Below are 56,750 nucleotides of genomic sequence, written 5' to 3'. Positions count from 1 at the left end.
ACTTTATTTCACCGGATACGCTTTCGTAAAGCAATAGTAAGCTGATATTCTACCACACTATGAGCAAAACACATTTAACAGAACAGAAGTTTTCCGACTTCGCCCTGCACCCAAAGGTGATCGAAGCCCTTGAAACTAAAGGGTTTCATAACTGCACGCCCATTCAGGCTCTCGCCCTGCCGCTGACGCTGGCCGGTCGCGACGTTGCAGGGCAGGCGCAAACCGGTACTGGCAAAACGATGGCGTTTTTAACGTCAACGTTTCATTATTTACTTTCTCACCCAGCGATTGCAGACCGCAAAGTTAACCAGCCGCGCGCGCTAATTATGGCCCCGACGCGAGAACTGGCGGTACAGATCCACGCAGACGCTGAGCCACTGGCGCAAGCCACCGGCCTGAAGCTTGGCCTGGCCTATGGCGGCGACGGCTACGATAAGCAGCTTAAGGTGCTGGAAAGCGGCGTGGATATCCTGATTGGAACCACCGGCCGTCTTATCGACTACGCCAAACAGAACCATATCAACCTCGGCGCAATCCAGGTTGTCGTGCTTGATGAAGCAGACCGCATGTACGATCTGGGCTTCATTAAAGATATCCGCTGGCTGTTCCGTCGTATGCCTGCCGCAAACCAGCGTCTGAACATGCTGTTCTCCGCAACCCTGTCATACCGCGTGCGTGAACTCGCCTTCGAGCAGATGAACAACGCCGAGTATGTAGAAGTGGAACCGGAGCAGAAAACCGGCCACCGCATTAAAGAAGAGCTCTTCTATCCCTCTAATGAAGAGAAAATGCGCCTGCTGCAAACGCTGATCGAAGAAGAGTGGCCGGATCGCGCGATCATCTTCGCGAACACCAAACATCGCTGTGAAGATATCTGGGGCCACCTGGCGGCAGATGGTCACCGCGTAGGTTTGCTGACCGGCGACGTGGCGCAGAAAAAACGCCTGCGCATTCTGGACGAATTTACCCGTGGCGATCTCGATATTCTGGTCGCGACCGACGTGGCGGCCCGTGGCCTGCACATTCCAGCCGTGACGCACGTCTTTAACTACGATCTGCCAGATGACTGTGAAGACTATGTACACCGTATCGGTCGTACCGGTCGTGCCGGCGCAAGCGGCCACTCCATCAGCCTGGCGTGTGAAGAGTATGCGCTGAATCTTCCGGCCATTGAGACCTACATCGGTCACTCTATTCCACAGAGCAAATACAATCCGGACGCGCTGTTAAGCGAACTGCCGCCGCCTAAGCGCCTTACCCGCCCACGCCCCGGCAATGGTCCGCGTCGTTCCGGCGGCGCACCGCGTAACCGTCGTCGTTCAGGTTAAGAAAATATGCTCAGCTCCACCTCGCTTTATGCGGCAATCGATCTCGGTTCGAATAGCTTTCATATGCTGGTTGTGCGCGAGGTGGCGGGAAGCATACAAACGCTGACGCGCATTAAGCGCAAGGTCCGCCTCGCGGCGGGCCTGAGCAGCGACAACCACCTCTCCCCTGAAGCCATGGAACGTGGCTGGCAGTGCCTGCGTCTGTTTGCAGAACGTTTGCAGGATATCCCGCTCAGTCAAATTCGCGTTGTTGCCACGGCGACCCTTCGTCTGGCGGTTAACGCTGGCGATTTCATTGCCAAAGCGCAGGAAATTCTGGGCTGTCCGGTGCAGGTCATCAGCGGTGAAGAAGAAGCGCGCCTGATTTATCAGGGCGTGGCGCACACGACCGGTGGCGACGATCGCCGTCTGGTGGTGGACATCGGTGGCGCCAGTACCGAACTGGTCACGGGCACGGGCGCACAGGCGACCTCGCTCTTTAGCCTGTCGATGGGCTGTGTGACCTGGCTGGAACGCTACTTTACCGATCGAAACCTTGCCAAAGAGAATTTCGACGAGGCGGAAAACGCGGCGCGTGAAGTGCTGCGCCCGGTCATGGATGAGTTGCGCTATCACGGCTGGAAAGTCTGCGTCGGGGCTTCCGGCACCGTTCAGGCGTTGCAGGAAATCATGATGGCGCAGGGCATGGACGAGCGGATCACCCTTGCCAAGCTCCAGCAGCTTAAACAGCGCGCCATTCAGTGTGGACGCCTGGAAGAGCTTGAAATTGAGGGGCTGACGCTCGAACGCGCGCTGGTTTTCCCAAGCGGGCTCGCCATCCTGATCGCCATTTTCACCGAGCTGAATATCCAGTGTATGACGCTGGCAGGCGGTGCGCTGCGTGAAGGTCTGGTTTACGGGATGCTGCACCAGTCGGTCGATCAGGACATCCGTAGCCGTACGCTGCGTAACGTTCAGCGACGCTTTATTGTTGATACCGACCAGGCGCAAAGAGTAAGTCAGCTGGCGTCACTTTTTGCCGATCAGGTGAAAACTAGCTGGGATATTGAACCGTTAAGTCGCGATCTGTTGCTAAGCGCCTGTGCGTTACATGAAATTGGTCTCAGCGTGGAGTACAAGCAGGCACCGCTGCACGCGGCCTGGCTGGTACGAAATCTCGATTTACCCGGCTATACGCCCGCACAGAAAAAGCTACTGGCCACCCTGCTGCTGAATCAGACCAACGCCGTCGATCTCTCTTCACTTCACCAGCAGAACGCCGTGCCGCCGCGCGTGGCCGAGCATCTGTGTCGTCTGCTGCGCCTGGCGATCCTGTTTGCCAGCCGCCGTCGTGATGATTTGCTGCCAGACATTACGCTGGTGGCAGACGATGAGAAACTGACGCTGACGTTGCCGAAAAACTGGCTTGAAAATCACCCGCTTGGCGCAGAACTGGTTGAGCAGGAGTTCCAGTGGCAGAGCTATGTGCACTGGGCGCTTGAGGTGAAATGACCCTTTGAAGCGTGCCGGGCGGCGGCTTCGCCTTACCCGGCCTACAAACCGTTATCCCTTCTCTTTGGCTTTTGCCAGCATCGCGCGAATGTTTGCCACGTTGGCCTGGCCTTTGTGCATGCGCTCTTCCGCGGTAATGACCTTACGTTGCTGCTCCCAGATAAGATCGTCCTGAGGCAACTCCAGCAGAAAACGGCTCGGCTCCGGGCGCACCAGCTCACCGTACTGACGGCGCTCTTTGCACAGCGTAAACGTCAGCTCCTTCTGCGCACGGGTGATCCCCACGTAGGCCAGACGACGCTCTTCGTCGACGTTATCTTCATCAATGCTGCTCTGGTGCGGCAGTAGGCCCTCTTCCATCCCCACCAGATAGACGTACGGGAACTCCAGCCCTTTGGACGCGTGAAGCGTCATCAGCTGGACCTGGTCGGCCTCTTCTTCACTTTCGCCGCGCTCCATCATATCGCGCAGCGTGAAGCGGGTGACGACCTGCGTCAGGGTCATCGGCTCGTCTATCTCTGAACCTTCAAGCATTTCGGTCATCCAGCTGAAGAGCTGGTTAACGTTTTTCATGCGCATCTCAGCCGCTTTTGGGCTGGCGGAGGTTTCATAGAGCCAGGATTCGTAATCAATGCCGTGGATCAGATCGCGTACCGCCGCCACCGGCTCGCGCTCGGCCAGACGCTGCACTTCACCCAGCCAGTGGGTGAAGCGGGTTAAGGCGTCATAGCCGCGCCCGGTCAGGGTATGGCTCAGCCCCATATCGAAGCTGGCGGTGAACAGGCTTTTGTTGCGGGTCATCGCCCACTCGCCCAGCTTTTGCAGCGTCGCAGAGCCAATTTCGCGTTTCGGCGTATTCACGATGCGCAGGAAAGCGCTGTCGTCATCCGGGTTGGTCAGCACGCGCAGGTAGGCCAGCAGATCCTTGATTTCCGGACGCGAAAAGAACGACGTGCCGCCGGAGATTTTGTAGGGAATGCGGTTTTGCATCAGCATCTTTTCAAAAACGCGCGACTGGTGGTTACCGCGATAGAGGATCGCGTAGTCTTTATAGTCGGTTTTGTTGACGAAGTGATGGGCAATCAGCTCACCCGTTACGCGCTCCGCTTCGTGCTCTTCATTGTTGGCGCTGAGCACTTTCAGTTCGGTACCGTAACCCAGCTCGGAGAACAGGCGCTTCTCAAAGACGTGCGGGTTATTGGCAATCAGGATATTCGCCGCCTTCAGGATGCGCCCGGAAGAACGGTAGTTCTGCTCCAGTTTGATCACCTGCAACGCCGGGAAGTCTTTGCTCAGCAGCACCAGGTTTTGCGGACGTGCGCCGCGCCAGGAGTAAATGGACTGATCGTCATCGCCAACGACGGTGAAACGCGCACGCTGTCCTACCAGCAGCTTCACCAGCTCGTACTGGCTGGTGTTGGTATCCTGATATTCATCCACCAGCAGGTAGCGGATTTTGTTTTGCCAGCGCTCGCGCACCTCTTCATTCCGCTGAAGCAGCAGCGTCGGCAGCAGGATCAGATCGTCGAAATCCAGTACGTTGCAGGCTTTCATATGCGCGTCATACAGACCGTAGCAGTGGGCAAAGATACGATCGCGCTCGCCTTTGGCACTCGCCGCTGCCTGGGCCGGCGTCATGAGATCGTTTTTCCAGTTCGAGATCGTCGAGATCAGCTGTTGCAACAGCACTTTGTCATCTTCGATCAGCCCTTCCGTCAGCTCTTTAAGCAGCGCCACCTGGTCGGTGTCATCGAAGAGCGAAAAGTTGGACTTCATGCCCAGCGCCGCGTACTCACGCTTGATGATATCCAGGCCCAGCGTGTGGAAAGTGGAGATCATCAGCCCGCGCGCCTCTTTACGGCCCAGGGTCTGGCCGACGCGCTCTTTCATCTCACGCGCCGCTTTGTTGGTAAAGGTGACCGCCGCGATATGGCGCGCCTGGTAGCCACAACCGCGAATTAAGTGGGCAATTTTGTTAGTGATCACACGTGTTTTACCGGATCCCGCTCCCGCCAGCACCAGGCAGGGTCCGGTGACGAATTCGACAGCTTGTTGTTGTCCGGGGTTTAAACGCATAAGTGATCGCTCAATGAAAGTGGGGAGAGGAGGAAAAACGCGTGGTAGTATACCGATCGTAAACTCGTTGACTCAAGGCACGATCATGGCAAAAACAGCAGCAGCAGTGCATATCCTTGTTAAAGAAGAGAAACTGGCACAGGATCTTCTCGAACAGATTAAAAACGGCGCCGATTTCGGCAAACTGGCGAAGAAACACTCGATTTGCCCGTCAGGCAAACGCGGCGGTGACTTAGGCGAGTTCCGCCAGGGCCAGATGGTTCCGGCGTTTGATAAGGTGGTTTTCTCCTGCCCGGTGCTGGAGCCAACCGGCCCACTGCATACGCAGTTCGGCTATCACATTATCAAAGTGTTATACCGCAACTAATCAAAAGCCCGGTGCATTGACTCACCGGGCTTTTTTATCTGGCTGTTCCCGCGTTTAAATGCCGTCGCCGTATTCAAAGGTGTGGTGAATACCGTTGAAGTGCTGATCCATATCCATCGACGGTTTATCGCTGTCTGGCTTACCGACGATGCGCGCCGGGACGCCAGCGGCGGTGGTATGCGGCGGTACGGGCTGGAGTACAACTGACCCCGCGCCAATCTTCGCGCCGCGTCCGACTTCAATATTGCCAAGGATTTTGGCGCCTGCGCCAATCATCACCCCTTCACGAATTTTCGGATGGCGATCGCCACTGGTTTTACCGGTACCGCCCAGCGTAACGGATTGCAGGATCGACACATCATCTTCAATCACCGCCGTTTCACCGACAACAATGCCGGTGGCGTGATCGAGCATGATCCCGCGGCCAATGTTCGCCGCCGGGTGAATATCGACCTGGAAGGTCACGGAAACCTGGTTTTGCAGGAAGATAGCCAGCGCGCGGCGTCCCTCATTCCATAACCAGTGGCCGATGCGGTACGCCTGTAAGGCGTGAAAACCTTTGAGATACAGCAGCGGCGTGGAGTATTTATCCACCGCCGGATCGCGCGTGCGTACGGCCTGAATGTCGCAGGCGGCAGAGGCGATCATTTCCGGGTCGGCGGCGTAGGCCTCTTCCACCACCTCACGAATGGCGATAGCAGGCATGATGGAGGAAGCCAGCTTATTGGCGAGCATATAGCTCAGGGCGCTGCCGAGGTTTTCGTGCTTGAGTAGCGTCGCGTGATAGAAACTGGCCAGCATAGGCTCACAGTCGGCCAAAGCGCGGGCTTCGGCTTTAATATTATTCCAGACGATATCCAGTTCTTCACACGGCATTGCTTGCTCCAGACGATAGTTAATGACCAGCCAGTTCTGCGCTGGCTGGGTCATTCAGGTGACGATACTTCCCGGCTAATTGCTGCTGCGCTCGTCCTTGCGCGCACGACCTAATAGGGTCAATGCTGCCTCGCGCGCATTTTTTCCGCAATACAATACCTGATAAATTTCCTCGGTTATTGGCATTTCAACACCGAAACGGTGCGCCAACTCGCGGACTTCTTTGGTATTGCGATAGCCTTCAACCACCTGACCAATCTTCTCCTGCGCGCTTTTTACATCGCTGCCCTGTCCGAGCATCATGCCAAAGCGGCGGTTACGCGACTGGTTGTCGGTGCAGGTCAGCACCAGGTCGCCCAGCCCAGCCATCCCCATAAAGGTGGCCGGATCGGCGCCCAGCGCTTCGCCCAGGCGGGACATTTCGGTCAGTCCACGGGTGATCAGCGCCGTACGCGCATTCGCGCCGAAACCGATGCCGTCAGACATCCCGGCCCCGATGGCAATGACGTTCTTCACCGCACCGCCCAGCTGTACGCCGATAAAATCAGGGTTGCTGTAGACGCGGAAGCTCTTGCCGCAGTGCAGCAGTTGCTGAAGATCGTCGGAAAATGCCTGGTCGGTGGACGCCAGCGAGATCGCCGTCGGCAGACCGGCGGCCAGCTCTTTGGCAAACGTCGGCCCGGAGATCACCGCCAGCGGGATCGCCGTTCCCAGCGCTTCGCGGGCAACGTCCTGCAACAGACGTCCGGTTTCGGCTTCCAGCCCCTTCGTCGCCCACACAATACGCGCATCCGCACGCATCAGCGGCTTAATCTGACGCAGGACTTCGCCAAACACATGGCTCGGCACCACAATCAGAATATTGCGGCTGGCCGCCAGCGCGGTCGCGAGGTCGCTTTCCAGATAGAGAGAGTCAGGGAACGGAACGTCCGGGAGAAACGCCACGTTGCAGCGGTCGTGTTGCAACGTCGCGATATGTTTTGGATCGTGGCCCCACAGGACCACGTCGTGACCATTTCTTGCCAGCGTGATGGCAAGAGCGGTGCCGTAAGAGCCGGCACCGATCACAGTCATTGACGCATTAACAGTGCTCATCAGGCATCCTGATGTTGTTCGGCACCTTCGCCAGCCTGCTGCTGCAAATAGTTCATGAACAGCGCATCAAAGTTGACTGGCGCAAGGTTCAGTTGCGGGAATGTACCGCGAGAAACCAGGCTGGTGATGCATTCACGCGCATACGGGAACAGGATGTTCGGGCAGTATGCACCCAGGCAATGCGCCATCTGGTTGCCTTCGATGCCGCCGATGGAGAAGATACCGCCCTGCTGTACTTCGCACAGGAATGCAGTTTCTTCGCCCAGAGAGGCGGTCACGGTGACACGCAGTACGACTTCATACACGTCATCCGCCAGCTGGGTGGATGCGGTATCCAGATCAAGTTTAACCTCTGGCTGCCAGTCTTTCTGGAAAACGTGCGGCGCGTTTGGCGCTTCGAAAGAGACATCCTTGGTGTAGATGCGCTGGATCTGGAAAGTCATCTCGGTGTTGTTTTGTTCTGACATGGAAAAACCCTTTTTAATTGTCCTAAAGTCTCTAGCTCAGCAGCGGATCGAGTCCACCGCGGGCGTCGAGCGCATACAAGTCATCACAGCCGCCAATGTGCTGCGCATCAATAAAAATCTGTGGAACCGTTGTGCGACCACTGCGTTGGATCATCTCTTCGCGTTTAATCGCGTCACCATCGATCGGCAGTTCCTTGAACGTTACGCCTTTGCTGGACAGCAGCGCTTTCGCTCGGTGGCAGAACGGGCACGTTGCTTTGGTGTAGATCTCAATATTGGCCATCACTTAACTCCTTATTTACCGCGCACTAAAGGAAGATTCTCCCCGCTCCAGCCGGAGATGCCTTCTTTCAGCACCGTTACGTTTTCAAAGCCTGCTTTATGCAGTGCGTTGGCAGATTCCTGCGCCTGCATGCCTGTGCCGTCAACAACGATAATCGGCTGGGCTTTATGCTTCTCCAGCTCACCAATGTTGTTCGCTTTGATTTCCGCTGGCAGCAGGTTGATAGCACCTGCGATATGGCCCTTGCGGAAATCGTCGCGCTGACGCAGATCAACCACAACGGCGTCCTCTTTGTTGATCAGACGTGTCGCTTCACCGCGGGTGATCACCTTAATTTTAGACGTCAGTCCCTTAAATGTGGTGAACAGTACAGCGACCAGCAGGCCAATCCACGCGATGCTCAGAACCGGGTGGCGGCTAACGAATTGCATAATTTCTTGCATGGGGGGTAACAACTCCCGACTAAGTGATTAAAAAAACCAGGACAGGAGTATACCTGTGCGCTGTGGCAAATACAGCCAGCGACATAAAGCTAATCTATTTTCTGCGGCATGCCACGAAAAAAAAGCCTCAAAATGGCCCGAGAACGGCCTTGCCTCCACGCTTTCTTTGATCTTCTGCGGCTATTTTATCGATTCAGCTGTAGTAAAATTACGCAAATTTTTTGTCTCTTGAGCATGAGGTTGTCGCAATGTCGGTTTCTAAAAAACCTATGGTACTGGTGATTCTGGATGGCTATGGCTACCGTGAAGATCAGCAGGATAACGCCATTTTCAACGCCAAAACCCCGGTAATGGATGCGCTATGGGCAAAACGTCCCCACACCCTGATTGACGCGTCTGGTCTGGAAGTCGGCCTGCCGGACCGTCAGATGGGCAACTCTGAAGTGGGTCACGTGAACCTGGGCGCAGGCCGTATCGTCTATCAGGACCTGACGCGCCTGGACGTTGAAATCAAAGAACGTACATTCTTTGCCAACCCAACGCTCACCGGAGCAGTGGATAAAGCTGTTGCCGCAGGCAAGGCCGTTCACATTATGGGCCTGCTCTCTGCGGGCGGCGTTCATAGCCACGAAGATCACATCATGGCGATGGTCGAACTGGCCGCTGAGCGCGGTGCGGAAAAAATCTATCTGCACGCCTTCCTGGACGGTCGCGATACGCCGCCACGCAGCGCTAAGGGCTCGCTGCAAGCCTTTGAAGAGAAATTTACCGCACTGGGCAAAGGCCGCGTGGCGTCCATCATTGGCCGTTACTATGCGATGGACCGCGATAACCGCTGGGACCGCGTTGAGCAAGCCTACGATCTGCTGACCCTGGCAAAAGGTGAGTTCCAGTTCGCGACTGCCGTCGAAGGTCTGGAAGCGGCTTACGCGCGTGATGAAAACGACGAATTCGTGAAAGCAACCGTGATCCGCGCTGAAGGCCAGGCCGATGCCGCCATGGAAGATGGCGATGCGCTGATCTTCATGAACTTCCGCGCTGACCGCGCGCGCGAAATCACCCGTGCTTTCGTCAACAGTGATTTCGACGGTTTCGCCCGTAAGAAAGTGGCGAAGCTCGATTTCATCCAGCTGACCGAGTATGCAGCGGATATCAAGGCCCCCTGCGCGTATCCGCCAGCGTCGCTGGAAAATACCTTCGGCGAGTGGATGGCGAAAAACGATAAAACCCAGCTGCGTATCTCTGAAACGGAGAAGTATGCGCACGTGACCTTCTTCTTTAACGGCGGCGTAGAAGAGCCGTTTAAAGGCGAAGACCGCATCCTGATCAACTCGCCGAAAGTCGCGACTTACGATCTCCAGCCAGAAATGAGCTCTGCGGAGCTGACCGAAAAACTGGTGGCCGCGATCGAAAGCGGTAAATACGACACCATCATCTGTAACTATCCGAACGGTGACATGGTAGGTCACACCGGCGTGATGGAAGCCGCCGTTAAGGCGGTTGAGGCGCTGGACCACTGCGTAGAGCAGGTCGCAAAAGCGGTTGAATCCGTGGGAGGCCAGCTGCTGATCACCGCCGATCACGGTAACGCAGAACAGATGCGTGACCCGGCAACCGGTCAGGCGCATACCGCCCATACCAACCTGCCTGTTCCACTGATTTATGTGGGTGATAAATCAGTGAAAGCAGTGGAAGGCGGCAAGCTTTCCGACATCGCGCCAACCATGTTGTCGCTGATGGGTATGGAAATCCCTGAAGAGATGACTGGCAAGCCGCTGTTCATCGTGGAATAATCGCTCCCCATGAGGGGAAAGGCGATTTTTTCAATCACATGGGTCGTGAAGCCGCTTCGGTTATCAGTCAGACCTCTGCTTTGCGCCAGCGCACTCAGCGCTGGCGTATTGCTGTGCGCCGCATCCGCCCACGCGGATGACCGCGACCAGCTCAAATCCATTCAGGCCGATATCGCCGCCAAAGAGCGTGCGGTACGCCAGCAGCAGCAGCAGCGCTCTGCCCTGCTTGCCCAGCTTAAAAAGCAGGAAGAGGCCATTTCCGCCGCTGCGCGTAAGCTGCGTGAAACGCAAAACACCCTTGCCCAGCTCAATAAGCAAATCGATGAAATGAACGCGTCGATTGCGAAACTGGAGCGCCAGCGTGACGCCCAGGAACGCAACCTGGCTGCACAGCTTGATGCCGCTTTCCGTCAGGGTGAACACACTGGCCTTCAGCTGATCCTCAGCGGTGAAGAGAGCCAGCGCGGTCAGCGTTTACAGGCCTATTTCGGCTATCTCAACCAGGCTCGTCAGGAGACCATTGCGCAGCTGAAACAGACGCGCGAAGAAGTCACCACGCAAAAAGCCGAGCTGGAAGAGAAGCAGAGCCAGCAGCAAACGCTACTCTACGATCAGCAGGCGCAGCAGGAGAAGCTTGAGCAGGCGCGCAATGAGCGTAAGAAGACGCTCGCCGGGCTGGAGTCCTCTATCCAGGCAGGACAAAGCCAGCTGAGCGAAATGCGCGCCAACGAATCGAAACTGCGTAACAGCATCGCCCGGGCAGAAGCCGCAGCCAAAGCGCGCGCCGAAAAAGAAGCGCGCGAAGCGCAGGCGGTGCGTAATAAGCAGCAGGAAGCCTCCCGGAAAGGCACCACCTATAAGCCGACTGAAAATGAACGTTCCCTGATGTCGCGTACCGGCGGCCTCGGTTCCCCTCGTGGTCAGGCCTACTGGCCCGTTCGCGGTACGATCCTGCATCGCTATGGCGAACAGTTGCAGGGTGAGCTACGTTGGAAGGGGATCGTTATCGGTGCGTCTGAAGGTAGCGAAGTGAAAGCCATCGCCGATGGCCGCGTGATCCTGGCCGACTGGCTACAGGGTTACGGGCTCGTGGTGGTGGTCGAGCATGGTAAAGGCGACATGAGTCTTTATGGCTACAACCAGAGCGCGCTGGTCAGCGTCGGCACTCAGGTGCGCGCCGGTCAACCCATTGCCCTTGTGGGCAGCAGTGGCGGTCAGGGCCGCCCGTCACTCTATTTCGAAATTCGTCGTCAGGGTCAGGCGGTCAATCCACAGCCGTGGTTGGGAAGATAAGTTTTGCTTCAATTTCGTCGAATTGTTTTTTCCGTCGTCAGCGCACTGGCGCTGGCTGCACCGGTTTATGCAGGCAAACTCGCGATTGTGATTGATGACTTCGGTTATCGACCACACTATGAAAATCAGGTGCTGGCGATGCCGTCAGCCATCTCTGTTGCCGTCCTGCCGAATGCGCCTCACGCGCATGAAATGGCGACCAAAGCACACAATGGCGGCCATCAGGTCCTCATCCATCTGCCGATGGCTCCCCTCAGCAAGCAGCCGCTGGAAAAAGATACCCTGCGCCCGGACATGAGCAGCGACGAGATCGATCGCATCATCCGCGATGCGTACAATAAAGTGCCGTATGCCGTGGGTCTGAATAACCATATGGGCAGCGCGATGACCTCCAGCCTGTACGGTATGCTGAAGGTGATGCAGGCGCTGGAGCGTTACAATCTCTATTTCCTGGACAGCATGACCATTGGCAACAGCCAGGCGATGCGTGCCGCTCAGGGTACGGGGGTGAAGGTCATCAAGCGCAAAGTCTTCCTGGACGACTCCCAGAACGAAGCGGATATCCGCGTGCAGTTCAACCGCGCGGTTCAGCTGGCGCGCCGTAACGGTTCGGCGATTGCCATCGGGCACCCGCATCCGTCTACCGTTCGCGTTTTGCAGCAAATGTTACCGAGCTTACCCGCTGATATCACGCTGGTGCGTCCGAGCGATCTGCTCAACGAACCTCAGGTGGATACCTCTCGCCCGGGTAGTGCGCAACCGCCCGCAACGCAGCCGCGTAACCCGTTCCGTGGCGTGAAGAACTGCACGCTGAAGCAGCCGCCTGAACCGGTGTATGCCACCCGCTTCTTCACGGTAATTGGCGAAAGCGTAAGCCAGAGTACGCTGGTGCAGTACTTCCAGCACCAGTGGCAGGGCTGGGGGAAAAAAACAGCAGCGAGCCCAACCCAGTGACAGGCGATTAAGGTAGAAAGATGCCGCAACGACACAAAATTCTGCTCCTCGATACCGGTAAAGAGTGGGGAGGAGGCACCAACAGCATGCTCGAGCTTCTGAAGCGGATTAACCGCGAGAAGTTTGATATTACCTGTTGTTTTTACAGCGATTACAGCCGGGCCGAAGGTCAAACCATCGGCCAGGTGTTGAACGGCCTTGGCATCCCGTTAATTGTCATTCCGCAGCAAAAGCAGCCCGGTTGGGCGAAGGTTGCGAAAGAGCTGGGCCGTGGCCTGCTGTTTTTCTCGCGCAGCGCCCGCAAGGCGTTTACCCGACATATTGATACGCTCTGGCGCATCCGGCCCAACGTCAGCAAGATCGAGACGATTTTCAGGGAAGGCGGTTTCGATACGCTGTACATGAACAACCAGCCGGGCTCTAACGAAGAAGGGTATCTGGCGGGCGCGAACCTGCATGCGCGGATAATCCAGCACTGCCGGATTGAACCGGTGCTGACCCCGCCGCTGGTGAAGCTGGTGAATGCCCACGCCACAAAAATCATCGCCGTCTCGCACGGCGTTGAACGCGTGCTTCTTCAGCATGGCGTCCGGCCAGCGCTGTGCACCACGGTCAACAACGCCATCGACATCCACCAGCCCTTGCCCGACCGACGTGCCATGCGCCAGCGTCTGAACATCGATGACGACACGTTTGTGTTCGGCAGCATTGGATCGTTAATCCCCCGCAAGGCCAACCATCACACGCTGGAGGCGCTGGCCCAGTTCAACCAGAAGCACCCGCAGGCAAAATGGAAGATGGTGCTGGTCGGTGAAGGGGCTGAACGCGGCGCGCTGACGGCGCAGGCTGACGCGCTGGGGATTGCTGAGCACGTCATTTTTACCGGTTTCCAGAATACGCCTTTTGACTATCTCGCCACCTTTGACGCGTTTATTCTGGCTTCAAAGAGCGAAGGTTTGCCCCGCGTCGTGCTGGAGGCAATGTTGCTGAACATCCCGGTGATTGGCTCAAAGGTGACCGGCACGGCAGAATTGATCGACCATGAGTCGACCGGGCTGCTGTTCCCGTGGAGCGACGTATCGCAACTTGCTCAACATCTGGATAATATCTGGCAGGATCCTGCTCTGCGCGCCCGGCTCGCCGCAGCCGCGCACCAGAATGTCTGCAACGCGTATGCAATTGAAAGCTATGTTAACGGTGTCGAGGCCGTTCTTGGCGCGCAATAACCAAACGAGAAGAACATGTTTAAATTTCTGAATGCTCGCTACCGCCACATTACCGGGCGTCATAACATTCCTTACGCTTCCCTTCCGGCCACGCGCGATCTCGTTGCGGTTGATTCCATTGTGATCCCCTGTACGGGCGCGGATTTCGTCGAAGAGGCGTTATTGTCAGCGACCTTTGCAGCGCGTTACGCCACCGACGTCAGCGAGATTGTTATCGTCAGCGATCAGCCTGAATCCGCTTTCGGCGAGCTGCCGCCAAAAACCCGCGTTGTGACCCTCACGCTGCCAAAACGTGAAGAGGGATACCGCTATAAGCAGATCTACCTCAGCCGTCTGGTGAAGCTTAACGCTCCGCTTCAGGCGCGCGGTGAAGGGGTGCTGATGATCGACTCCGATCTCAACCTGCTGAAGATGCCCGAGATCAACATGGCGGATATGCACATCTACTCCAGCTTCCGTCAGGGCAAAATGATTGCCAAGCTGGACGGCGCCCCCGCAGAAAAAGTGCCGGCCTATTACAAAGAAACGGTGCGCCCGTATCTGGTCGATCACGTTAACGGCGCGTTTCTTGCCGCAACCAAAAAAACCTGGCGCCGCATCTGCCCGCTGTGGCTGACGCTGTTCCAGGATACCTGGGAGCTGATGGACGACACGCAGCCGCCGACCGATCAGCTGCCGCTCGCTGCGCTGCTGGACATGCTGGATATAAAAACGGTTAACCTGGGCGACTGGATGAACTGGCCGGTCTCCAAGAAGATCGGCGGACAGGAAGCCGTTGTGCCGAAAGAGGTGATTGGCGCGCACGGGGGTTTCCCGCTTTCCGAATGGCAGAAGTATCTTGAATCGCCGGATAACAAACTGCTGTTTAAAGGGCAGGACTACACCCGCAAGGTGCGCTACCTGACGGATGAAGAGAAAAAGAATCAGTAAAAAAGGGGCCTGAGGCCCCTTTTTGTTTACTTATCCCAGCTCAGGATCACTTTCCCTGACTGGCCGGAACGCATCGCGTCAAAGCCCTGCTGGAACTCATCGATGGAGAATCGGTGAGTGATAATCGGGGACAGATCCAGGCCGGACTGGATCAGCGCTGCCATCTTGTACCAGGTTTCGAACATCTCGCGGCCATAGATGCCCTTGATGAACAGCCCCTTGAAGATGACTTTGTTCCAGTCGATGGACATATCTGACGGCGGAATGCCCAGCATCGCGATACGCCCACCGTGGTTCATGGTGTCAAGCATGGTGCGGAACGCCGGCGGCGCGCCGGACATCTCCAGACCGACGTCAAACCCTTCGGTCATACCCAGCTCTTCCATCACGTCGGTCAGGCTCTCTTTCGAGACATCCACCGCGCGGGTGACGCCCATTTTGCGCGCCAGCGACAGGCGGTATTCGTTCACGTCGGTGATCACCACGTTGCGCGCGCCCACGTGCTTCGCCACGGCTGCCGCCATAATGCCGATTGGGCCGGCGCCGGAGACCAGCACGTCTTCACCGACCAGGTCGAAGGAGAGCGCGGTGTGTACCGCGTTGCCGAACGGGTCGAAGATGGAGGCCAGATCGTCAGAGATATTGTCCGGGATTTTGAAGGCGTTAAACGCCGGGATCACCAGATATTCCGCGAAGCAGCCCGGACGGTTCACGCCCACGCCGACGGTGTTGCGGCACAGGTGGGTGCGACCGCCGCGGCAGTTGCGGCAGTGACCGCAGGTAATATGGCCTTCACCCGAGACGCGATCGCCAATGCTAAAGCCTTTTACTTCCTGGCCGATGCCGACCACTTCACCGACATATTCGTGACCGACAACCATTGGGACAGGAATGGTTTTTTGCGACCACTGATCCCAGTTGTAGATGTGAACGTCAGTACCGCAGATGGCGGTTTTACGAATTTTGATCAGCAGATCGTTATGACCGACTTCCGGCTCCGGCACGTCGGTCATCCAAATCCCTTCTTCCGCTTTCAGTTTGGATAACGCTTTCATCACACGTCCTCAGGCAATTACGCCCAGCTGTTTGCCGATGCGGGTAAAGGCTTCCACCGCACGCTCAATTTGTTCAGGCGAATGCGCCGCAGACATCTGGGTGCGGATACGCGCCTGACCTTTTGGTACCACCGGGAAGAAGAACCCGGTCACGTAAATCCCTTCTTTCTGAAGCTCACGGGCAAACTGCTGCGCCACAACTGCGTCGCCCAGCATCACCGGAATGATCGCGTGGTCAGCGCCGGCCAGGGTGAACCCTGCGGCGCTCATTTTTTCGCGGAACAGACGGGCGTTTGCCCACAGGCGGTCGCGCAGCTCGGCGCCGGACTCCACCATCTCCAGCACTTTGATGGAGGCGGCCACAATCGCCGGCGCCAGGGAGTTGGAGAACAGGTACGGGCGGGAGCGCTGGCGCAGCCACTCAACCACCTCTTTACGCGCAGCGGTATAACCGCCGGACGCGCCGCCGAGCGCTTTGCCCAGCGTCCCGGTGATGATGTCCACGCGGCCCATCACGTCACAGTATTCGTGGGAGCCGCGGCCATTTTCGCCGACAAAACCGACCGCGTGGGAGTCATCGACCATCACCAGCGCGTCGTATTTATCCGCCAGGTCGCACACGCCTTTCAGGTTGGCGATCACGCCGTCCATGGAGAACACGCCGTCGGTCGCGATCAGCACGTGGCGGGCACCTGCTTCGCGGGCCTCTTTCAGGCGGGCTTCCAGCTCAACCATATCGTTGTTGGCGTAGCGGAAACGCTTCGCTTTACACAGGCGAACACCGTCGATAATGGAGGCGTGGTTCAGGGCGTCGGAGATAATCGCATCTTCTGCGCCGAGCAGGGTTTCAAACAGACCGCCGTTGGCGTCGAAGCAGGAGGAGTACAGAATCGCGTCTTCCATTCCGAGGAAGTTCGCCAGCTTTTGCTCAAGCTGCTTGTGGCTGTCCTGGGTGCCGCAGATGAAGCGCACGGAGGCCATGCCGAAGCCGTGGGTGTCCATGCCGTTTTTCGCGGCGGCAATCAGCTCAGGGTGATTCGCAAGACCTAAGTAGTTGTTCGCGCAAAAGTTGATCACATGGCTGCCGTCGGCAACGGTGATGTCCGCCTGCTGGGCAGACGTGATAATACGCTCTTCTTTGAACAACCCTTCCGCACGTGCGGTGTCGAGGTCGCTGTTTAACTGTTTGTAAAAATCACCACGCATTGCAATTCTCCAGACTCGGCAAATTTTGGCACATATTACCCAAACCTATAGTTCATGACGAGATGACGCCGTATCTCTTCTCGTTTTTGCAGCATAAATCACGTGTACCCCTGCTGCATATCGGTGAATGGCTGAAGACCGGGCATTGTGATGATATGATATGAATATTAGCGTCCGGGATTGTCCCCGGGCTCAACACTTCAAAGGTTACAGTTATGATCATCGTTACCGGCGGCGCGGGCTTTATCGGCAGCAACATTATTAAGGCCCTCAATGATAAGGGCATCACCGACATTCTGGTGGTGGACAACCTGAAAGACGGCACCAAGTTCGTTAACCTGGTGGATCTGAACATCGCTGACTACATGGATAAAGAAGACTTCCTTATCCAGATTATGGCGGGTGAAGAGTTCGGCGAGATCGAAGCCATCTTCCATGAAGGTGCGTGCTCTTCCACCACCGAGTGGGACGGCAAGTACATGATGGATAACAACTATCAATACTCTAAAGAGATCCTGCACTACTGCCTGGAGCGTGAAATTCCGTTCCTGTATGCCTCCTCAGCAGCAACCTACGGCGGGCGCACCTCGGATTTCATCGAATCACGCGAATACGAGCAGCCGCTGAACGTCTACGGCTACTCCAAGTTCCTGTTTGACGAGTACGTGCGTCAGATCCTGCCGGAAGCGAACTCGCAGATTGTCGGCTTCCGCTACTTCAACGTTTACGGGCCGCGCGAAGGGCACAAGGGCAGCATGGCGAGCGTGGCGTTCCACCTGAACACGCAGCTGAATAACGGTGAAAGTCCAAAACTGTTCGAAGGCAGCGACGGCTTCAAGCGCGACTTCGTCTACGTGGGTGACGTTGCAGCCGTAAACCTGTGGTTCCTGGAAAACGGCGTCTCCGGCATTTTCAACCTGGGCACGGGCCGCGCGGAATCCTTCCAGGCGGTGGCTGACGCAACGCTGGCGTACCATAAGAAAGGCAGCATCGAGTACATTCCGTTCCCGGATAAGCTGAAAGGCCGCTACCAGGCATTCACCCAGGCGGACCTGACCAACCTGCGCGCCGCAGGCTACGACAAGCCGTTCAAGACCGTTGCCGAAGGCGTGACGGAATATATGGCCTGGCTGAACCGCGACGCATAAGCATGAAGATTCTGGTGATCGGCCCGTCATGGGTGGGCGACATGATGATGTCGCAAAGCCTCTATCGCACGCTCAAGGCGCGTTATCCCCAGGCGATAATCGACGTGATGGCACCCGCCTGGTGCCGTCCGCTGTTATCGCGCATGCCGGAAGTGAACGAGGCGATCCCGATGCCGCTCGGCCACGGGGCGCTGGAAATCGGCGAACGCCGCAAGCTCGGCCATAGCCTGCGCGAGAAGCGCTACGATCGCGCGTACGTGCTGCCTAACTCCTTCAAATCTGCCCTTGTGCCCTTCTTTGCGGGCATCCCGCACCGTACCGGCTGGCGCGGCGAAATGCGCTACGGCCTGCTGAACGATGCCCGGGTGCTGGATAAAGAAACCTGGCCGCTGATGGTGGAGCGCTACGTGGCGCTGGCCTACGACAAAGGCGTCATGCGCAGCGCGAAAGATCTGCCGCAGCCGCTACTGTGGCCGCAGCTTCAGGTTAACGACGGGGAGAAATCCCACACCTGCAATGCGTTTGGCATTTCCTCTGAACGCCCGATGATTGGCTTCTGCCCCGGCGCGGAGTTTGGCCCGGCAAAACGCTGGCCGCACTACCATTACGCTGAACTGGCGAAACAGCTGATCGACGAGGGCTATCAGATTGTGCTGTTTGGCTCGGCGAAAGATCACGAGGCGGGCAATGAAATCCTCGCCACGCTCAGCACCGAGCAACAGGCCTGGTGCCGCAACCTGGCCGGAGAAACGCAGCTTGAGCAGGCGGTTATCCTGATTGCCGCCAGTAAGGCCGTGGTAACGAACGACTCCGGTTTAATGCACGTCGCCGCCGCGCTGGATCGTCCGCTGGTCGCGCTGTATGGCCCGAGCAGCCCGGACTTCACGCCGCCGCTGTCGCACAAGGCGCGCGTTATTCGTCTCATTACCGGCTATCACAAAGTCCGCAAAGGCGATGCGGCAGAAGGTTACCATCAGAGCCTGATCGACATTACGCCGCAGCGCGTTCTCGAAGAACTCAACGAACTGCTGTTGAGCGAAGAAGGATAACGGATGCGGGTATTGATCGTTAAAACCTCCTCAATGGGTGATGTTCTGCATACGCTGCCATCGTTGACGGACGCGATGCGGGCCATCCCCGGCATCCGTTTTGACTGGGTGGTGGAAGAAGGCTTCGCGCAAATCCCCACCTGGCATGAAGCCGTTGACCGCGTGATCCCGGTGGCCATTCGCCGCTGGCGCAAAGCGTGGTTCTCCGCACCGATTAAAGCCGAGCGTAAAGCCTTCCGCGAAGCGGTACAGGCGCAGCGTTACGACGCCATCATCGACGCCCAAGGGCTGGTGAAAAGCGCGGCGCTGGTCACGCGTCTGGCGCACGGCATAAAGCACGGCATGGACTGGCACACCGCCCGCGAACCGCTGGCGAGTCTGTTCTATAATCGTCGCCACCATATTGCGAAGCAGCAGCACGCCGTAGAACGCACCCGCGAGCTGTTTGCGAAAAGCCTCGGCTATGCGAAACCGGAAGCGCAGGGCGACTACGCTATTGCGCAGCACTTTTTGCGCGAAACGGAGAAGGATAGCGAGCCGTATCTGGTCTTCCTGCATGCCACAACGCGCGACGACAAGCACTGGCCGGAAACGCACTGGCGAAGACTGATTGAACTAATGCAACCTTGCGGTATCCATATTAAACTCCCGTGGGGTGCTGAACATGAGCGGCAGCGCGCGGAGCGTCTGGCAGCAGGCTTTTCCCACGTCGAGGTGTTACCCAAACTCACGCTGGCGCAAGTTGCCGCACAGCTGGCGGGCGCTAACGCCGTCGTTTCTGTGGATACAGGGTTAAGCCATTTAACCGCCGCACTGGATCGTCCTAATATCACGATTTTCGGCCCGACCGATCCGGGGTTGATCGGGGGTTACGGTAAAAACCAGCATCAGATGGTCAGCCCTACGCAACAAACGAAGGATATTAGCGCAGATGCTATTTTTTCATTTTTACAGGGCAGCCATCGGCTTTCCAACAGGGATATTTAACCCATGAGTTATGTATTTCTGCTGATTTTACTCTTTCCGGTGAAGCTCCTCCGGAAGCTGTTTCGGAAAGACACGGGCAAAAACCTTGTCATTCAGACAGCCAAAATCGGTGACTTTATTAATGCGACACCTCTTCTGGCACATCTGCAAAAAAGCGATGTGTTGGTCAGTCGCAGCGTTGGCGCGCTGGCGAAGCATGATGAGACTATCGAGCAGATCTATTTTATTGAGCAGCATAAGCGCAGCCTGTGGCGCAAGCTCTGCTTCGCTTGCAGGATCATGAACCGCTATGACAACGTCTACCTGCTACAGCCCAACAGCGTAAACCTCTTTTTTGCCGCCGTCTGTAATGCAAAAAACAAACAATTTCTAAGCATTTACACGCGCAGGTGGTATCACGGGATTTTCTATCTCGCGGCCGACGGTACCGTTGAGCACGGCAAAAAAACGCTTTCGGTGACGAACTACCTGAAACTGGCCGACCGTTCGCTCACCTGGCAAGACTCTCCCAAGCACGCCACAAAGCCGCTCTTCAAACCGACGACTTACCCGGCCATTCTTGATAAACCAGACGTTATCCGCATCGGCATCAGCATTGCGGCGGGTAATAAAGCCAAAACGGTGCCGCCTGCTATCTGGAAGCGGATTGTGGATCGTCTCGCCGATTTACCCTGCGAGTTTTATGTCTTCGGCGCGCCAAACGAACAGTCGTGGATGGACGATATCACCCGCCTTTACGGTGACATCCCGAATTTTATCAATCTGATTGGCAAAATTTCGCTCGAAGAGCTTCCCTGGGCCATTTCTAAAATGGACTGCTACATCGCGTCTGATTCGGGCAATGTCTACATTGCAGACGCGGTCGGCGTGCCGGTGGTCCTGCTGTTTGGGCCTTGCTGCCACTATGAACAGCGTCCGCTTGGCAACGTGATGCTGATTGGTAATGACGACAACATTTGCTCTTATGTCTTTGAAACACGTTATTATTTCCCTCAGGAGAGGGAAGAGCTTTTCGCGGTGACTGAACCCGCTTTAGACGAACTCCAGCAGTTTATTCGACGCTTGCCGAAAGCCCGCTCACTGGATCGCGCTACCGACGCTCAAGGACACTAATTTTTATGGCTTTTTTAAGCGTCATCATTGCTGCGCATAACGCTGAAGATACGCTGCCCGCCACGCTTTCGAGCCTGCTGGCAGCAACAGACCAAGACACAGAAATCATTATTTTTAACGACAGTTCTGAGGATGCCACGCAGGCAATAATTGACGAGTGGTCGCTTAAATTTCCGCAGGTCATAACCCGGACCGTGAACTTTCGTAACGTAGGCCACGTCCGAAACAGTGCCGTCGCGCTGGCATCGGGAGAGTACATTACGATGCTCGACAGTGACGATTGCTTAAAGCCGGGTAGCCTGAGAGACGCAATCACCTTCCTGAAAGCACAGCGCCCGGACATGCTGCTGACGCGTTTGCTTGAGATTCGCGATCCCCGGAAAATAAGCGCAGAGTGGCGGGGATTTAACCCTATTTCCTTGTCACAGCATGAAGCAATCTCGCGTTTCTTACGCCACAAAGATTTTCAGGCGCATCTCATCGGTCAGTTTGTTCATCGTAAGCTGTATGAAAACAATCCGATTCCCTCTCTGCAATGCTATGAGGATTTCGCTGTTTTTCCCGGCATGCTAATGCAGTCGAGTAAAATAGCTTATCAGCGCCAGGGCCACTATTATTATATTAAACGCAGCGACAGTTTATCGAGCGTTCTGGATGCCAGCAAAATATCTACGCTGGTCGAGTGTACGCTACAGATGGAAAACACATTTCCATCCTCCTACAGGCATCTCGTCAATTGCCACTGGTTTGATATCTACAGCAACCATCGGACATATCTTTCAGACCAACACCTGGCGCTCGTTACGCAACGCGTAAAATCCATGTATACATTGTCGTTTTTCCTTTCCACCGATGTTCGTTTTAGCTACAAAAAAAGGGTTATTGAGGCGTTATGGAAAAAATAAGACCACGACTGTATCAGCTGACACTCATTTTGAGCCTCATCTCTTTGATGTTGGCATTGGTTAGTTCAGGAAAACAGAGAGAGTTTTTCTATATTGCTATTTACGTCAGCATTATCGGCCTGGCGTTTGAATATAAAAAAATCACGCTACGTCCCTTTACCATAGCGCTGCCGATTTTATTGATTGGATTACTGAACCTTAGCTGGTATGTCATCTATGAGTACCATAATCAGGGGATGAATCTTTACAGCGATTATCTCGATTCAAGTAAAAAATTAATCCTGGCGAGCGTTCTGATATTCTATATTGACCGTTTTAAATCCTATCTCGATAAAGAGACCTTTAAAAAATATTTCCTTTACGCCTCAGCTGCGGGGTTTGTACTCGCAACGGGATATGGCCTGTGGCAGGCAACGCAAGGGATGGCTCGCGTTGAAATGGCGATTAACCGAGCCACCGTTTCAGCTTATGTGTATTCCGTGTTATCGCTGGCATTCGTATACAGTCTTTACCTACAGAAGAACGTGACGCTTTACGTTGTTGCTGGTTTAACCATTTTACTTTCTTACTTCGTCATACTGCTCACGGGCACGCGCGCTGCAATGGGGCTTTATCTGCTCCTGGCGATAGTGCTGACGCTCTATCACTTCAGGCGTATTCACCTTAAATCCACCCTCATCTTTTTATGTATTGTGGCTGGTATTATCATCGTTAGCTACAAGCCGTTAATATCGCCTAAAATATCGCAAACACAGCTTGAATATCAGAGATATCAACAGGGTATTGACCGCACGTCCCTCGGCGCTCGTTTTTCCATGTGGACGGTAGGTATTCAGAATGGACTTGCCCATCCGTTAGGACAGTCACTCGAAGAGCGTGAAGCATGGACGCGGCAGTATATTAAAGACGGACATCCACACCTTGGCAGCGCGCTCGAATACATCAAAGTCCACCTGCACAACGAATTCATTGAGAAGTTCTCTTTGCAGGGGATCCCCGGCGTGGCGGTAATGCTCTTTTTCTTTGTTTCGATGATTGCGTATGCTCTGCGAAACAGAAATGCGCTGCTGCTAACGTCGATGCTTCTTTTGCTTTTGTATGGACTGACGGATGTCATACTGCTCAGCTCAGAAGCCCTCATCTTCTTTATGATTATCTTTGCGTTGAGTACACCTTTCTCGCAAACAAAGCAGCAATAGCAAATATGCCCGCCTGGCGGGCATTATGCTTTTTTGTACTGGTAAAACTCCGCCAGCGTCATTCCCACCGTTTTATCTGATAGCCAGGTAAACAGCTGTTCCAAATCCTGATATAAACCTTCAATCGCCGCCTCATCTTTAAACGTCGGGCTGCCGCCAGGCATAAATTCTGACGAATGAAGCATGAACTCCACGTAGTCATTCCCCTGAGACAGACACTGCTGCGCAACCTTAATCATCTCCGCCGCGTTCCCGCCGGACGGGCGTAACCAGTTAACTGACGGAGAACGGTATTTACCGCGAAGACGATCATAACCCTGCTTCAGGGAATTTAGCCATGCCGGGTGTTTATACTGGATGCTCATCGGCACTTCGAGTAACGGGCTGTTTCCAGGACGGGAAATATCGTCTGCGTCCAGAAAGTAAGCGCGATCGGGAAAATGCTGGTAATTCGTCCCGCCACTTCCCTGAGGGGCACCTTTCGCGTTGCGCCAGTTCACGCGCGGCGTGACGGAACAATCTACCTGATACCCCAGCTCGATCAGCAGCCTGGCGTAACGGCTGTCAAATGCCCAGCGCCCGGCGCGATGGCTGAGCATTTTTGTCTGGAAGGTCTCTTCCAGTAAGCGGGTCATAAATACCACTTTCTCACGCATAACCTCGTCTGAAAACTCAATCAGATAAGGCTGCCAGCGCCAGTCATCACCGGTAAGATCGTGCTCCGGAGGGCTGTTCCAGGCATGGAGATGCATCCCCACCTCACCCTGGCCACGGGCTATGACCTCTTTAGCGAACGCAATAAATACCGGTTCGACCGCCATCTCGTAGTTGGTCAGCCAGACGGGCTTAAAGCCGAAACGTTCACAAAGCGCCTGAAACCGCGCCAGGTAGCGAGCGTTTTCCGTTTTGATCACCCGGTGGTTCTGCCAGAGATTATCCCCTTCGGTATCGATCGTGATGATAAACGCTGGTTTTTTCATAATGAGCCCGCAAGACAAAATAGTTAGCGCTATGTTACGCACGCCCGAAAGCAGGAGTAAACCCTTCCGGGGAAATTCCCGACATTATGGAGAAAGAGTGCAAGTCGTTACCAGGTCTATTAGAATTGCCAATAGTACAACGCCGATAAGATGATGATGAATAACTTACCTGACACGCCTGATTTGCGCATTTTACTGATCAAACTTCGCCATCATGGTGACATGTTACTCACTACCCCCGTCATCAATTCATTACGCCAAAAATGGCCTGAAGCCCAAATCGACGTGCTTCTCTATGAAGAGACGCGAGACATGCTCGCCGCGCATCCGGCAATCGGTACGATCTACGGTATCGATCGTAAATGGAAGCAACTGGGGACGCTGAAGCACCTGCAAAAAGAGTGGCAGTTGCTTCGTGCGTTGCGCGCTCAGCATTATCACCTGGTGATTAATCTGGCCGATCAGTGGCGCAGCGCGATTGTCAGCCGCTTCACCGGTGCACCGGTTCGGCTCGGGTTTGCCTTTAACAAGCGCAATAATGCATTCTGGCGTTTTTGTCACAGTGAACTGGTTTCTGTGGCTAGCCATCAGTCGCTGCATACCGTTGAACAAAATCTCTCCATACTGTCAGCGCTGCCGGTAGCGTCCAACCCTACCGTCACCATGGCTTACAGCGCGGATGACTGGCACCATGCTCAGCAAAAGCTGACGCAAAAGGGCGTGGGAGAAGGGTTCATCGTTATTCAACCCACTTCACGCTGGTTCTTTAAGTGCTGGGACGAAGGCAAAATGGCGCAAACTATCGCCGCGTTGCAGCAGGACGGCCACACCATCGTTCTTACCGCAGGTCCGGATAAAAAAGAGCTGGCGATGATCGATCGCATCCTTGCCGCCTCCCCGCAAACGGGTGTTGTTTCGCTGGCAGGACAGTTAACCCTGCGCCAGCTGGCCGCGCTTATCGATCATGCGAACCTGTTCATCGGCGTTGACTCCGTACCCATGCACATGGCCGCCGCCCTTCAGACGCCCTGCGTGGCGCTGTTTGGCCCATCAAAATTGACGTTCTGGTCGCCATGGCAGGTTAACGGCGAGGTCATCTGGGCAGGTAACTACGGCCCGCTTCCCAACCCTGACGCCATTGATACAAAAACGACGGAACGTTATCTCGACGCCATACCCGTTGATGCCGTCGTCTCCGCCGCAAGGAGATACCTGCAATGAAGCTTCATCGTCTGGCCATCGTGCGCCAAAAATATCGTCCGGATGGGGGAGCGGAACGTTTTGTCTCCAGGGCACTCACCGCGCTGAGCAATCAAAACCTTGAGCTCAACGTCATCACTCGCGAGTGGCAGGGCGAAAAGCAGGACGACTGGCACATTCATATTTGCGATCCACGGAAATGGGGTCGCATCAGCCGTGAACGCGGCTTCGCACATGCCGCGCGCGCGCTCTGGCAGCAACAGCAGTTTGATATTGTGCAGAGCCACGAACGCATTCCGGGCTGTGATATTTACCGCGCCGGAGATGGCGTGCATCGACGCTGGCTGCTACAGCGGTCGCGTATTCTCCCCGCCTGGCGTGCGAAGCTGCTTATGCACGATCGCTATCACCGCTACGTAATGCACGCAGAGCGTGAAATGTATCAGGCGCCCGAGCTGAAAGCCGTTATCTGTAATGCGGAGATGATCAAACGCGAAATCGTCGAAGACTTTGATATTGACGCAAAAAAGATACATGTGATTTATAATTCAATAGATTCCAGCCGCTTCGTTCCGGCAGAAGAGCGTCAGCGTGCTGTACTGCGTAAGCAATTTGGCTTACCCGCTGATGCCGTCATTTTCTGCTTCGTGGGTTCGGGGTTTGAACGCAAGGGTCTGGCAAGCGCTATTCAGGCGATAGCAGGAACATCGGCGTGGCTGATTGTGGTCGGTCAGGATAAAGCGGAAAGCCGCTATCGCGACCTCGCCCGTTCATTAGGCTGTGAGGGGCAAATCCGTTTCCTGGGGATGCAAAAAGAGACGCTGCCATTTTATCAGCTTTCTGATGGTTTACTGCTGCCGACGCTGTATGATCCTTTTCCTAACGTCATACTTGAAGCAATGGCCTGCGGACTGCCCGTCATTACGTCAGAGAGTTGCGGTGGATCAGAATTTATTGCGCAAGGCCAGAACGGGTTTTACTGTGATGCACTTGATATCCGCACATTGAAGGAGGCCGTCGTGTCCATTCCTTCACTGGCAAAAAATAACAATATGGGGCTTGCGGCGCGTGAACGCGTCAGAGAAGCAACCCCTGAAAAACTGTCAAGTCAGCTTATTTCGCTTTATCAAAAATTACTGGATTAATAATGCGCATCCTAATGATTATTGATGGTTTACCCGGTGGAGGAGCTGAAAAAACGGTTCTCACCCTCTCCAGCGGACTGACAGAACTGGGGCATCAGGTTACCCTTTTCTCCTTACGGAAGGTGTGCGACTACGCCATTCCGGAAGGCATCGATTTTCAGGTTGTGCAGGATACCTGTAAAAAACCCTGGCGGAAGCTGACCGAGATCCCGCGTCGCGCCCGTTTACTGGATCGCGCCATTGAGCAGGCAGAACGCAGCGGTAAATTTGACGTTGTCTTCTCCCATCTGCATAAAACCGACCGTATCGTGGCGCACAGCCGCGCGCTGGATCGGGATAAGGTCTGGTTCTGCGTACACGGGATGTTCTCTTTCTCCTATTTACGCCATCGCAGCGGGCTTTCCCGCTGGTTTAAGCATTATAAAATTCGCCATACCTATGAAAACCGCAACGTTGTGGCGGTATCCGGCGCCGTACTGCACGATCTCGCTGAAGTACTCGCTATCCCCCTGCGGCGCAAAGCGGTTATCCATAACCCCTTCGATATCCCTGAAATTCAGCGTCTGGCAGAAGCGCCCTTTGAGATGCAGGGGCAGGATTACATTATCCACGTTGGCCGTTTTCATGAACACAAGCGACACGACCGGCTTCTGCGCGCGTTCGCGCTGAGCAAGATTGACGCATCGCTGGTGTTAATGGGCAAAGGCTCTGACGCCAAAATAGACCAGCTCAAACAGTTAGCCGCTGAGCTTGGAATCGAAAATAAGATTATTTTCCGCCCGTTCGAAACCAACCCCTATCCATGGATCAAAGGGGCTCGCCTTTTAGTGTTAAGTTCCGACTGCGAAGGTTTTGGTAATGTACTGGTGGAGTCCATTATCTGTCAGACCCCACCGGTGAGTACAAACTGCCCTGGCGGCCCTGCTGAGATCCTTACTGGCCCCCTGGCGCGTGGTCTGACAGCGTTAACCGACGAATCACTGGCGAAAACTCTGGCAGAACTGTATGCCTCTCCGCCGGTTGTTGATCGCGAAACGATCGCATCGTTTGGTATCAACGCCATTTGCCAGCAATACATTGCTTTGGTCGACAACCAAAAATAATCAGGTTTCATATGCAAAATTCAGCGCCTTTATTAAGCGTGGTGGTTGCCGTTTATAACGGTGAAGCTTTTCTCGATCAGTTCTTTACCTGCCTTGTCAATCAACATATCGACAGTATGGAAGTCATCATCGTCAATGATGGCTCCACTGATAGTTCGATGCAGATTGTCGAAAAATGGCGTGAAACGCTGCCACAGATGCAGGTTATTGAACAACCTAATCAGGGCGTGTCCATCGCGCGTAATACCGGCCTGGCCGTAGCGACCGGCCAATATCTCTCTTTCCCGGATATTGATGACGTCTTTAAACCCGGCATGTACCAGCGTCTGCTGGATATGGCCGTCACGCAGAACCTGGACGTCGCCACCTGCAATGGCAACTACGTCTGGGAAAATAACAAAAAACCGTCTCGCCCTATCTTCCCTGAAGATAAGCTCGCCTCAACGGGCGTCATGAATGGCGCGGCATGGCTAAAAAAGGCGCTGGATTCACGTAAGTTCCTCCATGTGACCTGGCTGAATATCTATCGCCACGATTTTATTCGTCAGAACGGTTTCCGCTTCGAGCCTGGCCTGCGCCATCAGGATATCCCGTGGACTACCGAGGTGCTGCTTGCCGCGGAACGCGTTCAGTACACCAGCGAACGCTTTTACGACTACTACATACACTCCGCCTCGGTATCGCACACCCCGGATAATGACGACACGCTTATTCGCTCCGCGCGTCATTACATGAAGATCCTGAAGATGCTTGATGCCATTAACCAGCGTTACCCGGATAAAGTGAAAAATATCCCTGCCTGCCACTGGCAAATCGCCAAAGAGGGGCTGGGAATTATTCATACCTTCGACAACATGAAGGATGAGGCGAAGAAATCAATGATAATCAAAGAGTTCTTCGATACCGGGATCTGGAAGCTCATCTGGAAGAGTGCCAAAAGCCCGCGTTTGCGCTGGCGCCTGGGCCGCCGCTACTTCCGTTTAAAACGGTATCTGGCATAAGAGATAGCTTTAGCACGCTTAAATGCTTAGAATTTCCCGGCCGAAACTAAAAAAACGGATAATCGCTTGGAATTGTTGTATACCGCCCTGCTCTACATCATTCAGCCACTGGTGTGGCTGCGACTGTTGCTCCGTAGCCGTAAAGCGCCTGCGTACCGTAAACGTTGGGCCGAACGCTATGGCTACTGCCGCAATAAAGTGGCGCCGGACGGTATTCTGCTGCATTCCGTGTCAGTCGGGGAAACGCTGGCGGCCATTCCGCTGGTGCGTGCCCTGCGCCACCGCTATCCGTCGCTGCCCATCACCGTCACCACAATGACGCCAACCGGCTCAGAGCGTGTGATGTCTGCTTTCGGTAAAGACGTGCATCACGTCTATCTGCCGTACGATCTTCCCTGCGCCATGAACCGTTTCCTGAATACCGTTCGCCCTAAACTGGTGATCGTCATGGAAACCGAACTGTGGCCGAATATGATTTCCGCCCTGCATGCCCGTAAAATTCCTTTGGTTATCGCCAACGCGCGTCTGTCAGAACGCTCGGCGAAAGGGTACGGCAAGCTGGGTAAATTTATGCGTCGCCTGCTCAGCAAAATCACGCTGATTGCCGCGCAGAACGAAGAAGATGCCGCGCGCTTTATCGCCCTCGGGCTGAAACGCAACCAGCTTGCGGTCACGGGTAGCCTGAAGTTCGATATTTCCGTCACTCCAGAACTCGCCGCCCGTGCGGTCACGCTGCGTCGACAGTGGGCGCCGCGTCGTCAGGTCTGGATTGCCACCAGCACCCATGACGGCGAAGAAGCGATTATTCTTCAGGCTCACCGCCAGCTGCTGGAAAAATTCCCTGATTTACTGCTGATTCTGGTTCCCCGCCATCCGGAGCGTTTCAAAGATGCCCGCGAGATGGTGCAAAAAGGCGGTTTCAGCTTCACCCTGCGCAGCAGCGGCGAAATCCCCTCAGGCAGCACGCAGGTGGTGATTGGCGATACGATGGGCGAACTGATGCTGCTGTACGGCATTGCGGATCTCGCTTTTGTCGGTGGCAGCCTGGTAGAGCGCGGTGGCCATAACCCGCTGGAGCCGGCGGCCCACGCCATCCCTGTGCTGATGGGGCCACACACGTTTAACTTCAAAGATATCTGCGCTAAATTGCAGCAAGCCGACGGCTTAATCACTGTGACCGACGCGGATTCGGTGGTCAAAGAGGTCTCTACCCTTCTGACTGACGAAGATTACCGCCTGTGGTACGGTCGACATGCCGTTGAAGTCCTGCATCAGAACCAGGGCGCACTGACCCGTCTGCTGCAACTTCTGCAACCTTATCTGCCGCAGCGGAGCCACTGATGTCAACGCGTCTGTCGGTCGTGATGATCGCCAAAAACGCCGCCGACCTGCTTCCGGATTGCCTGGCCTCCGTTGCCTGGGCTGACGAAATCGTCATTCTCGACTCCGGAAGTACGGACAACACGGTGGACGTTGCCCGTGCAGCAGGTGCAAAAGTCTTTACCGACACCGACTGGCAGGGCTACGGCATTCAGCGCCAGCGTGCGCAGGGTTTCGCCACGGGCGATTATGTGCTGATGATCGACACCGACGAGCGCGTCACCCCGGAACTCCGGCAGGCCATTCAAACGGTGCTTGCCGCGCCGCAGCCTGGCGCGGTCTACAGTATCGCGCGTCGTAACTATTTCCTGGGCCGCTTTATGCGCCACAGCGGATGGTATCCCGACCGTGTGATGCGCCTCTATGCGCGCGAGCGTTACCAGTACAACGATAACCTTGTTCATGAGTCGCTGGCCTGCGATAACGCTCAGGTGATCCCCCTGACGGGCGATCTGCTTCATCTGACCTGCCGTGATTTCGCCAGCTTCCAGCGTAAACAGCTCAACTATGCCACCGCATGGGCGCAGGAACGCCATCAGCGCGGCAAGAAGGCCACGCTGACGGGTATATTCACCCACACGCTGGGCGCGTTTCTGAAAACGCTGCTGCTGCGCGGCGGCGTGCTGGACGGCAAACAGGGCTGGTTACTGGCGGTGGTCAATGCCCAGTATACTTTCAACAAATACACCGAGCTGTGGGCGCTGAACCGCGGCTACTCAGAGAAAACGTGAGCCATGAGCACAAAAGCGATTTATCCGGGTACCTTCGATCCAATCACTAACGGTCATCTTGATATCATCACCCGTGCGGCGTGTATGTTCGACAAGGTGATTCTGGCTATCGCCGCCAGCCCGAGCAAAAAGCCGATGTTCGACCTGAACGAACGCGTGCAGCTGGCCACCGATGCGATTTCGCATCTGTCGAATGTTGAGGTCGTCGGGTTCAGCGATTTGATGGCAAACTTTGCCCGTGCTCAGCAGGCCAATATCCTGATCCGCGGGCTGCGCGCGGTAGCAGACTTCGAATACGAGATGCAGCTGGCGCACATGAACCGCCATCTGATGCCGGAGCTGGAGAGTGTATTCCTGATGCCCTCCAAGGAGTGGTCTTTCATCTCGTCTTCGCTGGTGAAAGAGGTGGCGCGCCATCACGGGGACGTTACCCACTTCCTGCCGGTTAACGTCCACCAGGCGTTGATGGAAAAGCTAAAGTAACCTTACTTCTGGCACTGACGGCAGTAGAACGTGGCCCGCTGGGCGTGCTTCGTGGCAATAATCGGCGTCCCGCAGGCCCTGCATGGCTCACCCTTACGGCCATAAACCTGCAACTCCTGCGCAAAATAGCCCGGCTTCCCGTCGCTTTGCAGGAAATCCTTCAGCGTCGTCCCACCCTGCTCAATTGAGCGCAGCAGTACCGCTTTAATCACTCTGACCAGCAGCTCGCACTCCTGCGCCGACAGCGAAGAGGCCAGCCGATCGGGATGGATCCCGGCGGCAAACAGCGATTCGCTGGCATAGATATTCCCCACGCCCACCACCAGCTTATTATCCATCAGCCAGGGTTTAATCGGGGTCTTCTTCTTCGCACACTTCTCTTTGAGATAATCCGCGTTAAACGCCTCTGAGAGCGGCTCAGGCCCGAGATGCGCCAGCACGTTGTGCCCTTCCAGTTCTTTGGTCCACAGCCATGCGCCAAAGCGACGCGGGTCGGTATAACGCAGCACTTTGCCGTTGCTCATCACCAGGTCAACGTGATCGTGCTTTTCCGCAGGCAATTCTTCGGTGAGGATGCGCAGACTGCCCGACATGCCCAGATGGATAATGATCCAGCCGTCAGGCAGCTCCAGCAGCAGATATTTCGCGCGGCGCTGCACGCTCAGGACGGGTTTATCGCTTAACGCGTGGATCTCATCGGAAACCGGCCAGCGCAGACGCCCGTTGCGAACGACAGCATGAAGAATAGTCGCGCCGACCAGATGCGGCTCAATACCGCGGCGGCTGGTCTCTACCTCAGGTAATTCAGGCATGGTTCCTCCGTTGAGATGCAGAATGCAAAAAACCCCGCAGATGCGGGGTTTTTCAATACAAGGAGACTAAAATTATTTGATTTTAGCTTCTTTGTACAGTACGTGCTGGCGTACAACTGGATCGAATTTTTTCAGTTCCAGTTTTTCCGGCTTAGTACGTTTGTTCTTCGTGGTGGTGTAGAAGTGACCTGTACCAGCAGAAGAAACCAGCTTGATTTTCTCGCGAATACCTTTAGCCATGATTTATTTCCTCTTTAAGTACTTAGTACTTTTCGCCACGGGCACGCAGTTCGGACAGAACTGTATCGATGCCTTTCTTATCGATTACACGCATACCTTTAGCAGATACGCGCAGGGTGACAAAACGCTTCTCGCTCTCAACCCAGAAACGGTGAGAGTGCAGGTTCGGCAGGAAACGGCGTTTAGTCGCGTTCAGTGCGTGGGAACGGTTGTTACCGGTCACCGGACGCTTGCCAGTAACTTGGCAGACTCGGGACATGTCTATTCTCCAAAAATCAAATTAGCTCGAGCTTCGTATGGGGTATCGGCGCCTCGTCAGGCTTTACAGCCCGGTCATCGCATAGTTCTATTGAACTCTCGATTGCCAGGCCCAAATGCCAAACCCGAGATTCTCAAAGGTGGCGTAGTATACGCTGACTCGGCGGTGTGCTCAAGTCCCGAACAGACAAAGATCCCGATGGATCGCGAGAAAAGGCCTAAATCCAGCCACGTTCGGCAAAAGAAATGTACTCTCCGCGGCCAATTATCAGATGGTCCAGCACACGAATGTCCATGAATTGACAGCATTTGATAATACGTTCGGTAATGGCTTTGTCAGCTCTGCTTGGTTCTGCACAGCCAGAGGGGTGATTATGCGCGAGGATCACGCCGGCTGCATTCACTTTTATCGCTTCCCGCACAATTTCACGCGGATGCACCTCAACATGGCTCAATGTTCCCGAAAAAAGGCGGGTATGTTTCAGCACCCGGTTTTTGTTGTCGAGAAAGATCACCATGAAGATCTCCCGCTCCAGATCGGAGAGCTGGCTTTGCAGAAATTCGCGGGTCATGTCCGGGGTCAGGATCGGGTCTTCTTCCTCCATACGCACGTTATAAAATCGCCGGGCAAGCTCCGCAATGCCCCGCAGCTGGGCATATTTCGCCACGCCGATGCCCTCCACGTGCGTAAACGCCTCCAGCTCGGCGGTCAGCAAACCATGCAGTGAACCAAAATGGTCTATCAGCTCTTTCGCCAGCGTAAATACCGTTTTTCCCTGCGTGCCGGTGCGTAAAAAGAGCGCCAGCAGCTCGTCGTCTTTCAGCAACGTGACGCCATGGCGCAGCATTTTTTCACGCGGTAGCAGCAGTTCAGTCTCTTCCATGCCCGGCCTCCTTCTGTTTGTCATTATGCTGCCACAGGCAAATTCGGGGCTCGACGCTGACGTTTCGTTCTTGCGTAACGCCTCGCAAAGTGAATAAAGGACATCATCACCCCGTTTTAGGGATTGTGATAAAATGCCCGCTCTCTGGTGAACCCAACAGGAAAGAATCATGATGAGCCTGGCCGGTAAAAAAATCGTTCTTGGCGTAAGCGGCGGTATTGCTGCCTATAAAACGCCAGACCTGGTGCGCCGTTTGCGCGAGCGCGGGGCCGACGTACGGGTCGCGATCACCGAAGGCGGCAAAGCCTTTATCACCCCGCTAAGCCTGCAAGCCGTCTCGGGATACCCGGTATCCGACAGCCTTCTCGACCCGGCGGCCGAAGCCGCAATGGGCCACATTGAGCTGGGGAAATGGGCCGATCTGGTTATCCTTGCCCCCGCCACGGCAGATGTAATTGCCCGCGTGGCGGCGGGAATGGCGAACGATCTGGTATCGACCATTTGCCTCGCCACGCCTGCGCCCGTCGCGGTTGTGCCCGCCATGAACCAGCAGATGTACCGCAATGCCGCCACCCAGCATAATCTGGAAACGCTGGCCGCGCGCGGCCTGCTGATTTGGGGACCGGACAGCGGCAGCCAGGCCTGTGGCGACGTGGGGCCGGGCCGTATGCTCGACCCATTGACGATTGTTGATATGGCCGCCGCCCATTTCTCGCCTGTCAACGATCTGCAACATCTCAACATCATGATTACCGCGGGCCCAACGCGCGAGCCGCTGGATCCGGTGCGTTACATCACCAATCACAGCTCCGGCAAAATGGGCTTTGCCATTGCCGCCGCGGCGGCCAAACGCGGCGCGAACGTCACGCTGGTAAGCGGCCCGGTGTCGCTTACCACACCGGCGTTTGTGCAGCGTATTGATGTGACGACCGCGCTGGAAATGAACGCCGCCGTACAGGCGCATGCACAACAGCAGCATATTTTTATCGGCTGTGCGGCCGTCGCTGATTACCGTGCTGAAACCATTGCTGACGCCAAAATTAAAAAGCAAGGCGATGAATTAACAATAAAAATGGTGAAGAACCCGGATATCGTTGCCGGTGTCGCCGCATTGAAAACTCATCGTCCTTACGTTGTTGGGTTTGCCGCAGAAACGAATAATGTGGAAGAATATGCCCGGCAAAAACGTACCCGCAAAAACCTCGATTTAATTTGCGCGAACGACGTATCGCTGTCCACGCAAGGATTTAACAGCGACATCAACGCATTGCACCTTTTCTGGCAGGATGGAGATAAAGTCTTACCGCTTGAGCGCAAAGCACTCCTGGGCCAACAATTACTGGACGAGATCGTTACCCGTTATGATGAAAAAAATCGACGTTAAGATTCTGGACCCGCGCGTTGGCGAGCAATTTCCGCTGCCAACGTATGCCACCTCCGGCTCTGCCGGTCTTGACCTGCGCGCCTGTCTCGACGACGCCGTAGAACTGGCGCCGGGTGCAACGACCCTGATCCCGACCGGTCTGGCGATTCACATTGCTGACCCGTCACTGGCAGCAGTGATCCTGCCGCGCTCTGGCCTGGGCCATAAGCATGGCGTCGTGCTGGGTAATCTGGTCGGCCTGATCGACTCTGACTATCAGGGGCAACTGATGGTCTCCGTCTGGAACCGTGGCCAGGACAGCTTCACCATTGAGCCGGGCGAGCGTATCGCGCAGATGGTGTTTGTACCGGTGGTGCAGGCAGAATTTAACCTGGTGGCAGACTTCGACGCCACCGACCGTGGCGAAGGCGGCTTCGGCCATTCCGGGCGCAAATAACCGCCCGACAAACACGCATCTCACAGCGCCATAATGCAATAACAAACCGCAAACGTCAGTTTGCGGGTCGCTGTGTGGTTGCCAGCCTGACAAGTGCTTATTTTCAGGGGTATTTTGTAACATGGCAGAAAAACAAACCGCGAAAAGGAATCGTCGCGAAGAAATACTTCAATCTCTGGCTCTGATGCTTGAATCCAGCGACGGCAGTCAACGCATCACCACCGCAAAGCTGGCGGCCTCTGTGGGCGTATCAGAAGCGGCGCTGTATCGTCATTTTCCGAGTAAAACCCGGATGTTCGACAGCCTGATCGAGTTTATTGAAGATAGCCTGATCACGCGCATCAACCTGATTCTGAAAGATGAAAAAGACACCAGCGCGCGTCTGCGTCTGATTGTGCTGCTGATTCTGGGCTTTGGTGAACGTAACCCGGGTCTGACCCGTATTCTGACCGGCCACGCGCTGATGTTTGAACAGGATCGTCTGCAAGGCCGTATAAATCAGCTTTTTGAGCGTATCGAAGCTCAGCTGCGTCAGGTTCTGCGCGAGAAAAAAATGCGGGAAGGTGAGGGATATACTACTGATGAGACCCTGCTGGCAAGCCAGATCCTGGCATTTTGCGAGGGGATGCTCTCTCGGTTTGTGCGCAGCGAATTCAAATACCGACCAACGGACGATTTTGACGCCCGCTGGCCGTTAGTGGCAGCACAATTGCAGTAACGCCGCCGCCGGATGGCGGCTTCGCCTTATCCGGCCTACGAACGGGTAGGCCCGGTAAGCGTCGCGCCACCGGGCAACGCAATTAAACCCCGAACGCTTCGCGATACGTTTTTACCGCTGCCAGATGGTCCGCCATCTCAGGCTTCTCTTCCAGATACGCAATCAGGTCTTTCAGGGTGATAATCGACGTGACCTTGCAGCCATAATCGCGTTCCACTTCCTGAATAGCAGAGATGTCGCCGCGCCCGCGCTCCTGACGATCGAGCGAAATCAGCACGCCCGCAAGCGTTGCACCGTTAGCCTGGATAATCTCCATTGATTCACGGATCGCGGTGCCTGCGGTGATCACGTCATCGACCAGCATCACGCGGCCCTGCAACGCACTGCCTACCAGATTGCCGCCTTCACCGTGGGTTTTGGCCTCTTTACGGTTAAAGCAGTATGGCACGTCGCGGTCATGGTGCTCCGACAGCGCCACCGCCGTGGTGGTTGCAATCGGAATGCCCTTGTACGCGGGGCCAAACAGCAGGTCGAAATCAATCCCGGAATCCACCAGCGCTTCGGCATAGAAACGGCCTAACAGTGCCAGGTCGCGCCCGGTATTAAACAGCCCGGCGTTGAAGAAATACGGGCTTTTACGCCCCGATTTCAGCGTGAACTCGCCAAACTTAAGTACCTGCTTGTTAAGCGCAAACTCAATAAACTGGCGCTGATACGATTTCATGGATTTGCTCCTTTAGTTTTTTCTGTCTTACAGGCAAAAAAAAGGCGACTCATTGGTCGCCTTAAAATCAATTTTCTAACGCCGCCTTCTGCGTCGTTACAATGGATTCGATACCCCCTCGGGCCAGCGCCAGCAAGGTGAGCAGCTCTTCATGGGTGAATGGCTCGCCTTCCGCCGTGCCCTGCACTTCAATGATGCGACCATCTTCGGTCATCACCACGTTCATGTCGGTTTCTGCGGCAGAATCTTCAACGTATTCCAGATCGCAAAGTGCTTCGCCGTTAACGATACCGACGGAGACAGCGGCAACCATCCCTTTCATCGGGTTGGTTTTCAGCTTACCGGCGGCAACCAGCTTGTTCAGCGCATCTGCCAGCGCCACGCAGGCACCGGTAATGGAGGCGGTACGCGTGCCGCCATCGGCCTGGATCACGTCGCAGTCCAGGGTGATGGTGAACTCGCCCAGCGTTTTCAGGTCAACCGCGGCGCGGAGCGCACGCGCGATCAGGCGCTGGATCTCCATAGTACGCCCGCCCTGCTTACCCTTTGCCGCTTCACGGGCATTACGGGTATGGGTTGCGCGCGGCAACATGCCGTATTCGGCGGTGATCCAGCCCTGGCCCTGACCTTTCAGGAAGCGAGGCACGCCCTCTTCGATGGACGCGGTGCAAAGCACTTTGGTGTCACCAAACTCAACCAGCACGGAGCCTTCAGCGTGTTTTGTATAGTTACGGGTCAGGGTGACGGGACGCACCTGATTGGCGCTACGACCTGCTGGACGCATGATGGATTCTCCGGCTTGAAACGAATGTGGCTGCGCATTATACGGATAAAGGACGCTTATTCCTATCCTGAGAAGCCCCTGAAAGCTATAATCCCCCCATCTCTCCTTTAAAAACGGGAATGTCTATGATCCGCAGTATGACCGCCTACGCCCGGCGTGAAATCAAGGGTAGCTGGGGTAGCGCTACCTGGGAAATGCGCTCGGTAAACCAGCGCTATCTGGAAACATATTTCCGTATGCCGGAACAGTTCCGCAGCCTGGAGCCTGTGGTGCGTGAGCGTATCCGTACGCGTCTGACCCGCGGGAAAGTGGAATGTAATCTGCGTTTTGAGCCCGATGCCAGCGCGCAGGGCGAACTGATCCTTAACGAAAAGCTGGCAAAACAGCTCGTTAATGCGGCGAACTGGGTCAAAATGCAAAGCGACGAAGGCGAGATCAACCCGGTTGATATTCTGCGCTGGCCTGGCGTGATGGCCGCCGGAGAGCAGGATCTGGACGCGATTACCGCCGAAATCCTCGCGGCACTCGACGGCACGCTGGATGACTTTATCGTTGCCCGCGAAACCGAAGGCCAGGCGCTGAAAGCAATGATTGAACAGCGTCTTGAGGGCGTGAGCGCCGAAGTGGCTAAAGTTCGCGCTCATATGCCAGAAGTGCTGCAATGGCAGCGTGAGCGACTTGTCTCCAAACTGGAAGAGGCGGAAGTCCAGCTCGAAAACAACCGTCTGGAACAAGAACTGGTGCTGATGGCGCAGCGCGTGGACGTGGCTGAAGAGCTGGATCGTCTGGAAGCGCACGTTAAAGAGACCTACAACATTCTTAAGAAGAAAGAAGCTGTAGGCCGCCGTCTCGACTTTATGATGCAGGAGTTCAACCGCGAGTCGAACACGCTGGCGTCTAAGTCTATCAATGCAGAGGTGACCAATTCAGCGATTGAACTGAAGGTCCTGATTGAGCAGATGCGCGAGCAGATCCAGAATATCGAGTGATCCCTTTCCGGGTGGTGCTGCCTCGCACGCCACCCATTACTTTTTCTAATCCTTATTCAGTCTTACCTTCTCTCTCCCCCGCCTTAAATAAAGCCTGCCCGCCGTGCGCTGATAAATTACTTTAGGGAAAACCACCTCGCCTTAGAAAATCTCAATCGTGATCTTCCGCACAAATCGTTAATCTCCCCCTCTTCATTCCGGAGGTTTTATGCTGCTTCATGTTCTCTATCTCATTGGCATTACCGCAGAAGCCATGACCGGCGCACTCGCTGCCGGACGTCGCCGTATGGACACCTTCGGCGTGATCATTATTGCCACAGCCACTGCGCTCGGCGGCGGGTCCGTACGCGATATCCTGCTTGGCCATTATCCACTCGGCTGGGTCAAAAACCCTGAGTACGTCATTATCGTGGCAACGGCAGCCGTACTCACCACGATTGTGGCTCCGGTGATGCCTCATCTGCGCCGCTTATTCCTCGTGCTTGATGCGCTTGGGCTGATTGTTTTTTCCATCATTGGTGCGCAAATCGCTCTCGATATGGGTGAAGGCCCGGTTATCGCCACCATTGCGGCGGTGATCACGGGCGTGTTTGGCGGGGTGCTGCGCGATATGTTCTGTAAACGTATCCCGCTGGTTTTCCAGAAGGAACTGTATGCCGGCATCTCCTTTGCCGCCGCAGTGCTGTATGTTGCCTTGCAGCACTATGTTACCAGTCACGATGTGGTGGTTATCTCCACGCTGCTGTTTGGTTTCACCGCGCGCATGCTCGCATTGCGCCTGAAGCTTGGCCTGCCCGTTTTTCATTACAAACACAATGCGCATTAATGTCAGAATGGGCAGGCGCCGGATTATCAGTTACTCGAATAGGTGTAGCCGTAGTGATGATAGCCGTAGCCGTAAGCGTTGCTTGCCCGCTTAATGACGCCGTTCAGGATCACCCCTTTGGTATTGACGCCGCTCTGCTCCAGGCGTTGTACGCAGATTAAAATCCACCAATGTGCTGTGCGGCCAGCCACCTCGCCAGCGCATCAATCTGCGGCTGATGCAGCCAGTCTACGATCTGACGGGCCTTCTCCTGTCCGGTACCCGGCAGCCTCCGCCACTCCGCTTCGCTTCGTTGAACCAGCGCCTGCCAGGAGCGATCCCCTGCCGCCTTCAGCGTTGACCGGGACAACGGTATTCCCATCGCGGCGATCCAGCGGATAAAAGGACGCTCCCGCGCCAGGTTAAACTGATGCCATAGCGCAGCGCCATGCGTTGCCGATATCCCCGGCGTCGCAGCGAGCTGCGCCTGCGTGAGCTGTAGCCAGGAGAAGAGATGCTCAAACCGATGCGCCTGATAGAGGTTACGCCACCCCGACTCGCCCATCCCTTTGATATCTAACGCCTGGCTGGAGCTTAGCCACGTCAGCCGGGCAAAAAATTGCTCCATGCATTCCGGGGAGGCGTAGAAACAGGTTAAGCCGTTGTAGTGCGATGAGGGCGGCTGTGGTTTATGGCGATCCACATTGCGCCATACCACCTTATCCAGCCGGGGAATACCTTGACCCGCCATGCTTACCAGCACCTGATCGCCGGGCGCAATATCCAGCATCTGCCAGCGGTTGACCGACCCCAGGCTCACGCGCTGTACACGTTTATCGTCGAGCATAAGCGGCTCAAGCTGCGCAATCGCCGTGATCCGCCCGGTACGGCCAACGGTAAAATGAATGGCTTTGACTTCCGTCACCTGGGCCACAGGACGATATTTCCACGCGATGACCCAGTTCCCTTCTCCCGGCAGCCACTGCTCACCCGGCGGCTCTGCCGAGGCGCGAACCACAATGCCATCCGTGGCAAAGGGTAACGAAGCCTTAAACCAGGCCGTCCGCTGCGCTTCCACGTCAGCCGCGTTTTTAACCGGCAAGGTATAACGCGCAGTCAGGGTAAAACCGGCCTTTGCCAGCGCGGAAAGGCGTGCTTTCATCATTTTTGGACCGTTCGGCCAGGCCCAGATAAAAATGCCTGTCTGCTTCAGCGCTGCGCGATCGGTCGCGCGCATCATCGCTCCCGCCACCTTCGCTCGCGCATTCATACCGCCCATCTGCTGTTGAATATGCCCCTCGCGAAGCAGAAAAAGTTCACCCTGCAATACGCTGTTGGCAAGCGGCCCGGACAGCGTTTGCGGGATAGCGGGGATCATTCGCGCCTGAGCCGTCCACTCTTCCCCCTGCAAACCGTCGCCGCGGCTGATGGCCTGCACCAGCCTGCCGTTTTTGTAGACCAGGGTGACCGCTACGCCATCCACCTTTGGCTGCACCCAGAGATCCTGCTGCGCGGCCATCCAGCGGCTAAGCGCCTGCTGGCTTTCTGCCTTATGCACGCCGGTATGGGCGAAGGGGTGCTTCACCGTCCCGCTGGCGGCAGGGAGATCGTCGTGCAGCGGCTCATCGTGAAAACAGCGCTGCCACTGTTTTAATCGGGCGTTAAGCCTGTCGTAAACGTCGTCGCTCACCTCGCTGCTGCCCTGCTTCCAGTAAGCGTCATTCCAGCGGGCCAGCTGCGCCTTCAGGGCCGCGATCTCCTGCCCGGCCTTCGACGGCGACCAGACCGGGCAGATTGCCATCGCCCCGCTGCTTAAGAAGAACATCAGTATGCTTATCCATCTCACCATTATCATCCCTCCCGGTTTTGCGAAGGGTATACCCTGCCGGGGAGCCGCAGACCAGCGGCAAAAAGGCATTTTACGAGCGTGCTTCAGCGCATTGTTTTTGTTGCAGCAAAAGGAGGGTAAAACCTGAAAACGGCACGCAAAATCAATAATCCAGGGGAAAAAGTGTGACAAAGGCTACGTCACACAGCGGCGACGTGTATAATAAGCCCGTATGTAGGACTTCTTCGTTACACATACAAAAGACTCTCATGGCTCAAGGCACGCTTTATATTGTTTCTGCCCCTAGTGGCGCGGGTAAATCCAGCCTTATTCAGGCACTGTTAAAAACCCAACCGTTGTACGATACGCAGGTTTCTGTTTCTCACACCACGCGGGCGCCGCGTCCGGGTGAAGTGCACGGTGAACACTATTTCTTTGTGAATCACGATGAATTCAGGGCGATGATTGGCAGAGACGCGTTTCTTGAACACGCAGAAGTTTTCGGTAACTACTACGGTACCTCGCGTGAAACCATTGAGCAGGTTCTGGCGACCGGCGTGAACGTGTTCCTGGATATCGACTGGCAGGGCGCGCAGCAAATTCGCAAGAAAATGCCTGATTCGCGCAGTATCTTTATTTTACCGCCATCGAAAGATGAGCTGGATCGCCGCCTGCGTGGCCGCGGCCAGGACAGCGAAGAAGTTATCGCAAAGCGTATGGCGCAGGCTGTTGCAGAAATGAGCCATTACGCGGAATATGATTACCTTATTGTGAATGATGATTTTGATGCCGCGCTAAGCGATCTCAAAACAATCCTTCGCGCAGAACGTCTGCGTATGAGCCGCCAGAAGCAGCGACATGACGCATTAATCACCAAACTGTTGGCAGACTGAACCCACTTTCAGTATCATGCCCAGTCATTTCTTCACCTGTGGAGCATTTTAAGTATGGCACGCGTAACTGTTCAGGACGCTGTAGAGAAAATTGGTAACCGTTTTGACCTGGTGCTGGTCGCCGCGCGTCGCGCTCGTCAGATGCAGGTAGGCGGTAAAGATCCGCTGGTACCGGAAGAAAACGATAAAACCACCGTTATTGCACTTCGCGAAATCGAAGAAGGTCTGATCAACAACCAGATCCTCGACGTGCGTGAGCGCCAGGAGCAGCAAGAGCAGGAAGCCGCTGAATTACAAGCTGTTACCGCTATTGCTGAAGGTCGTCGTTAATTAAACCTGCGGGTCGCCCTTGTATCTGTTTGAAAGCCTGAATCAACTGATTCAAACCTACCTGCCTGAAGACCAGATTAAGCGTCTTCAGCAGGCGTATCTCGTTGCACGTGACGCTCACGAGGGCCAGACACGTTCAAGCGGTGAACCTTACATCACGCACCCGGTAGCGGTAGCCTGTATTCTGGCCGAGATGAAACTCGACTACGAAACGCTGATGGCCGCCCTGCTGCATGACGTGATCGAAGATACCCCTGCCACCTACCAGGATATGGAACAGCTGTTTGGCAAAAGCGTTGCCGAGCTGGTGGAAGGGGTCTCTAAGCTTGATAAGCTGAAATTCCGCGACAAGAAAGAGGCGCAAGCCGAAAACTTTCGCAAGATGATCATGGCGATGGTGCAGGATATCCGCGTCATTCTCATCAAACTTGCTGACCGCACCCACAATATGCGCACGCTGGGCTCACTTCGCCCGGATAAACGTCGCCGCATCGCCCGTGAAACCCTCGAAATCTACAGTCCGCTGGCGCACCGTTTAGGGATACATCACATTAAAACCGAGCTGGAAGAGCTGGGTTTTGAGGCGTTGTACCCGAACCGCTATCGCGTGATTAAAGAGGTGGTGAAAGCCGCTCGCGGCAACCGTAAAGAGATGATTCAAAAGATCCTCTCTGAAATCGAAGGGCGTTTGCAGGAAGCCGGTATACCGTGCCGCGTGAGCGGTCGCGAAAAGCATTTGTACTCTATCTACTGCAAAATGGTGCTTAAAGAGCAGCGTTTTCACTCAATCATGGATATTTACGCGTTTCGCGTGATCGTCCATGACTCAGACACCTGCTATCGCGTGCTGGGGCAGATGCACAGCCTGTACAAGCCACGTCCGGGGCGCGTCAAAGATTACATCGCCATTCCAAAAGCGAACGGATATCAATCTTTGCACACCTCCATGATTGGCCCGCACGGTGTCCCTGTTGAGGTGCAAATTCGTACCGAAGACATGGATCAAATGGCAGAGATGGGTGTCGCGGCGCACTGGGCCTATAAAGAGCACGGTGGCGAAAGCAGCACTACCGCGCAAATCCGCGCCCAACGCTGGATGCAGAGCCTGCTGGAGCTGCAACAGAGTGCAGGTAGCTCGTTTGAATTTATCGAGAGCGTTAAATCCGATCTCTTCCCGGATGAGATTTACGTTTTCACGCCGGAAGGGCGCATTGTCGAACTGCCTGCGGGCGCGACACCGGTCGACTTCGCGTACGCCGTGCATACCGATATCGGCCATGCCTGCGTAGGTGCCCGCGTCGACAGACAGCCTTACCCGCTCTCCCAGCCGCTCTTCAGCGGACAGACGGTAGAAATTATTACCGCGCCGGGCGCACGGCCTAACGCCGCCTGGCTGAACTTTGTCGTGAGCTCAAAAGCGCGCGCAAAAATCCGCCAGCTGCTGAAAAACCTCAAGCGCGACGACTCCGTCAGCCTGGGGCGCCGTCTGCTCAATCACGCGCTGGGTGGCAGCCGCAAACTGGCTGAAATCCCGCCAGAGAACATTCAGCATGAACTGGAGCGTATGAAGCTCGCCTCGCTGGATGACCTGCTGGCTGAGATTGGCCTCGGCAACGCCATGAGCGTGGTCGTGGCGAAGAACCTGCAACAGGGCGAAACGACAGCCGTTCCAGCTAACGCACAAAATCATGGTCACCTGCCGATCAAAGGCGCTGACGGGGTGCTCATCACCTTCGCCAAATGCTGCCGTCCTATCCCGGGCGACCCGATTATTGCGCACGTCAGCCCAGGTAAAGGGCTGGTGATCCACCACGAATCCTGCCGCAACATCCGTGGCTACCAGAAAGAGCCTGAGAAGTTCATGGCGGTCGAGTGGGATAAAGAGACGGCGCAGGAATTTATTACTGAAATCAAGGTGGATATGTTTAACCACCAGGGTGCACTGGCGAACCTGACGGCAGCAATCAACACGGCCTCGTCCAACATTCAGAGCCTGAATACGGAAGAAAAAGATGGCCGCGTTTACAGCGCCTTTATTCGCCTGACCGCCCGTGACCGCGTGCATCTGGCGAATATTATGCGCAAGATCCGCGTGATGCCGGACGTCATTAAAGTCACCCGAAACCGAAACTAGCATTATGAATTCAAAACGTTACGAGCGAATCTGCGAAATGCTCGCCAGGCGTCAGCCTGATCTGACGGTCTGCATGGAGCAGGTCCATAAACCTCATAACGTCTCTGCTATCGTCCGCACCGCAGATGCCGTCGGCGTGCATGAAGTACACGCCGTCTGGCCGGGCGCACGTATGCGTACCATGGCCTCCACCGCCGCAGGCAGCAACAGCTGGGTATCCGTTAAAACGCACCAGAGCATTGGTGAAGCGGTCTCGCACCTGAAAGGGCGTGGTATGCAGGTTCTGGCAACCAACCTCTCTGCTAAAGCCGTGGATTTCCGTGAGATCGACTATACCCGTCCAACCTGTATTTTAATGGGCCAGGAGAAAACGGGGATCACGCAGGAAGCTCTGGAACTGGCCGATCGGGACATCATCATTCCGATGATCGGCATGGTCCAGTCGCTCAACGTGTCGGTCGCCTCTGCGCTGATTTTGTACGAAGCGCAGCGCCAGCGTCAGAACGCCGGCATGTACGAGCGCAGCAACAGCATGCTGCCGGAAGATGAGCAGCAGCGCCTGCTGTTTGAAGGTGGCTATCCGGTGCTGGCTCGCGTTGCGAAGCAGAAGAAATTGCCTTACCCCCACGTCAACGCGCAGGGCGAAATTGAAGCCGATGCCGAGTGGTGGTCCACCATGCAGTACGCAGGGTAAAAGATGAAAGGCCGCCTGCTGGACGCCATACCGCTCAACAGCCTGACGGGCGTGGGTGCGGCACAAAGCAGTAAACTGGCCAAAATTGGCCTGCACACCGTGCAGGATCTCCTGCTCCACCTCCCCCTGCGTTACGAAGACCGCACCCAGCTTTATAAGATTGGCGATCTGCTGCCTGCCATCTACGCCACCGTTGAAGGGGAAGTGCTGAACTGCAACATCACCTTTGGCGGACGCAGGATGATGACCTGCCAGATCAGCGACGGGACCGGCATTCTTACCCTGCGCTTTTTCAACTTCAGCGCGGCGATGAAAAACAGCCTTGCCACGGGACGACGCGTGCTTGCGTACGGCGAAGCGAAACGTGGCAAATACGGCGCGGAGATGATCCACCCGGAATACCGCGTGCAGGGCGATCTTAGCTCACCTGAGCTACAGGAGACGCTCACGCCGGTCTATCCGACTACCGAGGGCATTAAGCAGGCAACGCTGCGCAAGCTCACCGACCAGGCGCTGGAGCTGCTCGATACCTGCGCCATTAACGAGCTGCTGCCACCGGAGCTGGCGCAGGGCATGATGAGCCTGCCGGAGGCGTTACGCACCCTGCACCGTCCACCGCCAACGCTTCAGCTTATTGATTTAGAAAGCGGTAAACACCCCGCTCAACGGCGTCTTATCCTTGAGGAATTACTGGCTCATAACCTGAGCATGCTGGCACTGCGCGCAGGTGCGCAGCGCTTCCACGCGCAGCCATTAAGCCAGCGCGATGAACTCAAGGATAAGCTGCTGGCCTCACTCCCGTTTAAACCCACCGGCGCACAGGCGCGGGTCACCGCCGAGATCGAACGCGATATGGCGCTTGACGTGCCGATGATGCGCCTGGTGCAGGGCGATGTCGGTTCCGGTAAAACGCTGGTCGCAGCGCTGGCCGCGTTACGCGCCATCGCCCACGGCAAGCAGGTGGCGCTAATGGCGCCGACGGAACTGCTGGCCGAGCAGCATGCCAACAATTTCCGTAACTGGTTCGCCCCGCTGGGCATCGAAGTGGGCTGGCTGGCCGGGAAGCAGAAGGGCAAAGCGCGCCTTGCGCAGCAGGAAGCCATTGCCAGCGGACAGGTGCAGATGATTGTCGGCACACACGCTATTTTCCAGGAACAGGTGCAGTTTAACGGCCTGGCGCTGGTCATTATCGACGAACAGCACCGCTTTGGTGTGCATCAGCGTCTGGCGCTGTGGGAGAAAGGTCTGCAACAGGGCTTCCATCCGCATCAGCTGATCATGACCGCCACGCCTATCCCGCGCACCCTGGCGATGACGGCCTATGCCGATCTGGATACCTCCACCATCGACGAACTGCCGCCGGGCCGTACGCCGGTGACCACGGTCGCCATTCCGGACACGCGCCGCAGCGACATTATTGACCGTGTGCGCAACGCCTGCACGCAGGAAGGCCGCCAGGCTTACTGGGTCTGTACCCTGATTGAAGAGTCTGAGCTGCTGGAAGCCCAGGCTGCCGAAGCCACGTGGGAAGAGCTGAAGCTCGCCCTGCCGGAGCTGAACGTTGGTCTGGTGCACGGGCGCATGAAGCCCGCCGAGAAGCAGGCGGTGATGCAGTCGTTCAAGCAGGGTGAGCTGCATTTGTTGGTCGCCACGACGGTCATTGAAGTGGGCGTGGACGTGCCAAACTCCAGCCTGATGATTATTGAGAACCCGGAGCGCCTGGGTCTTGCGCAACTCCACCAGCTGCGAGGCCGCGTAGGCCGTGGCGCGATCGCCTCTCACTGCGTTCTGCTTTACAAAGCCCCGCTGTCGAAAACCGCGCAGATGCGGTTGCAGGTCTTACGCGACAGCAATGACGGCTTCGTCATTGCGCAAAAAGATCTGGAGATCCGCGGCCCGGGCGAACTGCTGGGCACGCGTCAGACGGGTAACGCCGAATTTAAAGTGGCGGATTTGCTGCGCGATCAGGCCATGATCCCCGAAGTACAACGCCTTGCGCGCCATATTCATGAACGCTACCCCGAACAGGCGGCAGCGTTGATTGAACGCTGGATGCCGGAAACCGAGCGGTATTCCAACGCCTGACGGTCAGCCAAACATCGGCAGCATCAGGTAGAGCTTAATGACCAGCGCGTTGACGATATCAATGAAGAATGCGCCCACCATCGGCACCACCAGGAACGCCATGTGCGACGGGCCGAACCGTTCGGTGATCGCCTGCATGTTGGCGATGGCCGTTGGCGTTGCCCCCAGTCCAAACCCGCAGTGTCCTGCTGCCAGCACCGCCGCATCGTAGTTTTTGCCCATCATCCGCCAGGTGACAAAGATGGCATACAGCGCCATAAACACGGCCTGCACCGCCAGAATCGCCACCATCGGCAGCGCCAGCGAGGCGAGTTCCCACAGCTTGAGGCTCATCAGCGCCATCGCCAGGAACAGCGACAGGCTGACGTTCCCGAGCACGGACACCGCGCGTTCAAAGACGCGGTAGAAGCCCATCTGCGCCAGACCGTTACTCAGAATCACCCCGATAAACAGCACGCAGACAAAGGTTGGCAGTTCGAACGCCGTTCCCGCCAGCCATTGCGCAACGATTTTGCCCACGGTGAGGCAGATGGCAATCATGGCGATGGTTTCAATCATCACCAGCGAGGTGATGCTGCGGCCAACGTCCGGTTTTTCAAACGCGGTCGGGACCATTTCATCGTCTGGTCTGCCTTCCGGCGTGGTGGAGTGCTTCACCAGATAGCGCGCCACCGGGCCACCAATCAGGCCGCCAAGCACCAGACCAAAGGTCGCGCAGGCCATCGCCACTTCCGTTGCGTTTTCAAAGCCATAGCGTTCGATAAACAGCTTGCTCCACGCCGCGCCCGTTCCGTGGCCGCCTGACAGGGTAATCGACCCCGCCAGCAGGCCCATCAGCGGATCCAGCCCCAGCAGCGACGCCATACCAATGCCGATGGCGTTTTGCATCAGCAGCAGGCCCACCACGACAATCAGAAAAACGCCCAGCACCTTGCCGCCCGAACGCAGGCTTGCGAGGTTGGCGTTCAGGCCGATAGTGGCAAAGAAGGCCAGCATCAGCGGATCTTTCAGGGACATATCAAAATCGATTTCCCAGCCCATGCTTTTTTTCAGCACCAGCAGGGCCAGCGCCACCAGCAATCCACCGGCGACGGGTTCAGGAATGGTGTACTTTTTCAGAAAGGAAACACTGTGTACCAGCTTGCGACCAAGCAGAAGAACCAGCGTTGCGGCAACAAGGGTCGACAACGTATCGAGATGAATCATAGAAGGCTCCTGTTATGCGCGTGTTCCATACACACGCGGCGTTATCCTGGGCCGGGTGATGCTCGTCATGAGCCGCCGGCGCGAAAAGTGTAATTTTTTTTTCCTGTTGGTTGTAGAAAACCTGCTCACACCGGCAGATTTTCTCTCTTTTTTTTGCTGGCAATCGTTTGCTTTTACCGGGTGGTCAGCTAAAATGCCCGCTTTTCCACCGTGGGATTGCCGCCGATGTCTGTTAACACTCTGGAGTCTTCTGATGCGCAACCGATTGCGCAGAAGCAAAACAGCGAACTGATTTACCGCCTTGAAGATCGTCCCCCGCTGCCTCAAACCCTCTTTGCCGCCTGTCAGCACCTACTGGCGATGTTCGTGGCGGTCATCACGCCGGCGCTGCTGATTTGCCAGGCGCTGGGGTTACCGGCACAGGATACGCAGCACATCATCAGTATGTCTCTGTTCGCCTCCGGCGTGGCCTCCATCATTCAAATTAAAGCCTGGGGTCCGGTGGGATCGGGTTTGCTGTCGATTCAGGGCACCAGCTTTAACTTTGTGGCACCGCTGATCATGGGCGGTACGGCGCTGAAAACCGGCGGCGCGGACGTGCCGACCATGATGGCGGCGCTTTTCGGCACCCTGATGCTGGCAAGCTGCACGGAGATGATTATCTCCCGCGTTCTGCACCTGGCGCGCCGGGTGATCACCCCGCTGGTCTCCGGCGTGGTGGTGATGATTATCGGCCTGTCGCTGATTCAGGTAGGTCTGACCTCCATCGGGGGCGGCTACGCGGCAATGAGCGACCATACCTTTGGCGCCCCGAAAAACCTGCTGCTGGCAGGCGTAGTGCTGGCGATCATTATTCTGCTCAACCGCCAGCGTAACCCGTACCTGCGCGTTGCATCACTGGTGATCGCCATGGCGGCCGGTTACCTGCTGGCGTGGGCGCTGGGTATGCTGCCGGAAAACACCGCACCGACTAATAGCGCGCTGATTACCGTGCCAACGCCGCTCTACTACGGCCTGGGCATTGACTGGAGTCTGCTGCTGCCGCTGATGCTGGTCTTTATGATCACCTCGCTGGAAACCATCGGCGATATCACCGCCACCTCCGACGTTTCCGAGCAGCCGGTCTCTGGCCCGCTGTACATGAAACGCCTCAAAGGCGGCGTGCTGGCAAACGGGCTGAACTCGTTTGTCTCGGCGGTATTCAACACCTTCCCGAACTCCTGCTTTGGCCAGAACAACGGCGTGATCCAGCTGACCGGCGTGGCCAGCCGCTACGTGGGCTTCGTGGTGGCGCTGATGCTGGTCGTCCTCGGGCTGTTCCCGGCAGTGAGCGGGTTTGTGCAGCACATTCCTGAGCCGGTACTGGGCGGCGCGACGCTGGTCATGTTTGGCACCATTGCCGCCTCCGGCGTGCGTATCGTCTCCCGCGAGCCGCTGAACCGCCGCGCAATCATGATTATCGCGCTGTCGCTCGCCGTGGGTCTGGGCGTCTCCCAGCAGCCGATGATTTTGCAGTTTGCTCCGGACTGGGTGAAAAACCTGCTCTCTTCCGGCATCGCCGCGGGCGGTATTACCGCTATCGTGCTGAACCTCGTTTTCCCGCCTGAAAAGAACTGATCCCCCTCACGGCAGGCTGTCAATGCCTGCCGTGACACCTCTTTACACCATTCCCGCCTTGAGCATTGCGCATAAATCGTGCATAACTCCTTTATGTACGTTTCGCGGGAAGGAAGACCATGAAATTTATTGGAAAGCTGCTCATCTATCTTCTGGTAGCCCTGCTCATCGTAGTGCTCGCCTTTTATTTTCTGCTCCAGACCCGCTGGGGCGCATCGCAGGTCAGCAGCTGGATCACGGTGAATACCGATTACGAGCTCAACTTTGACCTGATGGATCACCGATTTTCATCCCCTTCTCACATCCTTCTGGAAAACGTCACCTTCGGACGAGATGGCAAACCGGCCACGCTGGTCGCTAAAAAGGTGGATATCGGTTTAAGCAGTCGCCAAATCACCGACCCGCTGCACATGGACGCCATCACCCTGTCCGACGGCACGCTGAACTTATCGTCGCAGACGGCGCCGCTGCCGTTCCAGGCCGACCGTCTGCAACTGAATAACATGGCCTTTAACAGCCCGAACACGGCGTGGGATCTCAGCGCGCAAAAGGTCACGGGCGGCGTCAGCCCGTGGCAGCCCGAGGCGGGAAACGTGCTGGGGAAAAACGCGCGCATTCAGATGAGCGCCGGCTCGCTCACGCTCAACGGCATACCGGCGAATAACGTGCTGATTCAGGGGCAGCTGAACGGCAATGAGGTGGTGCTTAACACCATTGGCGCCGATATGGGGCGCGGCTCCCTGACGGGCTCTGCCCAGCGTAATGCCGACGGCAGCTGGGTGATTGATACCCTGCGTCTGAATGAGATCCGCATGCAGAGCGACAAATCGCTGCTGGATTTCTTCGCCCCAATCGTCACCCTGCCTTCGTTACAGATTGGGCGGCTGGACGTGACCGATGCCCGTCTACAGGGGCCTGACTGGGCGGTAACCGACCTCGATCTCAGCCTGCGTAACCTCACCCTGAGTAAAGGTGACTGGCAGAGCCAGGAGGGACGGTTATCCATGAACGCCAGCGAGTTTATTTACGGCTCGCTGCACCTGTTTGATCCCATCATGAACGCGGAATTCTCGCCTCAGGGCATTGCACTGCGTCAGTTCACCTCCCGCTGGGAAGGGGGCATGGTGCGCACCTCAGGCAACTGGCTGCGCGAGGGTCAGGCGCTGGTGCTGGATGACGTTGCCATTGCCGGGCTGGAATATACGCTTCCGGAAAACTGGAAAACGCTGTGGATGGATCCGCTCCCGGCATGGCTGAACAGCGTGACGCTGAAAAAATTTGGCCTGAGCCGCAACCTGGTGATCGACATCGATCCTGCTTTCCCGTGGCAGATCACCTCCCTTGACGGCTATGGCGCAAATCTGCGGCTGGCGAAAGATCGCAAATGGGGCATATGGGGCGGTAACGCAACCCTGAACGGCGCGGCAGCAACCTTTAACCGCGTCGACGTGCGACGCCCGTCGCTGGCGCTGAACGCCAACGCCGCGACGGTAAATATTACCGACCTGAGCGCCTTTACCGAGAAAGGGATCCTGGAAGCGACCGCCACCGTGTCACAGCTGCCCCAGCGGCAAACCACCGTGAGCCTGAACGGGCGCGGCGTACCGCTCAGCGTATTGCAGCAGTGGGGCTGGCCAGCGCTGCCGATTGCGGGGGACGGCAATATTCAGCTCACCGCCAGCGGCAGCGTGCAGGCGAATGCGCCACTGAAGCCGACGGTGAATGGGAAGCTGAGCGCGGTAAATATGGATAAACAGCAGGTGCAGCAGACAATGACCGGCGGCGTGGTGTCGGCGGTGGCTCCGGCACAGTAAAAAGCCGGGTGGCGGCTTCGCCTTACCCGGCCTACGAGGTTTTGGTTCCCTCTCCCACGGGAAGAGGGTTTGGGTGAGGGCATCAAACATCATAATTACCGTATGCCCGGTAAGCGAAGCGCCACCGGGCATTTTTACGGCTCAGAGGTGAACCACCACCTCATCCCCCTCCGCTTTCACCACCACGCCCCACTCGCTGCCCGCGTGTGAGCCGCCCTTCACGCCGCCGACCTTCTGCACGTTGCGCAAGCAGACGGACCAGTTACGCGCCTCGCCTGCGCCCGTAAAGGTGACGATGTCGCCCTGACGTGACGCCTTCAGCGTAAACATCACCGCGCCGTCCGCGGCCGGCACCTCGCTCACCGCCGTTGCGCCATCGCTCAGATTAAAGAGCTGGAAGGCTGTCCCCTCGTGCCACGCGTAGTCCGGCTTATGGTTATTGTTACCCAGCGCCAGCAGCGTGTTATCACGCACGTAGACCGGCAGGCTCATAAAATCGTGCTGCTGCTTATGCCAGCGGCTGCCCGCGATCTCGTCGTTGTGCCACAGGTGGGTCCAGCGGCCTTCCGGCAGGTAGAACTGCACGTCGCCCGCCTCGGAGAACACCGGAGCGACCATCAGGGCATCCCCCAGCATGTACTGACGGTCGAGGTAATCGCACGCCGGATCGTCCGGGAACTCCAGCATCATCGCGCGCAGCATCGGGGTGCCGAACTCGCGGGCCAGCGCCGCCTGACGGTACAGGTACGGCATCAGCTGACATTTCAGCTGCGTGAAGTGGCGCACCACGTCGCAGGACTCGTCATCGTACGCCCACGGCACGCGGTAGGATTTGCTGCCGTGCAGGCGGCTGTGGCTGGAGAACAGCCCGAACGCGCACCAGCGTTTATAGACGTGCGCCGGAGCGGTGTTTTCGAAACCGCCGATATCGTGGCTCCAGAACCCGAAGCCGGACAGGCCAATAGACAGCCCACCGCGCAGGCTTTCCGCCATCGATTCGTAGTTGGCGTAGCAGTCGCCGCCCCAGTGTACCGGGAACTGTTGCGCCCCGACGGATGCCGAGCGGGCAAAAAGCACAGCTTCCTCTTCACCCACCGTCTCTTTCAGCACGTTCCACACCAGCTCGTTATAAATGTAGGCGTAGTGGTTGTGCATCTTCTGCGGATCGGACCCGTCGAACCACTGGACGTCCGTCGGGATGCGCTCGCCGAAGTCGGTCTTGAAGCAGTCGACGCCGATATCCACCAGGCCTTTCAGCTTGTCGGCATACCACCGGCACGCGTCCGGGTTGGTGAAGTCATAAATCGCCAGCCCCGGCTGCCATTTGTCCCACTGCCAGAGGGAGCCGTCCGGACGCTTGAGCAGGTAGCCCTTCTCTTTCAGCTCCCGGAAGATCGGCGACTTCTGGCCGATATACGGGTTGATCCACACGCAGACCTTCAGCCCTTTCTCTTTCAGCCGGCGGATCATCCCTTTCGGATCCGGGAAGGTCACCGGGTCCCACTCGAAGTCGCACCACTGGAAGGCCTTCATCCAGAAGCAGTCAAAGTGGAACACGTGCAGCGGCAGGTCGCGTTCGGCCATGCCGTCGATAAAGCTGTTGACCGTCGCTTCATCGTAGTTGGTGGTGAACGAGGTGGTCAGCCACAGGCCGAACGACCACGCAGGCGGCAGCGCCGGACGCCCGGTGAACTGCGTATAGCGGTTGAGCACCGCTTTCGGCGTCGGGCCGTCGATCACGAAATACTCCAGATACTCCCCTTCCACGCTGAACTGCACTTTGGAGACTTTTTCAGAGCCGACTTCAAACGAGACGTTTTCCGGGTGATTCACCAGCACGCCGTAGCCGCGGTTGGTCAGGTAGAATGGGATATTTTTGTAGGACTGCTCGGTGCTGGTGCCGCCGTCGCGGTTCCATGTCTCGACCGTCTGGCCGTTGCGCACCAGGGCCGTAAAGCGCTCGCCCAGGCCGTAGACCGTTTCACCCACGCCGAGATCCAGCCGCTCGAACACGTAATTGCGGTCGGTGTTGGTATCCTGCACGTAACCGTTGTTTTTCAGCTGGCTGCCGGTAATGCGCTGGCCGTTGCGCAGGAAGTCCAGCGCCCAGAACTCGCCTTTGGTGACGCGCACGCTGACGCTGCCGCTTTTCAGCTCAGCAAACTCGGCGTTGTTTTCAATCTCGACCTTCACGTCTTTCAGAACGTTCAGCGGATAGTGCGGGCCGTTATTCAGCGCACCCTGGAAGTGCTCGATGCGCACCCCGACGATCCCTTCCTGCGGAGCAAACAGGCGCACCGTGAACATCAACGTGTCGAGCTGCCAGGTGCGTTCGCGCACGTCACGCGGCGCCACATACACCACCAGGTCATTGCCCTGCTGCTCCACGTCGAACACCTGAACCGGATACGTCACGTTCAGGCCCGGTTGAATAAGCCAGTTTCCATCACTGATTTTCATGCTTTCGTCCTCTTAGTTCTGCAATTCTTTACTGACCGGCAGGTTTTCAAAATCCTGCTGATTGCGGCGCGCGCCCTCCGCCAGCTCGCTCAGGATTTTGGTCAGGAAGGGGGTTTTCAGCGTGTAGTAGCGTTTGGCGATGATGGCGCTCAGCACGTAGCAGATCGCCGGCGCCAGCGTAAACAGGCCGATAATGATGCTGATGGTCGCGCTGTTCTGGGTTTTGGCCGCCGCGTCGTAGCCGCCGCCTGCCAGCATCCAGCCAATCATCGCTCCGCCCAGCGCCAGGCCGAGCTTCAGCACGAACAGCGTGCCCGCAAAGCTGATGCCGGTCAGGCGTTTGCCGTTGGTCCATTCGCCGTAGTCAACGGTATCGGACATCATCACCCACTGAATGGGCGTCACCAGCTGGTGCAGCACGCCGATGACAAAGATAAAGGCGAACATCAGCACGGTGGCATGCATCGGCACGAAGAACATCGCCACGCTGACCACCGCCAGCGCGGCGTTGGTCCACCAGAAGATGCTGACCTTGCACTTCCAGTCGGTGAGCGGTTTCGCCAGTGCGGAGCCAATCAGGTTGCCGACGCAGTAGGTGGTGAGGAACGCGACGAACACTTCCGGCGAGCCCATGATCCAGGTGCAGTAGTACATCATCGCGCCGCCGCGCACGCAGACGGCGAGAATGTTGAGGATGGTCAGCACGCCGACGATGCGCCACTGGTCGTTTTGCCAGATATCGCGCAGGTCTTCCCGCATGGAGGTGGTGCTTGGCGGCACCTGGATGCGCTCTTTGGTAGTAAAGAAGCAGAACGCCAGCATCAGGAACGCGACCACCGACAGCACGGCGATCCCGCCCTGGAAGCCGAACGCCTTATCGTCGCCGCCGATCAGGTTCACCAGCGGCATCATCAGCACCGTGGAGAGCATGCCGCCCGCCGTCGCCAGCACAAAGCGCCAGGACTGAAGGGAGATGCGCTGCGTCGGGTCGTTGGTGATCACCCCGCCCAGCGCGCAGTACGGGATGTTGACGACGGTATAAAGCAGGGTCAGCAGCGTGTAGGTGATAGCGGCGTAAACCATTTTGCCGTTGAGGCTGAGGTCCGGCGTGGTGTAGGCCAGCACGCAGACGATACCGAACGGAATGGCGCCGAACAAAATCCACGGGCGGAACTTGCCCCAGCGGCTGCGGGTGCGGTCGGCAATCAGCCCCATGCACGGGTCGGAGATCGCATCCAGCGCGCGCGCCAGCAGGAACATGGTGCCGACAAACCCGGCGGGAATACCAAAAATATCGGTGTAGAAAAACATCATATAAAGCATGACGTTATCAAAAATGATGTGGCTGGCGGCGTCTCCCATGCCGTAGCCAATCTTCTCTTTTACTGACAGGACTTCGCTCATCTTTTTATCCTTCACGCTGTAGGGGGCGCTGAGACCGGTTACCGTTTTTTAAACCATTGTTTCAGTAGCGGGTATTGCGTTTTCTGGTTAGCAGATTACGTTTCTTGTTTTTTGTGATCGGGATAAAGGTTGGTGAGCACAAAATGCTAACCTGAGGATTTTCTTAAGAATTAGCTGAAACAGGGGGGTTAAGGTCAAAAGAGCGGTGAAAAAAGTGGTGTGGGGTATGTGGTAAATGCCTGAAAGTAGCTATAATGCGCCCGCCTCCATGTAGCAATGCAGGCGCGGAAGATCGTCATCTCCGGTGAGGTGGCTGGACTTCAAATCCAGTTGGGGGCGCCAGCGTTCCCAGGCAGGTTCGACTCCTGTGATCTTCCGCCAAAAGTCTTACTCTATACGCTTTCATTATTCGACAGCAGTTAACATCATTTTTTTCTAACTAAAGGAATGGAATGTTGGATACTCAGAGAAATAAAAAAATAGGAATAATGCTTGGAAATGGTTTCACTATTGATTTAATACATAGAATAAATAGTTCTTCCAACATTGATCCATCAGATCTTTTCAAATATGGTGACCTTGTCAAATGGCCCGCAACTGGAGAGCCGGGATTTCTGTCTGCAAGGTATTGTCCAAACCTTTGGCGTTTAGGTGCAAGGCCGGGATTAAATCAAAAAGCTTCATACGAAATAATAGAGGAATTGATTACAGTAATCAATTTATATGCAACTCTTCCGTCAGAAACTTTAAAAAAGAAAAATCAATCAAATCCCAGCCCATTATCTAATATATACATATATGCCTACCAAGAATTGGTAGCATATTTAAGGGAGTTGTTTATATATTATAATTCGTTGATTAATGACGAGACACTCCGAAACATCCCATGGGGATGGCGTGATTATCTTACAAAACTCGATAAAGACCCAACCATAGAATCAGTC

General features: G+C 56.1%; 52 protein-coding genes, 1 tRNA gene and 2 pseudogenes. 35 read left to right on the top strand and 20 right to left on the bottom strand.

All coding sequences use genetic code 11. The features are described from left to right. Positions 1-59 precede the first annotated feature (59 nt). The gene (rhlB, locus tag IM300_RS14960) at positions 60-1,328 is read left to right on the top strand and encodes an ATP-dependent RNA helicase RhlB (protein WP_063452156.1); all 1,269 of its coding nucleotides are present in this window, start codon (positions 60-62) and stop codon (positions 1,326-1,328) included. Positions 1,329-1,334: 6 nt separating this feature from the next. Continuing rightward, entirely contained in the window at positions 1,335-2,819 is a 1,485-nt protein-coding gene (gene gppA, locus IM300_RS14955) for a guanosine-5'-triphosphate,3'-diphosphate diphosphatase (RefSeq protein ID WP_193032444.1), read from the top strand. Between the two features lie 51 nt (positions 2,820-2,870). Here gppA and rep read toward each other — a convergent pair whose 3' ends face one another. Beyond that, complete coding sequence (gene rep / locus IM300_RS14950; protein ID WP_193037128.1) at positions 2,871-4,895, bottom strand: DNA helicase Rep; 2,025 nt, start codon at positions 4,893-4,895, stop codon at positions 2,871-2,873. 85 nt (positions 4,896-4,980) lie between these two features. Here rep and ppiC point away from each other — a divergent pair, with 85 nt between their 5' ends. Further along, positions 4,981-5,262 carry a peptidylprolyl isomerase PpiC gene (gene ppiC, locus IM300_RS14945; protein WP_032950619.1) on the top strand — a complete coding sequence of 94 codons (282 nt, stop codon included), beginning with the start codon at positions 4,981-4,983 and terminating at the stop codon, positions 5,260-5,262. Positions 5,263-5,316: 54 nt separating this feature from the next. Here the strand turns inward: ppiC and cysE are convergent, their stop codons facing one another. The 5 genes from cysE to IM300_RS14920 form a co-directional block, all read right to left on the bottom strand. Continuing rightward, positions 5,317-6,138 (bottom strand): serine O-acetyltransferase, encoded by an 822-nt coding sequence (gene cysE / locus IM300_RS14940; RefSeq protein ID WP_193037172.1) that lies wholly within the window; start codon positions 6,136-6,138, stop codon positions 5,317-5,319. A 75-nt stretch (positions 6,139-6,213) separates the two neighbouring features. Further along, positions 6,214-7,233 carry an NAD(P)H-dependent glycerol-3-phosphate dehydrogenase gene (gene gpsA / locus IM300_RS14935; RefSeq protein WP_006812398.1) on the bottom strand — a complete coding sequence of 340 codons (1,020 nt, stop codon included), beginning with the start codon at positions 7,231-7,233 and terminating at the stop codon, positions 6,214-6,216. After that, the gene (gene secB / locus IM300_RS14930) at positions 7,233-7,700 is read right to left on the bottom strand and encodes a protein-export chaperone SecB (RefSeq protein WP_003860835.1); all 468 of its coding nucleotides are present in this window, start codon (positions 7,698-7,700) and stop codon (positions 7,233-7,235) included. Before secB ends, gpsA begins: the two co-directional genes overlap by 1 nt. A 31-nt stretch (positions 7,701-7,731) precedes the next feature. Next, a complete protein-coding gene (gene grxC / locus IM300_RS14925; RefSeq protein WP_003860837.1) occupies positions 7,732-7,983 on the bottom strand; it encodes a glutaredoxin 3 in 252 nt (83 codons plus the stop codon). An 11-nt stretch (positions 7,984-7,994) separates the two neighbouring features. Then, entirely contained in the window at positions 7,995-8,426 is a 432-nt protein-coding gene (locus IM300_RS14920; RefSeq protein ID WP_003860840.1) for a rhodanese-like domain-containing protein, read from the bottom strand. Between the two features lie 248 nt (positions 8,427-8,674). Between IM300_RS14920 and gpmM the strand changes: the two genes are divergently transcribed. From gpmM to IM300_RS14895, 5 genes are read left to right on the top strand one after another with little or no spacing between them, the layout of a single operon-like run. Further along, positions 8,675-10,219 (top strand): 2,3-bisphosphoglycerate-independent phosphoglycerate mutase, encoded by a 1,545-nt coding sequence (gene gpmM, locus IM300_RS14915; RefSeq protein ID WP_193037126.1) that lies wholly within the window; start codon positions 8,675-8,677, stop codon positions 10,217-10,219. A 33-nt stretch (positions 10,220-10,252) separates the two neighbouring features. Then, on the top strand, positions 10,253-11,512 hold the full coding sequence (envC, locus tag IM300_RS14910; RefSeq protein ID WP_230373043.1) for a murein hydrolase activator EnvC: 1,260 nt from the start codon (positions 10,253-10,255) through the stop codon (positions 11,510-11,512). Positions 11,513-11,515: 3 nt separating this feature from the next. After that, on the top strand, positions 11,516-12,466 hold the full coding sequence (locus IM300_RS14905) for a divergent polysaccharide deacetylase family protein (RefSeq protein WP_063452152.1): 951 nt from the start codon (positions 11,516-11,518) through the stop codon (positions 12,464-12,466). Positions 12,467-12,486: 20 nt separating this feature from the next. Further along, positions 12,487-13,692, top strand: coding sequence for a glycosyltransferase (locus tag IM300_RS14900; protein ID WP_193037124.1), 1,206 nt, complete (start codon positions 12,487-12,489; stop codon positions 13,690-13,692). Positions 13,693-13,707: 15 nt separating this feature from the next. Beyond that, complete coding sequence (locus IM300_RS14895) at positions 13,708-14,622, top strand: hypothetical protein (RefSeq protein WP_131637243.1); 915 nt, start codon at positions 13,708-13,710, stop codon at positions 14,620-14,622. A 26-nt stretch (positions 14,623-14,648) separates the two neighbouring features. Here the strand turns inward: IM300_RS14895 and tdh are convergent, their stop codons facing one another. After that, positions 14,649-15,677, bottom strand: a complete 1,029-nt coding sequence (gene tdh / locus IM300_RS14890; RefSeq protein ID WP_006812404.1) for an L-threonine 3-dehydrogenase — start codon at positions 15,675-15,677, stop codon at positions 14,649-14,651. Positions 15,678-15,686: 9 nt separating this feature from the next. Continuing rightward, a complete protein-coding gene (kbl, locus tag IM300_RS14885) occupies positions 15,687-16,883 on the bottom strand; it encodes a glycine C-acetyltransferase (RefSeq protein WP_045260056.1) in 1,197 nt (398 codons plus the stop codon). Between the two features lie 215 nt (positions 16,884-17,098). Between kbl and rfaD the strand changes: the two genes are divergently transcribed. Genes rfaD through IM300_RS14855 form a run of 6 tightly spaced genes read left to right on the top strand, consistent with a single transcriptional unit; the run spans position 17,099 to position 23,284 of the window. Continuing rightward, positions 17,099-18,031, top strand: a complete 933-nt coding sequence (gene rfaD / locus IM300_RS14880; protein WP_041911658.1) for an ADP-glyceromanno-heptose 6-epimerase — start codon at positions 17,099-17,101, stop codon at positions 18,029-18,031. Positions 18,032-18,033: 2 nt separating this feature from the next. Then, a complete protein-coding gene (gene rfaF / locus IM300_RS14875; RefSeq protein ID WP_193037122.1) occupies positions 18,034-19,080 on the top strand; it encodes an ADP-heptose--LPS heptosyltransferase RfaF in 1,047 nt (348 codons plus the stop codon). Between the two features lie 3 nt (positions 19,081-19,083). Next, positions 19,084-20,067, top strand: a complete 984-nt coding sequence (gene rfaC / locus IM300_RS14870) for a lipopolysaccharide heptosyltransferase RfaC (protein WP_063868798.1) — start codon at positions 19,084-19,086, stop codon at positions 20,065-20,067. 3 nt (positions 20,068-20,070) lie between these two features. Beyond that, the gene (locus IM300_RS14865) at positions 20,071-21,180 is read left to right on the top strand and encodes a glycosyltransferase family 9 protein (protein WP_063868796.1); all 1,110 of its coding nucleotides are present in this window, start codon (positions 20,071-20,073) and stop codon (positions 21,178-21,180) included. Positions 21,181-21,185: 5 nt separating this feature from the next. After that, complete coding sequence (locus IM300_RS14860) at positions 21,186-22,085, top strand: glycosyltransferase family 2 protein (protein WP_193037120.1); 900 nt, start codon at positions 21,186-21,188, stop codon at positions 22,083-22,085. Next, a complete protein-coding gene (locus tag IM300_RS14855) occupies positions 22,073-23,284 on the top strand; it encodes an O-antigen ligase (RefSeq protein ID WP_193037118.1) in 1,212 nt (403 codons plus the stop codon). The genes IM300_RS14860 and IM300_RS14855 overlap by 13 nt, the downstream gene beginning before the upstream one ends. A gap of 23 nt (positions 23,285-23,307) precedes the next feature. On the opposite strand, the gene IM300_RS14850 is transcribed toward IM300_RS14855, so the two are convergent. Continuing rightward, positions 23,308-24,264, bottom strand: a complete 957-nt coding sequence (locus IM300_RS14850) for a polysaccharide deacetylase family protein (RefSeq protein WP_193032435.1) — start codon at positions 24,262-24,264, stop codon at positions 23,308-23,310. Positions 24,265-24,414: 150 nt separating this feature from the next. Here IM300_RS14850 and rfaQ point away from each other — a divergent pair, with 150 nt between their 5' ends. The 7 genes from rfaQ to coaD all read left to right on the top strand — a co-directional run bounded on the left by rfaQ (position 24,415) and on the right by coaD (position 31,307). After that, positions 24,415-25,485, top strand: a complete 1,071-nt coding sequence (gene rfaQ / locus IM300_RS14845) for a putative lipopolysaccharide heptosyltransferase III (protein ID WP_193037116.1) — start codon at positions 24,415-24,417, stop codon at positions 25,483-25,485. Then, positions 25,482-26,609 carry a glycosyltransferase family 4 protein gene (locus tag IM300_RS14840; protein WP_107534404.1) on the top strand — a complete coding sequence of 376 codons (1,128 nt, stop codon included), beginning with the start codon at positions 25,482-25,484 and terminating at the stop codon, positions 26,607-26,609. The genes rfaQ and IM300_RS14840 overlap by 4 nt, the downstream gene beginning before the upstream one ends. A 2-nt stretch (positions 26,610-26,611) precedes the next feature. Continuing rightward, complete coding sequence (locus IM300_RS14835) at positions 26,612-27,712, top strand: glycosyltransferase (RefSeq protein WP_064910019.1); 1,101 nt, start codon at positions 26,612-26,614, stop codon at positions 27,710-27,712. Between the two features lie 11 nt (positions 27,713-27,723). Continuing rightward, positions 27,724-28,713, top strand: coding sequence for a glycosyltransferase (locus IM300_RS14830; protein WP_193037114.1), 990 nt, complete (start codon positions 27,724-27,726; stop codon positions 28,711-28,713). A 66-nt stretch (positions 28,714-28,779) separates the two neighbouring features. Beyond that, on the top strand, positions 28,780-30,054 hold the full coding sequence (gene waaA / locus IM300_RS14825; RefSeq protein ID WP_003860874.1) for a lipid IV(A) 3-deoxy-D-manno-octulosonic acid transferase: 1,275 nt from the start codon (positions 28,780-28,782) through the stop codon (positions 30,052-30,054). Beyond that, positions 30,054-30,824 (top strand): glycosyltransferase family 2 protein, encoded by a 771-nt coding sequence (locus tag IM300_RS14820; RefSeq protein WP_107534403.1) that lies wholly within the window; start codon positions 30,054-30,056, stop codon positions 30,822-30,824. The genes waaA and IM300_RS14820 overlap by 1 nt, the downstream gene beginning before the upstream one ends. 3 nt (positions 30,825-30,827) lie before the next feature. Then, entirely contained in the window at positions 30,828-31,307 is a 480-nt protein-coding gene (coaD, locus tag IM300_RS14815; protein ID WP_063452136.1) for a pantetheine-phosphate adenylyltransferase, read from the top strand. 2 nt (positions 31,308-31,309) lie between these two features. Here the strand turns inward: coaD and mutM are convergent, their stop codons facing one another. From mutM to radC, 4 genes are all read right to left on the bottom strand, one after another. Next, positions 31,310-32,119 (bottom strand): bifunctional DNA-formamidopyrimidine glycosylase/DNA-(apurinic or apyrimidinic site) lyase, encoded by an 810-nt coding sequence (mutM, locus tag IM300_RS14810; RefSeq protein ID WP_003860879.1) that lies wholly within the window; start codon positions 32,117-32,119, stop codon positions 31,310-31,312. 72 nt (positions 32,120-32,191) lie between these two features. Then, entirely contained in the window at positions 32,192-32,359 is a 168-nt protein-coding gene (rpmG, locus tag IM300_RS14805) for a 50S ribosomal protein L33 (RefSeq protein WP_003024094.1), read from the bottom strand. A gap of 22 nt (positions 32,360-32,381) precedes the next feature. Further along, positions 32,382-32,618: a 50S ribosomal protein L28 gene (gene rpmB, locus IM300_RS14800; protein ID WP_002436699.1), complete on the bottom strand. Its 237-nt coding sequence runs from the start codon at positions 32,616-32,618 to the stop codon at positions 32,382-32,384. Positions 32,619-32,835: 217 nt separating this feature from the next. Then, positions 32,836-33,501: a DNA repair protein RadC gene (radC, locus tag IM300_RS14795; RefSeq protein ID WP_063868776.1), complete on the bottom strand. Its 666-nt coding sequence runs from the start codon at positions 33,499-33,501 to the stop codon at positions 32,836-32,838. A 172-nt stretch (positions 33,502-33,673) separates the two neighbouring features. On the opposite strand from radC, the gene coaBC reads away from it, so the two are divergent. The 3 genes from coaBC to slmA all read left to right on the top strand — a co-directional run bounded on the left by coaBC (position 33,674) and on the right by slmA (position 36,039). Then, the gene (gene coaBC, locus IM300_RS14790; protein ID WP_193037170.1) at positions 33,674-34,885 is read left to right on the top strand and encodes a bifunctional phosphopantothenoylcysteine decarboxylase/phosphopantothenate--cysteine ligase CoaBC; all 1,212 of its coding nucleotides are present in this window, start codon (positions 33,674-33,676) and stop codon (positions 34,883-34,885) included. Further along, positions 34,863-35,321: a dUTP diphosphatase gene (dut, locus tag IM300_RS14785; protein ID WP_015570042.1), complete on the top strand. Its 459-nt coding sequence runs from the start codon at positions 34,863-34,865 to the stop codon at positions 35,319-35,321. The genes coaBC and dut overlap by 23 nt, the downstream gene beginning before the upstream one ends. A 121-nt stretch (positions 35,322-35,442) precedes the next feature. After that, positions 35,443-36,039 carry a nucleoid occlusion factor SlmA gene (gene slmA, locus IM300_RS14780; protein WP_063868771.1) on the top strand — a complete coding sequence of 199 codons (597 nt, stop codon included), beginning with the start codon at positions 35,443-35,445 and terminating at the stop codon, positions 36,037-36,039. 82 nt (positions 36,040-36,121) lie between these two features. Here the strand turns inward: slmA and pyrE are convergent, their stop codons facing one another. Both pyrE and rph read right to left on the bottom strand, forming a co-directional pair. Next, positions 36,122-36,763, bottom strand: a complete 642-nt coding sequence (gene pyrE, locus IM300_RS14775) for an orotate phosphoribosyltransferase (RefSeq protein ID WP_107534402.1) — start codon at positions 36,761-36,763, stop codon at positions 36,122-36,124. Positions 36,764-36,830: 67 nt separating this feature from the next. After that, on the bottom strand, positions 36,831-37,547 hold the full coding sequence (gene rph / locus IM300_RS14770; protein WP_013094888.1) for a ribonuclease PH: 717 nt from the start codon (positions 37,545-37,547) through the stop codon (positions 36,831-36,833). A gap of 125 nt (positions 37,548-37,672) precedes the next feature. On the opposite strand from rph, the gene IM300_RS14765 reads away from it, so the two are divergent. Next, the gene (locus tag IM300_RS14765) at positions 37,673-38,536 is read left to right on the top strand and encodes a YicC/YloC family endoribonuclease (RefSeq protein WP_193037112.1); all 864 of its coding nucleotides are present in this window, start codon (positions 37,673-37,675) and stop codon (positions 38,534-38,536) included. 208 nt (positions 38,537-38,744) lie between these two features. Next, positions 38,745-39,362: a trimeric intracellular cation channel family protein gene (locus IM300_RS14760; RefSeq protein ID WP_063868767.1), complete on the top strand. Its 618-nt coding sequence runs from the start codon at positions 38,745-38,747 to the stop codon at positions 39,360-39,362. A 26-nt stretch (positions 39,363-39,388) separates the two neighbouring features. On the opposite strand, the pseudogene IM300_RS14755 reads toward IM300_RS14760, so the two are convergent. Next, positions 39,389-39,514, bottom strand: a pseudogene (locus IM300_RS14755) (hypothetical protein); the annotation flags it as partial. Positions 39,515-39,519: 5 nt separating this feature from the next. After that, positions 39,520-41,190, bottom strand: a complete 1,671-nt coding sequence (ligB, locus tag IM300_RS14750) for an NAD-dependent DNA ligase LigB (protein ID WP_193037110.1) — start codon at positions 41,188-41,190, stop codon at positions 39,520-39,522. 248 nt (positions 41,191-41,438) lie between these two features. On the opposite strand from ligB, the gene gmk reads away from it, so the two are divergent. From gmk to recG, 5 genes are read left to right on the top strand one after another with little or no spacing between them, the layout of a single operon-like run. Continuing rightward, the gene (gene gmk, locus IM300_RS14745; RefSeq protein ID WP_006177710.1) at positions 41,439-42,062 is read left to right on the top strand and encodes a guanylate kinase; all 624 of its coding nucleotides are present in this window, start codon (positions 41,439-41,441) and stop codon (positions 42,060-42,062) included. Positions 42,063-42,116: 54 nt separating this feature from the next. Then, on the top strand, positions 42,117-42,392 hold the full coding sequence (gene rpoZ / locus IM300_RS14740) for a DNA-directed RNA polymerase subunit omega (protein ID WP_000135058.1): 276 nt from the start codon (positions 42,117-42,119) through the stop codon (positions 42,390-42,392). Between the two features lie 19 nt (positions 42,393-42,411). Then, on the top strand, positions 42,412-44,526 hold the full coding sequence (spoT, locus tag IM300_RS14735; protein WP_022646616.1) for a bifunctional GTP diphosphokinase/guanosine-3',5'-bis pyrophosphate 3'-pyrophosphohydrolase: 2,115 nt from the start codon (positions 42,412-42,414) through the stop codon (positions 44,524-44,526). Between the two features lie 4 nt (positions 44,527-44,530). Beyond that, positions 44,531-45,220 (top strand): tRNA (guanosine(18)-2'-O)-methyltransferase TrmH, encoded by a 690-nt coding sequence (trmH, locus tag IM300_RS14730; RefSeq protein ID WP_063868761.1) that lies wholly within the window; start codon positions 44,531-44,533, stop codon positions 45,218-45,220. Positions 45,221-45,223: 3 nt separating this feature from the next. Beyond that, a complete protein-coding gene (gene recG / locus IM300_RS14725; RefSeq protein ID WP_063868759.1) occupies positions 45,224-47,305 on the top strand; it encodes an ATP-dependent DNA helicase RecG in 2,082 nt (693 codons plus the stop codon). A gap of 3 nt (positions 47,306-47,308) precedes the next feature. Here the strand turns inward: recG and gltS are convergent, their stop codons facing one another. Beyond that, entirely contained in the window at positions 47,309-48,511 is a 1,203-nt protein-coding gene (gltS, locus tag IM300_RS14720; protein WP_006812438.1) for a sodium/glutamate symporter, read from the bottom strand. A 225-nt stretch (positions 48,512-48,736) separates the two neighbouring features. Here gltS and xanP point away from each other — a divergent pair, with 225 nt between their 5' ends. Together xanP and IM300_RS14710 are read left to right on the top strand one after the other, a co-directional pair. Continuing rightward, entirely contained in the window at positions 48,737-50,128 is a 1,392-nt protein-coding gene (gene xanP / locus IM300_RS14715; RefSeq protein ID WP_063868754.1) for a xanthine/proton symporter XanP, read from the top strand. A gap of 119 nt (positions 50,129-50,247) precedes the next feature. Next, complete coding sequence (locus IM300_RS14710; protein ID WP_193037108.1) at positions 50,248-51,942, top strand: AsmA family protein; 1,695 nt, start codon at positions 50,248-50,250, stop codon at positions 51,940-51,942. Between the two features lie 141 nt (positions 51,943-52,083). Here IM300_RS14710 and yicI read toward each other — a convergent pair whose 3' ends face one another. Next, complete coding sequence (gene yicI / locus IM300_RS14705; protein ID WP_193037106.1) at positions 52,084-54,402, bottom strand: alpha-xylosidase; 2,319 nt, start codon at positions 54,400-54,402, stop codon at positions 52,084-52,086. A gap of 12 nt (positions 54,403-54,414) precedes the next feature. Then, positions 54,415-55,806 (bottom strand): glycoside-pentoside-hexuronide family transporter, encoded by a 1,392-nt coding sequence (locus IM300_RS14700; protein WP_193037104.1) that lies wholly within the window; start codon positions 55,804-55,806, stop codon positions 54,415-54,417. Positions 55,807-56,092: 286 nt separating this feature from the next. On the opposite strand from IM300_RS14700, the gene IM300_RS14695 reads away from it, so the two are divergent. Both IM300_RS14695 and IM300_RS14690 read left to right on the top strand, forming a co-directional pair. Next, a tRNA-Sec gene (locus tag IM300_RS14695) sits at positions 56,093-56,187 on the top strand. 71 nt (positions 56,188-56,258) lie between these two features. After that, a pseudogene (locus IM300_RS14690) lies at positions 56,259-56,750 on the top strand (hypothetical protein); the annotation flags it as partial.

Origin of the sequence: Enterobacter cloacae complex sp. I2, assembly GCF_014896205.1 — a bacterium.
Lineage (GTDB): Bacteria > Pseudomonadota > Gammaproteobacteria > Enterobacterales > Enterobacteriaceae > Enterobacter > Enterobacter quasihormaechei.
This window is presented reverse-complemented; position numbering and strand designations above follow the sequence as displayed.

What these genes read in the sequence shown, in the direction of transcription:
- rhlB (WP_063452156.1), top strand. Translation starts at nt 60, where the DNA reads ATGAGCAAAACACATTTAACAGAACAGAAGTTTTCCGACTTCGCCCTG.
- gppA (WP_193032444.1), top strand. Translation starts at nt 1,335, where the DNA reads ATGCTCAGCTCCACCTCGCTTTATGCGGCAATCGATCTCGGTTCGAAT.
- rep (WP_193037128.1), bottom strand. Translation starts at nt 4,895, where the DNA reads ATGCGTTTAAACCCCGGACAACAACAAGCTGTCGAATTCGTCACCGGA.
- ppiC (WP_032950619.1), top strand. Translation starts at nt 4,981, where the DNA reads ATGGCAAAAACAGCAGCAGCAGTGCATATCCTTGTTAAAGAAGAGAAA.
- cysE (WP_193037172.1), bottom strand. Translation starts at nt 6,138, where the DNA reads ATGCCGTGTGAAGAACTGGATATCGTCTGGAATAATATTAAAGCCGAA.
- gpsA (WP_006812398.1), bottom strand. Translation starts at nt 7,233, where the DNA reads ATGAGCACTGTTAATGCGTCAATGACTGTGATCGGTGCCGGCTCTTAC.
- secB (WP_003860835.1), bottom strand. Translation starts at nt 7,700, where the DNA reads ATGTCAGAACAAAACAACACCGAGATGACTTTCCAGATCCAGCGCATC.
- grxC (WP_003860837.1), bottom strand. Translation starts at nt 7,983, where the DNA reads ATGGCCAATATTGAGATCTACACCAAAGCAACGTGCCCGTTCTGCCAC.
- IM300_RS14920 (WP_003860840.1), bottom strand. Translation starts at nt 8,426, where the DNA reads ATGCAAGAAATTATGCAATTCGTTAGCCGCCACCCGGTTCTGAGCATC.
- gpmM (WP_193037126.1), top strand. Translation starts at nt 8,675, where the DNA reads ATGTCGGTTTCTAAAAAACCTATGGTACTGGTGATTCTGGATGGCTAT.
- IM300_RS14900 (WP_193037124.1), top strand. Translation starts at nt 12,487, where the DNA reads ATGCCGCAACGACACAAAATTCTGCTCCTCGATACCGGTAAAGAGTGG.
- IM300_RS14895 (WP_131637243.1), top strand. Translation starts at nt 13,708, where the DNA reads ATGTTTAAATTTCTGAATGCTCGCTACCGCCACATTACCGGGCGTCAT.
- tdh (WP_006812404.1), bottom strand. Translation starts at nt 15,677, where the DNA reads ATGAAAGCGTTATCCAAACTGAAAGCGGAAGAAGGGATTTGGATGACC.
- kbl (WP_045260056.1), bottom strand. Translation starts at nt 16,883, where the DNA reads ATGCGTGGTGATTTTTACAAACAGTTAAACAGCGACCTCGACACCGCA.
- rfaD (WP_041911658.1), top strand. Translation starts at nt 17,099, where the DNA reads ATGATCATCGTTACCGGCGGCGCGGGCTTTATCGGCAGCAACATTATT.
- rfaF (WP_193037122.1), top strand. Translation starts at nt 18,034, where the DNA reads ATGAAGATTCTGGTGATCGGCCCGTCATGGGTGGGCGACATGATGATG.
- rfaC (WP_063868798.1), top strand. Translation starts at nt 19,084, where the DNA reads ATGCGGGTATTGATCGTTAAAACCTCCTCAATGGGTGATGTTCTGCAT.
- IM300_RS14865 (WP_063868796.1), top strand. Translation starts at nt 20,071, where the DNA reads ATGAGTTATGTATTTCTGCTGATTTTACTCTTTCCGGTGAAGCTCCTC.
- IM300_RS14860 (WP_193037120.1), top strand. Translation starts at nt 21,186, where the DNA reads ATGGCTTTTTTAAGCGTCATCATTGCTGCGCATAACGCTGAAGATACG.
- IM300_RS14855 (WP_193037118.1), top strand. Translation starts at nt 22,073, where the DNA reads ATGGAAAAAATAAGACCACGACTGTATCAGCTGACACTCATTTTGAGC.
- IM300_RS14850 (WP_193032435.1), bottom strand. Translation starts at nt 24,264, where the DNA reads ATGAAAAAACCAGCGTTTATCATCACGATCGATACCGAAGGGGATAAT.
- rfaQ (WP_193037116.1), top strand. Translation starts at nt 24,415, where the DNA reads ATGATGATGAATAACTTACCTGACACGCCTGATTTGCGCATTTTACTG.
- IM300_RS14840 (WP_107534404.1), top strand. Translation starts at nt 25,482, where the DNA reads ATGAAGCTTCATCGTCTGGCCATCGTGCGCCAAAAATATCGTCCGGAT.
- IM300_RS14835 (WP_064910019.1), top strand. Translation starts at nt 26,612, where the DNA reads ATGCGCATCCTAATGATTATTGATGGTTTACCCGGTGGAGGAGCTGAA.
- IM300_RS14830 (WP_193037114.1), top strand. Translation starts at nt 27,724, where the DNA reads ATGCAAAATTCAGCGCCTTTATTAAGCGTGGTGGTTGCCGTTTATAAC.
- IM300_RS14820 (WP_107534403.1), top strand. Translation starts at nt 30,054, where the DNA reads ATGTCAACGCGTCTGTCGGTCGTGATGATCGCCAAAAACGCCGCCGAC.
- coaD (WP_063452136.1), top strand. Translation starts at nt 30,828, where the DNA reads ATGAGCACAAAAGCGATTTATCCGGGTACCTTCGATCCAATCACTAAC.
- mutM (WP_003860879.1), bottom strand. Translation starts at nt 32,119, where the DNA reads ATGCCTGAATTACCTGAGGTAGAGACCAGCCGCCGCGGTATTGAGCCG.
- rpmG (WP_003024094.1), bottom strand. Translation starts at nt 32,359, where the DNA reads ATGGCTAAAGGTATTCGCGAGAAAATCAAGCTGGTTTCTTCTGCTGGT.
- rpmB (WP_002436699.1), bottom strand. Translation starts at nt 32,618, where the DNA reads ATGTCCCGAGTCTGCCAAGTTACTGGCAAGCGTCCGGTGACCGGTAAC.
- radC (WP_063868776.1), bottom strand. Translation starts at nt 33,501, where the DNA reads ATGGAAGAGACTGAACTGCTGCTACCGCGTGAAAAAATGCTGCGCCAT.
- coaBC (WP_193037170.1), top strand. Translation starts at nt 33,674, where the DNA reads ATGAGCCTGGCCGGTAAAAAAATCGTTCTTGGCGTAAGCGGCGGTATT.
- dut (WP_015570042.1), top strand. Translation starts at nt 34,863, where the DNA reads ATGATGAAAAAAATCGACGTTAAGATTCTGGACCCGCGCGTTGGCGAG.
- slmA (WP_063868771.1), top strand. Translation starts at nt 35,443, where the DNA reads ATGGCAGAAAAACAAACCGCGAAAAGGAATCGTCGCGAAGAAATACTT.
- pyrE (WP_107534402.1), bottom strand. Translation starts at nt 36,763, where the DNA reads ATGAAATCGTATCAGCGCCAGTTTATTGAGTTTGCGCTTAACAAGCAG.
- rph (WP_013094888.1), bottom strand. Translation starts at nt 37,547, where the DNA reads ATGCGTCCAGCAGGTCGTAGCGCCAATCAGGTGCGTCCCGTCACCCTG.
- IM300_RS14765 (WP_193037112.1), top strand. Translation starts at nt 37,673, where the DNA reads ATGATCCGCAGTATGACCGCCTACGCCCGGCGTGAAATCAAGGGTAGC.
- IM300_RS14760 (WP_063868767.1), top strand. Translation starts at nt 38,745, where the DNA reads ATGCTGCTTCATGTTCTCTATCTCATTGGCATTACCGCAGAAGCCATG.
- ligB (WP_193037110.1), bottom strand. Translation starts at nt 41,190, where the DNA reads ATGGTGAGATGGATAAGCATACTGATGTTCTTCTTAAGCAGCGGGGCG.
- gmk (WP_006177710.1), top strand. Translation starts at nt 41,439, where the DNA reads ATGGCTCAAGGCACGCTTTATATTGTTTCTGCCCCTAGTGGCGCGGGT.
- rpoZ (WP_000135058.1), top strand. Translation starts at nt 42,117, where the DNA reads ATGGCACGCGTAACTGTTCAGGACGCTGTAGAGAAAATTGGTAACCGT.
- trmH (WP_063868761.1), top strand. Translation starts at nt 44,531, where the DNA reads ATGAATTCAAAACGTTACGAGCGAATCTGCGAAATGCTCGCCAGGCGT.
- recG (WP_063868759.1), top strand. Translation starts at nt 45,224, where the DNA reads ATGAAAGGCCGCCTGCTGGACGCCATACCGCTCAACAGCCTGACGGGC.
- gltS (WP_006812438.1), bottom strand. Translation starts at nt 48,511, where the DNA reads ATGATTCATCTCGATACGTTGTCGACCCTTGTTGCCGCAACGCTGGTT.
- xanP (WP_063868754.1), top strand. Translation starts at nt 48,737, where the DNA reads ATGTCTGTTAACACTCTGGAGTCTTCTGATGCGCAACCGATTGCGCAG.
- IM300_RS14710 (WP_193037108.1), top strand. Translation starts at nt 50,248, where the DNA reads ATGAAATTTATTGGAAAGCTGCTCATCTATCTTCTGGTAGCCCTGCTC.
- yicI (WP_193037106.1), bottom strand. Translation starts at nt 54,402, where the DNA reads ATGAAAATCAGTGATGGAAACTGGCTTATTCAACCGGGCCTGAACGTG.
- IM300_RS14700 (WP_193037104.1), bottom strand. Translation starts at nt 55,806, where the DNA reads ATGAGCGAAGTCCTGTCAGTAAAAGAGAAGATTGGCTACGGCATGGGA.